The 40,518-nt window shown below is 49.0% G+C and carries 44 protein-coding genes and 6 tRNA genes (1 of these 50 running past the window's edge); 42 read left to right on the top strand and 8 right to left on the bottom strand.

All coding sequences use genetic code 11. From position 1 onward, the window contains the following. Positions 1-46: 46 nt before the first annotated feature. From WN59_RS07795 to rocF, 7 genes are all read left to right on the top strand, one after another. Positions 47-121, top strand: a tRNA-Asn gene (locus WN59_RS07795). Positions 122-152: 31 nt separating this feature from the next. Beyond that, positions 153-224, top strand: a tRNA-Glu gene (locus tag WN59_RS07790). A 6-nt stretch (positions 225-230) separates the two neighbouring features. Further along, a tRNA-Val gene (locus tag WN59_RS07785) sits at positions 231-306 on the top strand. Position 307: 1 nt separating this feature from the next. Then, positions 308-391 (top strand) — tRNA-Tyr (locus WN59_RS07780). A gap of 12 nt (positions 392-403) precedes the next feature. Further along, positions 404-478, top strand: a tRNA-Gln gene (locus WN59_RS07775). A gap of 1 nt (position 479) precedes the next feature. Beyond that, a tRNA-Lys gene (locus WN59_RS07770) sits at positions 480-552 on the top strand. 147 nt (positions 553-699) lie between these two features. Beyond that, complete coding sequence (gene rocF / locus WN59_RS07765) at positions 700-1,611, top strand: arginase (protein WP_046515365.1); 912 nt, start codon at positions 700-702, stop codon at positions 1,609-1,611. 64 nt (positions 1,612-1,675) lie between these two features. Here rocF and WN59_RS07760 read toward each other — a convergent pair whose 3' ends face one another. Next, positions 1,676-2,149 carry an ArsR/SmtB family transcription factor gene (locus tag WN59_RS07760; protein ID WP_046515362.1) on the bottom strand — a complete coding sequence of 158 codons (474 nt, stop codon included), beginning with the start codon at positions 2,147-2,149 and terminating at the stop codon, positions 1,676-1,678. Positions 2,150-2,313: 164 nt separating this feature from the next. Between WN59_RS07760 and WN59_RS07755 the strand changes: the two genes are divergently transcribed. The 12 genes from WN59_RS07755 (at position 2,314) to WN59_RS07700 (ending at position 17,315) form a co-directional block, all read left to right on the top strand. After that, on the top strand, positions 2,314-3,261 hold the full coding sequence (locus WN59_RS07755; protein ID WP_046515358.1) for a helix-turn-helix domain-containing protein: 948 nt from the start codon (positions 2,314-2,316) through the stop codon (positions 3,259-3,261). Positions 3,262-3,284: 23 nt separating this feature from the next. Further along, positions 3,285-4,106: a diadenylate cyclase CdaA gene (cdaA, locus tag WN59_RS07750; RefSeq protein ID WP_046515355.1), complete on the top strand. Its 822-nt coding sequence runs from the start codon at positions 3,285-3,287 to the stop codon at positions 4,104-4,106. Next, positions 4,093-5,028, top strand: a complete 936-nt coding sequence (locus tag WN59_RS07745) for a CdaR family protein (RefSeq protein WP_046515352.1) — start codon at positions 4,093-4,095, stop codon at positions 5,026-5,028. Before cdaA ends, WN59_RS07745 begins: the two co-directional genes overlap by 14 nt. 36 nt (positions 5,029-5,064) lie before the next feature. Further along, entirely contained in the window at positions 5,065-6,420 is a 1,356-nt protein-coding gene (glmM, locus tag WN59_RS07740) for a phosphoglucosamine mutase (RefSeq protein WP_046515348.1), read from the top strand. A gap of 346 nt (positions 6,421-6,766) precedes the next feature. After that, entirely contained in the window at positions 6,767-8,569 is a 1,803-nt protein-coding gene (gene glmS / locus WN59_RS07735) for a glutamine--fructose-6-phosphate transaminase (isomerizing) (protein WP_046515344.1), read from the top strand. A gap of 110 nt (positions 8,570-8,679) precedes the next feature. Then, positions 8,680-9,396: a deoxynucleoside kinase gene (locus tag WN59_RS07730; RefSeq protein WP_046515341.1), complete on the top strand. Its 717-nt coding sequence runs from the start codon at positions 8,680-8,682 to the stop codon at positions 9,394-9,396. Between the two features lie 209 nt (positions 9,397-9,605). After that, a complete protein-coding gene (locus WN59_RS07725) occupies positions 9,606-11,321 on the top strand; it encodes an aryl-sulfate sulfotransferase (RefSeq protein ID WP_046515337.1) in 1,716 nt (571 codons plus the stop codon). A gap of 192 nt (positions 11,322-11,513) precedes the next feature. Beyond that, positions 11,514-12,329, top strand: coding sequence for a SurA N-terminal domain-containing protein (locus tag WN59_RS07720; protein ID WP_046515333.1), 816 nt, complete (start codon positions 11,514-11,516; stop codon positions 12,327-12,329). 124 nt (positions 12,330-12,453) lie between these two features. Beyond that, the gene (locus WN59_RS07715) at positions 12,454-12,804 is read left to right on the top strand and encodes a DUF2200 domain-containing protein (RefSeq protein ID WP_046515329.1); all 351 of its coding nucleotides are present in this window, start codon (positions 12,454-12,456) and stop codon (positions 12,802-12,804) included. A 139-nt stretch (positions 12,805-12,943) separates the two neighbouring features. Then, positions 12,944-13,834, top strand: coding sequence for a YitT family protein (locus WN59_RS07710; RefSeq protein ID WP_046515324.1), 891 nt, complete (start codon positions 12,944-12,946; stop codon positions 13,832-13,834). A gap of 91 nt (positions 13,835-13,925) precedes the next feature. Further along, entirely contained in the window at positions 13,926-14,939 is a 1,014-nt protein-coding gene (locus WN59_RS07705) for a WD40/YVTN/BNR-like repeat-containing protein (RefSeq protein WP_046515321.1), read from the top strand. A 243-nt stretch (positions 14,940-15,182) separates the two neighbouring features. Beyond that, complete coding sequence (locus tag WN59_RS07700) at positions 15,183-17,315, top strand: ATP-dependent Clp protease ATP-binding subunit (protein ID WP_046515317.1); 2,133 nt, start codon at positions 15,183-15,185, stop codon at positions 17,313-17,315. 49 nt (positions 17,316-17,364) lie between these two features. Here the strand turns inward: WN59_RS07700 and ybaK are convergent, their stop codons facing one another. Next, complete coding sequence (ybaK, locus tag WN59_RS07695) at positions 17,365-17,835, bottom strand: Cys-tRNA(Pro) deacylase (protein WP_231577176.1); 471 nt, start codon at positions 17,833-17,835, stop codon at positions 17,365-17,367. Positions 17,836-17,967: 132 nt separating this feature from the next. Here ybaK and aldA point away from each other — a divergent pair, with 132 nt between their 5' ends. The 3 genes from aldA (at position 17,968) to WN59_RS07680 (ending at position 20,580) form a co-directional block, all read left to right on the top strand. Beyond that, positions 17,968-19,419 carry an aldehyde dehydrogenase gene (aldA, locus tag WN59_RS07690; RefSeq protein ID WP_046515309.1) on the top strand — a complete coding sequence of 484 codons (1,452 nt, stop codon included), beginning with the start codon at positions 17,968-17,970 and terminating at the stop codon, positions 19,417-19,419. 99 nt (positions 19,420-19,518) lie between these two features. After that, positions 19,519-19,836, top strand: coding sequence for a CHY zinc finger protein (locus WN59_RS07685; protein ID WP_046515306.1), 318 nt, complete (start codon positions 19,519-19,521; stop codon positions 19,834-19,836). 87 nt (positions 19,837-19,923) lie between these two features. Continuing rightward, a complete protein-coding gene (locus WN59_RS07680) occupies positions 19,924-20,580 on the top strand; it encodes a carboxymuconolactone decarboxylase family protein (protein ID WP_046515303.1) in 657 nt (218 codons plus the stop codon). A gap of 50 nt (positions 20,581-20,630) precedes the next feature. Here the strand turns inward: WN59_RS07680 and WN59_RS07675 are convergent, their stop codons facing one another. After that, positions 20,631-21,803, bottom strand: coding sequence for a M24 family metallopeptidase (locus tag WN59_RS07675; protein ID WP_046515300.1), 1,173 nt, complete (start codon positions 21,801-21,803; stop codon positions 20,631-20,633). 40 nt (positions 21,804-21,843) lie between these two features. Then, positions 21,844-23,031, bottom strand: coding sequence for a cystathionine gamma-synthase family protein (locus WN59_RS07670; protein WP_046515297.1), 1,188 nt, complete (start codon positions 23,029-23,031; stop codon positions 21,844-21,846). 172 nt (positions 23,032-23,203) lie between these two features. On the opposite strand from WN59_RS07670, the gene WN59_RS07665 reads away from it, so the two are divergent. The 5 genes from WN59_RS07665 (at position 23,204) to WN59_RS07650 (ending at position 26,345) form a co-directional block, all read left to right on the top strand. Next, entirely contained in the window at positions 23,204-23,806 is a 603-nt protein-coding gene (locus WN59_RS07665) for a class I SAM-dependent methyltransferase (protein ID WP_046515293.1), read from the top strand. A gap of 109 nt (positions 23,807-23,915) precedes the next feature. Then, positions 23,916-24,491 (top strand): superoxide dismutase family protein, encoded by a 576-nt coding sequence (locus WN59_RS07660; protein ID WP_046515290.1) that lies wholly within the window; start codon positions 23,916-23,918, stop codon positions 24,489-24,491. Between the two features lie 131 nt (positions 24,492-24,622). Next, complete coding sequence (locus tag WN59_RS13615; RefSeq protein WP_156172415.1) at positions 24,623-24,781, top strand: hypothetical protein; 159 nt, start codon at positions 24,623-24,625, stop codon at positions 24,779-24,781. A 227-nt stretch (positions 24,782-25,008) separates the two neighbouring features. Further along, positions 25,009-25,602: a hypothetical protein gene (locus WN59_RS07655; RefSeq protein ID WP_046515287.1), complete on the top strand. Its 594-nt coding sequence runs from the start codon at positions 25,009-25,011 to the stop codon at positions 25,600-25,602. 158 nt (positions 25,603-25,760) lie between these two features. Continuing rightward, entirely contained in the window at positions 25,761-26,345 is a 585-nt protein-coding gene (locus WN59_RS07650; protein WP_052747341.1) for a phosphatase PAP2 family protein, read from the top strand. Between the two features lie 7 nt (positions 26,346-26,352). On the opposite strand, the gene WN59_RS07645 is transcribed toward WN59_RS07650, so the two are convergent. Continuing rightward, on the bottom strand, positions 26,353-27,102 hold the full coding sequence (locus tag WN59_RS07645; RefSeq protein WP_046515283.1) for a sulfite exporter TauE/SafE family protein: 750 nt from the start codon (positions 27,100-27,102) through the stop codon (positions 26,353-26,355). Positions 27,103-27,157: 55 nt separating this feature from the next. On the opposite strand from WN59_RS07645, the gene WN59_RS07640 reads away from it, so the two are divergent. Then, the gene (locus WN59_RS07640; protein WP_046515280.1) at positions 27,158-27,727 is read left to right on the top strand and encodes a DNA-3-methyladenine glycosylase I; all 570 of its coding nucleotides are present in this window, start codon (positions 27,158-27,160) and stop codon (positions 27,725-27,727) included. Positions 27,728-27,759: 32 nt separating this feature from the next. Here WN59_RS07640 and WN59_RS07635 read toward each other — a convergent pair whose 3' ends face one another. After that, the gene (locus tag WN59_RS07635) at positions 27,760-28,191 is read right to left on the bottom strand and encodes a DUF1801 domain-containing protein (protein WP_046515277.1); all 432 of its coding nucleotides are present in this window, start codon (positions 28,189-28,191) and stop codon (positions 27,760-27,762) included. Between the two features lie 147 nt (positions 28,192-28,338). Between WN59_RS07635 and WN59_RS07630 the strand changes: the two genes are divergently transcribed. Genes WN59_RS07630 through WN59_RS07615 form a run of 4 tightly spaced genes read left to right on the top strand, consistent with a single transcriptional unit; the run spans position 28,339 to position 30,351 of the window. Further along, complete coding sequence (locus WN59_RS07630; protein WP_046515273.1) at positions 28,339-28,659, top strand: ArsR/SmtB family transcription factor; 321 nt, start codon at positions 28,339-28,341, stop codon at positions 28,657-28,659. Positions 28,660-28,661: 2 nt separating this feature from the next. Next, positions 28,662-29,051 (top strand): SRPBCC family protein, encoded by a 390-nt coding sequence (locus tag WN59_RS07625; protein ID WP_046515270.1) that lies wholly within the window; start codon positions 28,662-28,664, stop codon positions 29,049-29,051. A 25-nt stretch (positions 29,052-29,076) separates the two neighbouring features. Next, on the top strand, positions 29,077-29,778 hold the full coding sequence (locus WN59_RS07620; RefSeq protein ID WP_046515267.1) for an FAD-dependent oxidoreductase: 702 nt from the start codon (positions 29,077-29,079) through the stop codon (positions 29,776-29,778). An 18-nt stretch (positions 29,779-29,796) separates the two neighbouring features. Then, on the top strand, positions 29,797-30,351 hold the full coding sequence (locus WN59_RS07615; RefSeq protein ID WP_046515263.1) for a DUF4256 domain-containing protein: 555 nt from the start codon (positions 29,797-29,799) through the stop codon (positions 30,349-30,351). Positions 30,352-30,386: 35 nt separating this feature from the next. Here the strand turns inward: WN59_RS07615 and WN59_RS07610 are convergent, their stop codons facing one another. Next, positions 30,387-31,169, bottom strand: a complete 783-nt coding sequence (locus WN59_RS07610; RefSeq protein WP_046515260.1) for a sulfite exporter TauE/SafE family protein — start codon at positions 31,167-31,169, stop codon at positions 30,387-30,389. A gap of 147 nt (positions 31,170-31,316) precedes the next feature. On the opposite strand from WN59_RS07610, the gene WN59_RS07605 reads away from it, so the two are divergent. The 9 genes from WN59_RS07605 (at position 31,317) to fdhA (ending at position 39,542) form a co-directional block, all read left to right on the top strand. Further along, the gene (locus tag WN59_RS07605) at positions 31,317-31,931 is read left to right on the top strand and encodes a DedA family protein (protein ID WP_046515257.1); all 615 of its coding nucleotides are present in this window, start codon (positions 31,317-31,319) and stop codon (positions 31,929-31,931) included. Positions 31,932-32,050: 119 nt separating this feature from the next. Next, a complete protein-coding gene (locus tag WN59_RS07600) occupies positions 32,051-32,830 on the top strand; it encodes an aspartate dehydrogenase domain-containing protein (protein WP_046515254.1) in 780 nt (259 codons plus the stop codon). Positions 32,831-32,965: 135 nt separating this feature from the next. Next, positions 32,966-33,994 (top strand): fatty acid desaturase, encoded by a 1,029-nt coding sequence (locus tag WN59_RS07595; RefSeq protein ID WP_046515252.1) that lies wholly within the window; start codon positions 32,966-32,968, stop codon positions 33,992-33,994. Positions 33,995-34,102: 108 nt separating this feature from the next. After that, positions 34,103-35,224 carry a sensor histidine kinase gene (locus WN59_RS07590; RefSeq protein WP_046515249.1) on the top strand — a complete coding sequence of 374 codons (1,122 nt, stop codon included), beginning with the start codon at positions 34,103-34,105 and terminating at the stop codon, positions 35,222-35,224. Between the two features lie 2 nt (positions 35,225-35,226). Then, the gene (locus tag WN59_RS07585; protein WP_046515399.1) at positions 35,227-35,826 is read left to right on the top strand and encodes a response regulator transcription factor; all 600 of its coding nucleotides are present in this window, start codon (positions 35,227-35,229) and stop codon (positions 35,824-35,826) included. Between the two features lie 75 nt (positions 35,827-35,901). Continuing rightward, positions 35,902-36,627: an ABC transporter ATP-binding protein gene (locus WN59_RS07580; RefSeq protein WP_046515246.1), complete on the top strand. Its 726-nt coding sequence runs from the start codon at positions 35,902-35,904 to the stop codon at positions 36,625-36,627. Position 36,628: 1 nt separating this feature from the next. Then, complete coding sequence (locus WN59_RS07575) at positions 36,629-37,657, top strand: ABC transporter permease (protein WP_046515241.1); 1,029 nt, start codon at positions 36,629-36,631, stop codon at positions 37,655-37,657. Positions 37,658-37,876: 219 nt separating this feature from the next. Further along, positions 37,877-38,290: a GlcG/HbpS family heme-binding protein gene (locus WN59_RS07570; protein ID WP_046515239.1), complete on the top strand. Its 414-nt coding sequence runs from the start codon at positions 37,877-37,879 to the stop codon at positions 38,288-38,290. A 37-nt stretch (positions 38,291-38,327) separates the two neighbouring features. Next, positions 38,328-39,542: a formaldehyde dehydrogenase, glutathione-independent gene (gene fdhA / locus WN59_RS07565; RefSeq protein WP_046515236.1), complete on the top strand. Its 1,215-nt coding sequence runs from the start codon at positions 38,328-38,330 to the stop codon at positions 39,540-39,542. A 69-nt stretch (positions 39,543-39,611) separates the two neighbouring features. Here the strand turns inward: fdhA and WN59_RS07560 are convergent, their stop codons facing one another. After that, a complete protein-coding gene (locus WN59_RS07560) occupies positions 39,612-40,136 on the bottom strand; it encodes a D-glycero-alpha-D-manno-heptose-1,7-bisphosphate 7-phosphatase (RefSeq protein WP_046515233.1) in 525 nt (174 codons plus the stop codon). 140 nt (positions 40,137-40,276) lie between these two features. Here WN59_RS07560 and WN59_RS07555 point away from each other — a divergent pair, with 140 nt between their 5' ends. Then, positions 40,277-40,518, top strand: partial view of a hemolysin family protein gene (locus tag WN59_RS07555; protein WP_046515230.1) — the beginning only. Its footprint extends 1,072 nt past the window's final position; only the first 242 of its 1,314 coding nucleotides appear in the window; it begins with the start codon at positions 40,277-40,279; its stop codon lies off the right edge, out of view.

Here is a 40,518-nt window from a genome sequence, read left to right as displayed (position 1 = left end):
TAGGACGCTGCCGGGCAGTGTGATTTTATATTTTATTTAATAGTTTTCCACAGTAGCTCAGTGGTAGAGCTATCGGCTGTTAACCGATCGGTCGTAGGTTCGAATCCTACCTGTGGAGCCATTTTTTTGTTTTGAGCATATACTTATATACTGGCCCGTTGGTCAAGCGGTTAAGACACCGCCCTTTCACGGCGGTAACACGGGTTCGAGTCCCGTACGGGTCATCTTTTGGAGAATTAGCTCAGCTGGGAGAGCATCTGCCTTACAAGCAGAGGGTCGGCGGTTCGAACCCGTCATTCTCCACCACGGAGGGGTAGCGAAGTGGCTAAACGCGGCGGACTGTAAATCCGCTCCTTCGGGTTCGGCAGTTCGAATCTGCCCCCCTCCACCATTTTAATATTATTGGGCTATAGCCAAGCGGTAAGGCAACGGGTTTTGGTCTCGTCATGCGAAGGTTCGAATCCTTCTAGCCCAGCCATGAGCCATTAGCTCAGTCGGTAGAGCATCTGACTTTTAATCAGAGGGTCAGAGGTTCGAATCCTCTATGGCTCACTTGTGGACATCTTCTTCGGAAGGTGTCTTTTTTTGTTTATCTTTATGCATGAAAACGGTTGTATTTACATTTTTATAAATCATTGCATAAAAATCCAATGTTGTATAATATGAAGTTAGACTTGATTTGAAAAAGGGGATATTTTTATGAACCATAAGGTAGATATTATCGGCGCTTCCACATGTTTCGGCCAGCCGAAACTGGGAGTGGATTTTGGACCGGATGCGATACGTTACGCCGGCCTTGTCAAAGCATTGGAAATACAGGGAATGAATGTTGAAGATAAAGGGAACATTACCGGTCAGTATAAAGTGGATCCGACTCTGCACTCGGCGAAAGAGGAGATGGGGCTTCTCAATTTCGAACAGGTGAAGGATTTCAGTACTGAACTGGCGGAAGAGGTTGAAAGTTCCGTAAAACTTGGACGCTTTCCGTTGATACTCGGAGGGGACCACTCGCTTTCGATCGGCTCCATAGCTGGAATCAGCCCGCATTACGAAAACCTTGGTGTCATATGGTATGATGCCCACGGCGATCTCAACGACAGTGAGACTTCTCCATCAGGTAACATACATGGCATGCCGCTTGCTGTGGCATGCGGCGTAGGGCATGAGAGTTTCGTGAACCTTCATCAGCCCGGAGTCAAGGTGAAACCGGAAAATGTTGTTTTAATAGGCATGAGAGATCTTGATGTGGGTGAGAGGGAATACATCAAGGAGAATGATATTCTCACTTTCACTGCAACTGACGTCAGGGAAAAAGGCATGGCCGGTGTCATGGATGAGGCGATTGCCTACCTGAAAGATAAGGTCGACGGTCTGCACCTCTCCCTCGATGTCGACGGACTCGACCCGTTGGAAACACCGGGGACGGGCACACCTGTTGACGGTGGTATGTCACTGTCTGAAACACAGCTTGCGATGCGCATGCTGAATGAATCGGACCTGGTGACTTCGATGGATCTTGTAGAGGTGAATCCATTGCTTGATGAGAAGAATATTACTGCAGAGAAGGCAGTGGAGATTGCTTCATTCCTGTTCGGGAAAAAACAGCTGTAAATATAATTGGCCATATAAAAAGGGATATCATCTGTAATGGATGCTATCCCTTAAAATATTGTATTTAACCTTCATTATCATTGCTATCATCTCCCAAAGGCATGAGCTGGACCTTGTATTCATCGGTTCCTTTGGTGTTTTTCTTTTCAGAGTGCTTCTTTACAAAATTTTTAAGATCCTTTTTGAACTGTTTCAGGTCGTCCTCTTTGATGTTCAGGTTATATGACATGCTGTCTTTCTTCTTTTCATCCGGGATATACTTCAAAAGGTCGATATTCGGCACCACTTTTTTAGCCACCGGTGCGTAAAATTTCTGGATGATGCTGTTCTTCTCCTCGGTCTTTACCACATGGATGATATCGTTTTTCAGCAGTTCATTGAGATGATAGTGGATCTTCGCGCGGGGGATATCCAGTTCATCCGCAAGGTTCTGGCCCGTCTTCGGTTTTTCACCAAGCATGGTGAGGAGCTCGATCCGGAATGGGTCACTGACGCTTTTCAACTGGGCCAGGTTATCAATAACCAGTAATTTTTTCATGAAGAAACACCCCTTATGAGATATATTTATAGTATGATTAACTGTAAATAGCTTGTCAATCAAATAAACATCTATTTACAAAAGTTGAGAGCCTTTTAATCATTTGTTGCATAATTGCGAATTTGGTATGATGTAACTGTTACTACAGTGAAAGGGGCACCACTATGATTGGGCAGAGAATCAAGGAAATACGCAACAATAACAATCTGACACAGGAAGAATTGGCGGACGGCATCATTTCCAGGACTTATCTCAGTTTGATAGAGAAGGGCAGTGTGCATCCTTCAACTAATGTCCTCATAAAACTGAGTGAACGTTTGAACTGCTCTGTCAACGATTTTATGCAGGAAGTGTCCCATTTCAGGTATAATGATGTTGAGATACTAAGGGAGATTGCCTATTATGAACAGAAAATCGAAAGTGAAGATTTCCAATCTGTAATCTCTTTCATAGAAAAAGAATACGAAACGGTCGATCAGGTCCCTCCCCAGGACAGTGGACGGATCCATCTGATCTATGCCAAGTATTATAATAAAACGGATAAGCCGGGAAAAGAGAAGTATCATGTGGATCAGGCGCTCAGGCTACTGTCCACGGTTTCGGTCAACCAGTCCTACATAGATGCGATAATTTTAAAAACGCGCATACTGGTTTCACAGGATGAAGTGGAAGGGGCGCTGGACCTTCTGGAGGATACGCTGTTCATCATTTTAAAGCTTACCGAGCTTGATCTCGGAATCATCAGGGTCATGTTTGAAATGGCGGCATGTTATCATATCAAGAAGGAATATTTTACGTCTGAGAGGATTCTTACGAGGCTGAAAAGGCAGTCGGAAATCCTTCATATAGACTACAAGAGGGACACATTCAATCTTCTCGAGGCAAAAAATCTGGCAATGCTTGGGTTTTTCGAAAAACTGGAAAAAATGACGGAACATGAGAATTCGCCGTCAATGGTGCTTCTGAACTGCTATGCAAGTTTCAACAATGGCAATATCAAAGAATGCAAGAGCAGGTTCAAGAGCATGGGAATTGAGAAAAACATGTTCAGAGGAGATGTGGTTTTAACCGGCATATATGACATGCTGGATAAGCGTTTGGATTTTATTTGAAATATTGAGAGAGGGACGGCACTATGCAGACAGATAATTTTTTTGAGAACATCACAACGGCAGCCGTAATTTCGAGCATTGTCGATTTGCTGATTGTCTGGTACGTACTTTATCTTCTGATTACCGTAATGAAGGGTACGAAAGCCATCCAGCTGATCAAAGGGATATTCTTCATCCTTATCGGCCGGGCGATAAGTAATTTTTTCGATCTTGCGACGACGACACAGATGTTCGATACGGTTTTGGAATGGGGTTTTTTGGCGATTATTGTGATATTCCAGCCGGAGCTCAGACGGGCGCTTGAACAGCTTGGCCGCGGGAGTCTCTTCCGTACAAGCAGTACAGCAGCAAGTTCAGAACATGATAAGATGCGGGAAGCCATGGTAAAATCCATCAGATATATGGCAAAACGCCGCATCGGGGCGCTGATCGTCTTTGAAAAGGAGACGGGGCTGAAAGATTACATCGAAACCGGGATTCCCATAAACGGAAACATTTCATCAGAACTTCTGATCAACATATTTATCCCGAACACTCCGCTGCATGACGGGGCCATGATTATACAGGGAGATAAAATTGCCACAGCTGCCAGTTACCTGCCGCTGTCCGACAGCAGCAAGATTGCCAAAAATCTCGGTACAAGACACAGGGCGGCTGTCGGTGTGTCGGAAGTGACCGACGCATTCACAATAGTGGTCTCTGAGGAAACAGGTAACATCTCAGTGACTTATGACAGTAAGCTCACGCGCGAAATATCACTTGAAGAGCTTGATTCCATGCTGAAAACACATTGGAGTCTGCTCCCTGAGCTGAAGGAAGGAGGTGGGCTCTTTGCTAGAAAGTAAATGGGGTCTCAGGTTTGTGGCCCTGATTCTCGCATTGTTCATGTTCCTTTCTGTAAATGATGTTTTTGATAATCTGTTCAATGATGACGGTGAAAATCCCGAATCACAGATGATTGAGGGCGTGCCTGTGGAGCTGCAGTATGACAAGGAGAACTACTATGTCTCCGGTGCTCCGTCGGAGGTCAATGTCCAGCTGTTTGGAAACAACTCCAATGTCAAAAGGCTCCAGACAACAAGGGATTTCAGTGTTTCCCTCGACCTACGGAACCGGGACGTGGGAGAATATGAGGAGCACTTCACAGTGGAGGGACTGCCTGAAAATGTCACGGCTGAAGTTGTTCCGCAGACTGCAAACATCAACATACAGGATCTTGTTACAAGAACATTCGAAGTACAGGCTGAAGTGAGTGAGAGCCGGGTGGGGCCGAACCACCAGATCTCCGAGGTCAATGTCATACCGTCCACGGTCACCGTCATGGGTGGTGAAAGTGAAATGAATCGTATACAATATGTACGCGCCACCCTGAATGACAGCTCAAGAATTACAGAGGACCGCGTCGAAGAAGCGGAAGTAAGTGTATTTGACTCACAATTCAACAAGCTTGATGTGCGGATCGATCCGACTGACGTAAGGGTCGAAATCTCGGTGGATGAGCGAAGCAAGGAAGTTCCGGTGGAATACGAAGTGAACGGTGAAGTTGCAGACGGACATACGCTGGAAGATGTTAAGCTCAACTATGAAAATGTGACGGTATTCGGCAGCGAGGAAGTGCTCGCAAACATCGATTCCGTCAATGTCGAAGTAAATGTGGACGGCATGGAAAATTCAGAAACGAAAGACATAGAAATGGAACTGCCTGAAGGTGTCAGTAAAACAGAGCCGGCAGTACTGCAGGCAGAAATAGAAATAACCGAAAATTGACTGAAATAAAACTACACAATGAAAAAGGAGAAAGACATGGGTAAATATTTTGGTACTGATGGAGTAAGAGGCGTTGCAAATACGGAGCTGACTCCGGAACTGGCTTTTAAACTGGGAAGATTTGGCGGATATGTACTATCCGGACAGAAAGAAGAGGATAAACCGACTGTACTGGTCGGACGCGACACACGCATTTCCGGTGAAATGCTGGAATCAGCGCTCGTTGCCGGACTGCTTTCCATGGGAGCGGAAGTGATGCGCCTCGGAATCATCTCCACCCCGGGTGTAGCATATCTGACAAAAGAGATGGAGGCAGATGCGGGTGTAATGATTTCCGCCTCCCATAACCCGGTGGCAGATAACGGCATCAAATTCTTTGGTTCAGACGGTTTCAAACTTTCTGATGCGCAGGAGGAGGAAATTGAAAAGCTCCTCGATGCTGAGGAAGATACGCTGCCAAGACCGAGTGGTACAGCGCTTGGCCATAAATCCGACTATTTTGAAGGCAGCCAGAAATATGTGAGCTATCTCAAGTCCACAATTGATACGGACCTGGAAGGTTTGAAGATTGCGCTTGACGGTGCCCATGGTTCCACATACTCGCTTGCTCCTTATCTCTTTGGTGATCTCGAGGCGGATACAGTGACGGTCGGGTGTAACCCGGACGGCACCAACATCAATGATGGCGTCGGTTCTACACATCCTGGCAAGCTGGTTGAACTCGTGAAAGAACAGGAGGCGGATTTCGGGCTTGCCTTCGACGGTGATGGCGACCGCATCATTGCAGTGGATGAGAATGGAGAGATCGTCGACGGCGATAAGATCATGTTCATCCTTGCCCAGCACCTGAAGTCCATAGATATGCTGAAGGATGACATGGTCGTCTCCACAGTGATGAGCAATCTGGGATTCTATAAAGCTCTGGAAGCCCATGGCCTGAACAGTGACAAGACCAAAGTCGGCGACCGCTATGTAGTGGAGGAGATGCGCTCAGGTGGATACTCGCTCGGCGGCGAGCAGTCCGGACATATCATCATGATGGACTACAATACTACAGGTGACGGCCTGCTGACAGGCGTCCATCTTGCTGCAATCGTCAGGGAATCCGGCAAAAAGCTCAGTGAACTGGCAGCGCAGGTGGAAACATTCCCCCAGGAGCTCGTAAACGTACGTGTAACGGATAAATACAATGTGGTGAACAACGATAAGGTTTCTGCGAAGATTGACGAGGTGGAGGCGGATATGGACGGTAATGGACGAATCCTCGTCCGTGCCTCCGGTACAGAACCCCTGGTCCGTGTCATGGTGGAAGCTGAAACTGAAGAATTGGCTGATAAGTACAGCAATGATATCGCAGAGGTCGTCAAGGCTGAAATGGGTCTCGACGAATAACAGAAGAGCAATCCTGCCGGTCCGGATATCCCGGGGCGGCAGTTTTTTATGACCACACCTCCAAAAATGTCGGTTTGAGTCAGTTTAATACGAAATTTTTCTGTTGCAGTATATACATATTTCCCTTACAATGTGAATGTTGACTAAAAGGAGGGCAGGATAAAAAACAATCGGAATAGCGCCTGAGCAGATGGGAGCCATCTGCTGACGAGGAGGACAGCCATCGAATTTCGGCGGATGCTGTCCCGGATACTGAAGTATTCGTGAGACCGGATGTTAAAACTGACAAGTGATTGTCAGCACAGAGCATCGGAACTTAAACCTTAAATGGAAAGGAAGTCAGTATATGTGCGGAATAGTTGGTTATATCGGCAATGACAATGTCTTGGAGATACTGCTCAAAGGTCTTGAGAAAATGGAGTACCGAGGCTATGACTCTGCAGGAATCGGGGTCAGGAATGATGAAGAGGTGAAGGTGTTCAAAGAGAAGGGACGAATCAGGGACCTCAGGGAAAAAGTGGAGACGGACTTCGATGCGACAGTGGGTATCGGACACACAAGATGGGCGACACACGGTGTGCCGAACGTGGTCAATGCTCACCCGCACCAGAGTACTAACGGCCGCTTTACACTGGTTCATAACGGTGTCATCGAGAATTATGAACAGCTTAAGAATGATCACCTTGGAGACGTTGAGCTGGTTTCCAGTACAGATACTGAAATCATTGTCGAAGTGATTGCGAAGCTGGCAGATGAGGGTATGACAACAGAAGAGGCTTTCAACAGGACGCTTGGTGAACTGCATGGTTCCTACGCGCTCGGATTACTGGATGAAGAGGATCCGGATGTAATCTATGTGGCCAAGAACAAATCCCCGCTGCTTCTCGGTAAAGGGGAGGATTTCAATGTCATCACTTCAGATGCGATGGCAATGCTGCAGATCACGAACGAATTCGTGGAACTGATGGACGGCGAAGTCGTACTCCTCAAAAAAGATGATATCGTCATCAAGGATAAAGAGGGTAATGCAGTGGAAAGGGATTCCTACATTGCGGAAATCGATGCAGGAGATATAGAAAAAGGCACATATGACCACTACATGCTGAAAGAGATCAATGACCAGCCGGCGGCAATGAGGAAAATTATCCAGGAATACCAGGATGAAGATGAGAATCTCAAAATCGACCCGGCAATCATCAAACAGCTGAGGGATGCCGACAGACTCTATGTCATCGCCGCAGGGACGAGCTATCATGCCGGTCTCATCGGCAAGGAGTATTTCGAGAAATGGGCAGGCGTGCCGACAGAAGTGCACGTGGCTTCAGAATTCGTATACAACACGCCGATGCTGTCCGAGAAGCCTCTGTTCATCTTCATCTCACAGTCGGGCGAAACAGCGGACAGCCGCGCCGTCCTTGTTGAGATCAAGAAGCTCGGCCACCAGTCACTGACAGTGACGAATGTACCCGGCTCAACACTTTCACGAGAAGCGGATCAGACGCTCATCCTGCATGCAGGACCTGAGATTGCCGTCGCCTCCACGAAAGCATATACAGCACAGATCGCAGTCCTTTCCATCCTGGCGCAGGTCGCAGCCCGCGAACTCGGAAAAGACACAGGCATCAACCTGATGACAGAACTTGCGAAAGTTACAACAGCGATCACGGCGGTCATCGATGACGCCCCAGCGATCGAGCAGATCGTGAACGAGTACCTCGAAACGACGAGAAACGCCTTCTTCATCGGCAGGACGATGGATTACTACGTCGGCCTGGAAGGTGCGCTCAAACTGAAGGAGATCTCCTATATACAGGCGGAAGGTTTCGCCGGCGGGGAACTCAAGCACGGTACCATCGCGCTGATAGAAGAGAACACGCCGGTATTCGCACTGGCCACCCAGGAAAGGATCAACCTGAACATCCGTGGGAATGCGCAGGAAGTCGAAGCACGCGGAGCCAAAGTGTGCATGATCTCGATGGAGGGGCTCGAGCAGGACGGAGACACATATGTGATACCGCATGTGCATGAAATGCTTACACCGCTCGTATCCGTAGTCGTGTACCAGTTCATCGCGTACTATGCAGCACTGCACCGCGGAAACGATGTGGACAAGCCAAGAAACCTTGCGAAGTCGGTAACAGTGGAATAAAAGCACAATGGAATATTGGAATTTCCAATAAGCTGCTCCGTTTCATCGGAATGATGAACGGGGCTTTTATTGTGTGAAGGAATAAATAAGAATATAATACGGTGAATATTATGAACTATGGAAAAGGTGAAGGAAAATTGATTACATTGGCAGGAACAATCGGCGTAGGAAAAACGGAATGGGGTAAAGTGATCGCCAAACATTTTGATGTTGAATTGCTGGAGGAAAAAGTGGAAGGTAATCCGTTTCTTGCGAAATATTATGAAGACCCGCAGAGGTACAGCTTCCATCTGCAGATATTCTTCCTGAACCACAGGTTCAGTGCCATAAAGGAAGCCATGGCACACCCGAATTCAGTGCTCGATCGCTCCATTTATGAAGATGCGATGATATTTGCAAGGCTCCAGTATGAGAATGGCTCAATGGATGAAGCGGAGTATGCGACATACCTTGAGCTGCATGAAAACATGATGCAGGAGCTGGCGGATCTATATAAGCAGCAGGTTTTATTCAAAAAATCACCGGATCTTATGGTAATGGTGCATGGCTCTTTCGAAGAGATCATGAGGAGGATCAAAAAGCGCGGAAGGTCATATGAGCAGATAGATGGTAATCCGGAACTGTACAAGTATTACCAGGATATATATGAAATGTATGACAGGGACTTCAAGAAGAATTACCTGGATAAGAATATATCCCCTGTCTATGTCATAGATATTGACAGGATGGATATTTTCAACCCACGGGATGTCAAAGCTGTACTGGATGGAATTGAAGAAACATTGAAGCGAAACCGGGGGTTTGTACTGCCTGAAGAGCTGGAGTAGAGCACGATGTGAATACATGCAACAGCAGGATGGTCCGCCGAAGAAAGGCGGGCCATCTTTATATGCGCACGGTCAGGGGGAGTCTCGATACATATTATGGAAAAGGTGTTTATATTATGATGAGTGAGTGATAAGGTGATATTAAGGTTGTTCAGATTTCTGGACAGTAACTATACATATTAAAAGCAACAGCGGTAAGGAGTATGTACATGAAAAAAAAGAATATTGTAATCGTTGCAATCATCGGATTTGCAGTTATCCTGTTAACAGCCGCCACTTTTTATGGTAATGACCGCGGAGCAGCTCCGGAGGAATCAGATGAGACTGGGGAACAGCCGGATACTGAGGTTGCAGAGGAGGAAACCGCAGAAGCGGATTATGACTACCCGCCGGAAAAGGCGGAGCAGGTACTTGCAGATCAGGAGGAACTGGAGACTGCGATACTTGCCGAAAGTGAGGGTAGTACCCTCGACAATCCGTATGTGAATGTTGACCCCTATAATCGGAGCCCCCTTTCCGCCCTTGTGATTTTCGATACGGAAGAACCGGCAAAGGTCACTTTTACAGTAAAGGGAAAGGATGACAAAGCGGACATTTCGGAAACAGTAAAGGAATACAGGAGCCACCATGAACTGCCTGTCCTGGGGTTGTATCCGGGGTATACGAACACGATAGAGATTTCCGCAGAAACCGAATCCGGGGAAGTGTTGGAACATACCTTTACAGTGACTACGGAAGACCTGCCGGAAGAAATGCCGGAGATTGAAATCAAAGAAGCCCAGCCTGAAAAAATGAAACTCGGAGAAAGTGAACTGACTTTCTATATTCCGAGTACGAGATATGCGTTTGCATTTGATGTAAATGGCGATGTCCGCTGGTATGGTTCGGGCTTCAACAGCCATGTTCTGCAGGAGCTGGATAATGGGAACCTGCTCTATCTGGGGAAAGATGATAACAGCGGAAGTGCCTATAACCGTCTGTTTGAAACAACCTATATAGGTAAAGTCTACAATGCCTTCATTATAAGTGAAAGAGCTGCGGAAAGTGAAGCCGAGGGCATAGAGTCCACACTGATTCATCATGACGTGGCGGAACTGCCGTCAGGGAATCTGCTGCTCACTGTCAATGACGGCAGTGGCGTTTACATGGAAGATACCATGATAGAGATGGACAGGGAGACAGGGGAAGTCGTAAAAGTAATGGACCTGAAAGACCTTTTCCCGAAGGAAGTCTATGAAGAGTATGAACCGAGGGAGGACAACGGCCTGATAGACTGGTTCCATCAGAATTCCGTCGTGTATGATGAAAGTGATGACAGTATCATCATTTCGGGAAGGCATCAGGATACAGTGATGAAAATCGATTACGGCACAGGTGAGATAAAGTGGATCCTGGCTCATCCCGAGGGATGGAATGAAGAGATGGAAGAATATCTTGTGGATGGGGACAGCGGGGATTTCAAATATCCGGCAGCCCAGCATGACGCCACCATCCTTCCTGATTTCGACGATGACCCGGATACGATCGATATCATGCTGCTCGATAATAATACAGTTGTCACCCGAGGGAATGAAAAGGTTTCGGAACAATACAGTGCCGGAACCCACTACCGTATCAACGAAGAAACATTGGATGCAGAAATAGTATGGACATATGGGGAAGAGCTCGGAGAGGATTACTTCACAAATATCATAAGCAGTGCAAGATACCGTGAAGACAGCGACAATGTATTGCTTGATTTCGGCCACACGGATGGAGGAGAGAGAAGTTCATTTGTGGAGGTTACACATGATGAACAGTCTGAAATCGTATTCGAAGCCGAAATGACAGGTTTCCGTACAGGTGCCTGGGCATACCGCTCTTCAAGGAACGCTTTATATAATGATAAATGGGAGGAGAGATTCTCCCTGGGAGCGCAAAACTGACTCATATCCGCCCGTCCTGCTGAAGCAGGACGGGTTTTTGATTGTGGGGAGTGCCCCTCAGGAGAACTGTTAAGCTGTCATGGAATGTTCAAAATTTTTGTATGGATTTTCCATCCTGGCACATGATGAGTGGACATTGGAATATGATGTGTTAGAATGACGGACAATAACGCATTATAAGGAGAATCAATTATGAAAAAATGGTTGACAGGATTATCAATCGCCTCTTCGATGCTGGTACTCGGTGCCTGCGGCGGGGGAGATGATTCAGGCGAAGATACAGGGAACGCGGAAAATCAGCAGGAGTCCCAGGGACAGACGGCTTCTGGCAGCGGTGAAGAAGGCGGTGGCCAATCTGCCCAAAGCGGCGAAGGCCAGCAGGAAATGCCTGAACCGGACATGGAAGGTGTGCCTGATGTCGTCGCTGAAGTGAACGGCGAAGAAGTGACGAAGGATGAATTCCAACAGGCTTACGAGAGCCAGTTCCAGCAGGCTGCCATGCAGCAGCAGATGTCCGGGCAGGAAGTGAATCAGGATGAACTGAAAAAGCAGGTTGCCGACGGCATGGTTTCCCAGGAACTGCTGATACAGGAAACTGAAAACCGCGGAATCGAAGCGCCTGAGGACGAGGTCAACAAAACATTGGACGACATTGTCAAACAAAACCAGATGAAATCCCAGGATGAGTTCTTCACTGCGATGGAAGAGCAGGGCATGAAAAAGGATGAAGTGATGTCCCAGCTCAAAACGCAGGTCAAGATGGACCAGCTTATCGCTGAAGAGACCGGTGATATCGAACCATCCGATGATGAACTGAAAGAGATCTATGATCAGCAGAAAGAACAGATGTCACAGATGCAGGGGGAAGAAGGCGGCTCTGAGATGCCATCCTTCGACGAGATGAAACCGCAGCTTAAAGAGCAGGTTGTAATGCAGAAAGAAAGTGAGGCGGCACAGACACTCGCCGAAGATCTGAAAGAGAAATCGGATGTCACAGTGAACCTGTAACTGAATGGACGAAGCAATCGCCGTTTTGGATGTATGTCCAAAGCGGCGATTTTTATATGCAGGTTTGTTGTATACTGGAACTGTGCAGAATGTTGAATATCATTGAAATGGAAGGAGCGGTAATATGGCCGGGTATAAAATATATACGATGGCATTCTCAAAAGTCTATCCCCACTACGTCACCAAGGCTGCTCGGCGGGACCGGACGAAGGATGAAGTGGATGAAATCATCCTCTGGCTGACGGGCTACAGTCAGAGTCAGCTTGAAGAACATCTGGAGAAGGATACTGATTTTGAAAACTTCTTTGCCGAAGCACCGGAGATGAATCCCTCGAGAGAGATGATCACAGGTGTGATATGCGGAGTACGTGTCGAAGAAATCGAAGAGCCGCTCATGCAGGAGATCCGCTATATGGATAAACTGATAGATGAGCTGGCCAGAGGCAAAGCGATGGAGAAGATTCTGCGGAAATAATGATATGACGTTACCCAGGCCTGTTGAAAGGAATACTTTCAACGGGCCTTTGTAATCTGTATCTCCTTGACGATGCTTATTCCTGTGATAGTATGACAATGATCGGCTTTTAGGAATATACGAGAAAAGAAGGTGCTGCATGAAAGATTATGGGTTTATGGTGATGGGGACTTTTTTCTTTGCTGCTTCAGTGGCGATTTTTGCCATGCCGAATTCCCTGGCTGAAGGCGGGATACCTGGGGCGTCACTGCTTCTGTACTTCGGACTCGGGTGGTCTCCGGCGCTGGTCACATTTGCGGCGAACACACTCATCATTTCGTTTGGCTACCGCTATCTGCCAAAATCCATGATAATAAAATCCATCCTTGCGATTCCGCTCTTTTCCCTGTTTCTTTATATACTGGAAGGGCATGGTTCAAAGCTTAATGACCCGCTGCTCGCTGCGTTGTATGCAGGAGTGTTTACAGGCATAGGATTCGGCTTCATCTTCCGTTCGGGCAGCACGATCGGGGGTACCTCCACAATCGCCAAGATGCTGAACTATAAATTTGGCTGGGAACTGACCGGAACAAACTTTGTACTGGATGCGCTGGTCGTTCTGGGAGGGATCTTCGTCATCGGGCCGGTGTACATCCTCTACACGATCGTGGCGCTGTTCATAGGGAAGAAAGTCACGGATTATGTGCTGGAAGGTTTTGAGTCCAAGAAGATTGTGCATATATTTTCCGATTACAGTGAAGAGATCGCCCTTACCATACGGCGGAATCTCGGAGCTCACACTTCGATTCTTGAAGGCAGGAATGATGGCACGGGAAATGTTGAAAACCTGATATATGTTGCTGTACCGAAACAGCAGCTGTTCTATTTGAAGAAACTGATACGGGAAGTGGACGAAGACGCCTTCACTGTAGTCAACACGGTCAAGGATGTCAGCGGCGGTTCATTTGCCAGGGCACACTATCCGACGCAAAAAACATTCGGCAGTGCAAAACAGGAAAAAGAATATTATAAAGAACAGGCGGATGAATGAAGACCTTCAGGCAACGGATGAGTTTTTTACAGACCGATAAAGGGAATCTGAATGGGACAGTATTAAAAACACTCTGAAGGAGCTGGATAGGATGAAGACTTTGTATTTTTCTGCCGGCAATTCACTCTACGAAATAAAAGAAGGAAAAGATGGATGGGTGATGGCAGAAAGGCCTGCACCGAATGTCCTCTTGTGCATTGCGGCCGATCCGGATAATCCGGGGCGGCTGTACGGGGGCACATTTGATGACGGGCTATTTATCAGCGATGACGGCGGCGGGACATGGGAGCCTGCCGGGGCCGGCATTACACATAACCGGGTGATGAGCCTCGCCATAAGTCCCACTGAGAATATACACGGCTGCAGAGTCGTTTGGGCCGGTACGGAACCGAGCGGCCTCTTCCGATCGGAGGACGGCGGGCGGACATGGACGGATTGCCCGGCGCTCTTGGATCTGCCATCAAAGTCAACATGGAGTTTCCCGCCCCGGCCTGAGACACATCATGTGCGTTTCATCGAGCCGGATATTCATGACGCGGAACGTATTTTCGCGGGAATAGAACTCGGCGGTGTCATGAGAAGCGAGGATAGGGGACAGAGCTTCGAGGACCGTAAACCGGGGTCGCAGCATGACAGCCATACGCTGGCGACCCACCCTGAGGTTCCGGGACGTGTGTATGAAGCGGCAGGCGGCGGATATGCGGAAAGCTTCGATTCGGGCTCTACATGGGAGACATTCAACGATGGCCTTGACCCGTACAGCTATCTGGTCGGCATCGCTGCGGACAGCGGGAATGCGGACATCACCATTGTGTCGGCGGCAAAAAGTCCGAGGACGGCATATAAACCATCAAATGCGGAAACGATTCTGATGCGTCGTGAAAATGGAGGCAGATGGGAACGGGTCCATGAAGGTCTGCCGGACCCTGACGGTTCTGCAATTTTCTCTCTCGCCTCAGACAGAGTGGCAGCAGGAGTGTTCTATGCTTTGAACAACACCGGTTTCTATATTTCCAGAGATTCAGGGGAAACATGGAACAAAGTGAATGTTGAATGGCCGGGCCATCTCAAGGATAAGGGAGTAAACTGGATGACGCTCGTATAACAGAGGGAGGGGGCATCTGAGGATGCCTCTTTTTTTCGTAATCATATTAAAAAGTAACAAAAAACACTTGAAAGTCAAATAAGGTCAATGTATAATATAGTTAAAGGTCAAACTTAGTCAAATGGCAAAAAGGTATGTGAGCATCATGATTGAAAATCTGATTGGAGACCTTTATACTGTATTTATAGTCAAAGATAGTCAAAGTCAAATTGGGCTATCATCACGAAAAGGAGGAATCTACGCATGAAATGTCAAAACTGTGGTGTTAATGAAGCAAATGTCAATCTTGCGATGAATGTTAACAACCAGAAAATGCAAGTACATTTATGTGATGAATGTTTCCGTGAAATACAAGGTCAAATGATGAATTCCAACGATTTCTTTTCTGGATCACCTTTTGAAAATACAAACTCCAACAATAAATATTTCCAGGGAAACGGAGGAAGCGCTACGGGAACGAAAGTAAAAGAGAAACAAAACGGCGGGAACGGCCTGCTTGATCAGTTAGGTAAAAATATATCTGATGAAGCCAGATCCGGCAACATTGATCCGGTCATCGGCCGTGACGTGGAGGTCAAGCGTGTCGTTGAGACTCTGAACAGAAGGAACAAGAACAATCCGGTACTGATCGGTGAGCCTGGTGTCGGTAAAACTGCCATTGCAGAAGGGCTGGCTCTTAAAATCGTCGAAGGGACTGTCCCGTCCAAGCTGATGGATAAGGAAATATATATCCTTGACGTGGCTTCCCTTGTGGCAAATACAAGTATGCGGGGTCAGTTTGAAGAGCGTATGAAACAGCTGATCAGTGAACTGCAGGAACGTAAAGACGTCATCCTGTTCATTGATGAAATCCACCAGATCGTAGGTGCGGGTACGGCAGAGAGCTCCCAGATGGATGCAGGTAACATACTGAAACCTGCATTGGCACGCGGCGAGCTGCAGATCATCGGTGCTACGACCCTGAAAGAATACCGTCAGATTGAAAAAGACGCAGCACTTGAACGCCGTCTGCAGCCGATCATTGTGAAAGAACCGTCATTGGAGGAAGCGGAACTGATACTCCAGGGTATTAAAGACCGTTACGAAGCCTTCCATGAAGTACGCTACTCCGATGAGGCAATCCATGCATTCGTCGGCCTGTCAAACAGATATATACAGGACCGCTTCCTGCCGGATAAGGCAATCGACCTGATGGATGAAGTCGGTTCCCGTCTGAACCTGTCCAATGCAGAAAACGACTCCGGCTCGATCAGGCAGAAGCTTGAAAAGATAGCGAAGGAAAAAGACGAAGCTGCTGAACAGGAAGACTATGAAAAGGCGGCAAACCTGAAATATCAGGAACTGCAGCTTGAAAAACAGCTCGAAAAAGCTGAAGACGCAGCGCAGGTCATTGATGTGGACGTTTCCGATATCCAGTTGATCGTGGAAGAGAAAACAGGTATTCCTGTGACGAAGCTCCAGGCAGACGAGCAGGAGAAAATGCGCGATCTCCAGGGTCAGCTGGGTGCGAAAGTCATCGGCCAGGGAGAAGCTGTGGGCAAAGTGGCAAAAGCCATCCGACGCAGCCGTGCCGGCCTTAAATCCAAGTACCGTCCAATCGGTTCATTCCTGTTCGTCGGACCGACCGGCGTCGGCAAGACAGAGCTCACAAAAGCGCTCGCCGAGGAACTGTTCGGATCACGTGAATCACTCATCCGTCTTGATATGAGTGAGTACATGGAAAAACATGCAGTTTCTAAGATCATCGGTTCCCCTCCAGGCTATGTTGGACACGAGGAAGCAGGACAGCTGACTGAAAAAGTGCGTCATAATCCTTACAACATCATTTTGCTCGATGAAATAGAAAAGGCACATCCGGACGTACAGAACATGTTCCTCCAGATCATGGAAGACGGTCACCTGACCGATTCACATGGCCGTACTGTAAGTTTTAAGGAAACTGTCATCATAATGACAAGTAACGCAGGAACTGGTGTCAATACTGCAAGTGTCGGCTTTGGTTCCGACAAACATGAATCAGTATCCACTCTTGATAACCTGAGTGACTACTTTAAACCTGAATTCCTGAACCGTTTTGATTCCATCATCAACTTCAATGAACTTTCTGAAGATAACCTTCTCCAAATTGTAGATCTGATGCTCACAGAACTTCAGGAAACAGTTGAGGAAAATGAAATCAATATCACAATCACAGATGAAGCGAAAAAAATACTGGTAAAACAGGGTTACGACAAACGCTTCGGTGCAAGACCATTACGCAGAGTCATCCAGGACAAAATCGAAGATCAGCTGACAGACCTGATTCTTGAAGAGGAGACTCTGGATAACGTGAAAGTCGAAGTTCAGGATGAAGAGATAAAAGTAGTAAAAGCATAAACAGGAACAAAGAAGGCTCTGGATCCCGGGAGGATTCAGAGCCATTTTTTTATACAGTAATATCGGCATATTGTCCGTCTGTGATTCTGAGCAGTTCATCCGGAGCCAGTTCCATCTGCATGCCTCTTTTTCCGGCGGAGACCACGATGGATTCCATGGAAGAAGCTTCTGAAGAAACATATGTGGGGAACCGCCTTTTCATACCTACAGGCGAACAGCCGCCGCGTATATAACCTGTCGTCTTTTCCAGGTCTTTCATGTGCAGCATCTCCACTTTTTTGTTGCCGCTTTCTTTGGCAAGTTTCTTCAGGTCGAGTGACTGTCCGGCCGGGATGCAGACGACAATTTCCCCTGTAGTGCTGCCTGTGGCGACAAGTGTCTTATATATCTTCTCAAGCGGTATGTCCACTTCATTTGCCGCACTTTTCGCGTCCAGATGCTCTTTATCCCACGGATACTCATGGATCTTATAATCAATCTTATTGTTCTCGAGATTCCTCATCGCATTTGTCTTTTGCATCTTCTTCACGTCGATACCTCCCGGTGGTGTTGATATAACAATCATATTAGCACATTAAGGGATGATTTCCGGGGTTTCAGCTTCTTTGCCCGAGGGAAGAGAGAATCAATAATGAAATCAGGAGGAGATTTTTTGCAAAACCATCAGCTGTATATAAATGGTGAGTATACTGCATCCACCGGAGAAGAGACGATCGACGTAATCAATCCGTCGACGGGAGCAGTCATTTCAAAAACGCCCAAGGGAACTGCGGATGATATCGATAAAGCGGTAGAGGCGGCTTCCAAAGCTCAGAAAGAGTGGGAGGAAAAGCCGAATATCGAGCGCGGTAAAATTGTGAGGAAACTCGGTGATGAAATCGCCGCCGGAAGGGATACATTCATCGACCTGCTGCAGGAAGAACAGGGCAAGGATTATGAACTGGCAAGCGGTGAAGTGGATCTCGCAATCGACTATTTCCATTACATGTCGGAATGGGCAAGGAGGATGGAAGGGGACATAGTACCGAGTGACCGTCCAAACGAGAATATACTGATCTATAAGAAACCGATCGGGGTGGTGGGCGGCATCATTCCGTGGAACTTCCCGGTTTTCATACTGGCGAGAAAAGTAGCCACGGCCCTGGTGACGGGCTGCACCATTGTCGTCAAACCGAGTCAGCATACACCGAATACGACGATGGAATTCACGAAAATAATAGACGGCATGGAAGAAGTTCCGGCCGGTGTATATAATGTGGTGACCGGTGCGGGTTCTGAAATCGGCAACGCACTCGCCTCCCACAAGGATGTGGATATGATAACAATGACAGGCAGTGTAGCGGCAGGGACAAAGGTCATGGAAGCGGCTGCCAGGAATATTACCAAGGTCAATCTCGAACTGGGAGGGAAAGCGCCTGCCATCGTGACTGAAAATGCCGATCTGGATATTGCTGCAGAAGCCATAGTCACATCCCGGCTTGCCAATAATGGCCAGGCATGTACAAACGCTGAGCGTCTGTATGTCCATGAAAGCGTAGCGGAGAAACTGACTGATAAACTCACAAAAGCCTTCCGGGCTAAAAAACTGGGCAACCCGCGTGAAGATAAAAATGCCGAAGTCGGGCCGCTGATCAACCAGGACCGGCTTGAAACTGTGGAAAACATGGTGCAGACAGCGGTGGAAGAAGGCGCTCGGATTGCTGCAGGCGGCAAACGGGCGGATATTGAAAACGGCTATTTCTATGAACCGACAATCCTGACCGGTGTATCCCACGACTCGAAAATCATAAGGGACGAAATCTTTGGACCGGTTCTGCCGATTGCGACTTTCAGTACGCTGGATGAAGCGATTGAAAAAGCGAATGACACAGAGTACGGCCTGTCTTCCTCCGTATATACCGACGACCTTAACGAGGCGATGCGTGTCGTCAATGAAATGAAGTTTGGCGAAACGTATGTGAACCGCGAGAATTTCGAAGCCGTGCAGGGCTATCACGCCGGTATGCGCCAATCAGGACTCGGCGGTACAGACGGCAAACACGGAGTAGAGGACTTCCTCGTCACCCAGGCTGTCTATATGCAGTATAAGAAGGACAAAAAGTAAACAGCCGGTTAGTCGGGATCTGCAGATTTGAGTGATGGCATCCCTTTGGATATGATGATTCAAAGGGATGCTTTTCTACCTGAAAGGAAGTGAAGGGAAATGATGGTTTCCGGTCATACGGTCGACAGGGAGACACGCTGCATCCACTATCACGGCACACGGGACATCATCGCCATAAAATTCAGGTGCTGCGGAAAATATTATCCATGCTACAAGTGCCACGACGAGTGCGAAGGCCACGAAACCGGAAAGTGGAAGGCGCATGAATTCGACGAGAAAGCGATATTATGCGGAGTATGTGATACTGAGCATACAATCACGGAGTATATGGATACAGGCAGATGCAAAAACTGTCGTTCGGAGTTCAACCAGAACTGCCGTCTCCACCATCATCTGTATTTTGACGTTGGCAGATGAAGCCGATATGTTGAAAGGCACTGCTTCTTCGGATATGATTTCCGGAGAAGTATTTTTTATATTCGGAAAACTATCGGAGGTAATATCATGTCAGAAGAAAGCCTGTACCAGAAATCGAACCTTGAAAGACTGCCTGAACTATCAAAGCTTGCCCCTGAAGCCTTTAAGAGCTTCAGTCAATTCGATAAAGCGGCACTGGCCGACGGAGTGATTCCACAGAAGACGAAAGAGCTCATCGCAATTGCAGTGGCACATGTTACAGGATGCCCGTACTGCATCGATATCCATGTGAACAATGCAAAAGGCCTGGAAGTCTCCAGAGAGGAAATGGGGGAAGCCATCCTTGTGGCCACTGCACTGAAAGCCGGATCTGCAATGGCGCATGGTGTGAATGCCCTGGAAGCATATGATGGCAGCAATGAGGGGGATCTTTACAAGAAATCCAACATCAGCAGACTGAAGGAATTTTCAAAACTTGCCCCCGCAGCATTCAAAGCCTTCACACAGCTGGACAGAGAAGCAATGCAGCCGGGAGAGATTTCACAAAAAGACAAGGAACTGATCGCCGTTGCAGTGGCGCATGTTACAGGATGCCCGTACTGCATAGAAATCCATACAAACAACGCCAAAGACCTGGATGTTACCAAACAAGAGATGGCAGAAGCCATCCTGGTCGGCACAGCATTGAAAGCAGGCTCCGCCGTCGCCCACAGCGTCAATGCACTCAATGCATATGATGCATAAATAAGAAAAGATGAATCGGGGCCGATTCATCTTTTTTGCGTTTCGAAAAGTCAATGAACAGGTTTTTCATGGATTTCCTGATTGAATGAAGTGAACTGCTCGATGCCGTTTTCTGTGACCAGGACGGATTCTGTGATTGCGACTCCGAACTCGTCGAACCACAGTCCCGGCATGAGATGGAATGTCATATCGGGTTCGAGTATCGTGTGGTCGCCCGCGCGGAAGCTGATGGTGTGCTCCCCCCAGTCGGGCGGATAGCTCATGCCGATCGAGTAGCCGATGCGTGAATTCTTTTCATAGCCGTGTTTGGCGATGGCCCGGCTCCACGCGCTGTTGACTTCTGCTGCTGTGATTCCGGGTTTCATGGTTGCCATGGTTTCATGGATGCCATCCATGATGACCTTTCCGGCTTCCCTGACGTAGTCGGGCACCGGACCGATGGATACGGTCCTTGCCATGGGCACATGGTATCTGTGGTAGCACCCGGCAATCTCTATCGTCAGTGAGTCACCTTCTGTATATCTCTTGTCGCTCCAGTTCAGATGGGGGCTGGCGGTGTATTTCCCGGTCGGTATCATGGGGACGATGGATGTGTAATCCCCGCCGAATGTGTCGCTGCCGTATATCTGTGCATGGGTGATGGCGGCGGCGACCTCATTTTCACGCACGCCGGCACCGACCGTGTCGTATGCCGCCTGCATTGCATTGCCGACGATCGTTGCTGCATTGCGCATGCAGCCTATCTCCGCTTCACTTTTATACACCCTCACCCAGTTCACCAGCCCGCTCACATCTTTAAGCTCCGAATCGGGAAGCCCCACTGTGAGGCGTTCATGGCCCATGGCGGTATAATAGAATGCATCCATTTCAACGCCTGTTTTCCTGTCGCCCTTGCCCCGGTACACGAGTTCCGCAGCGATGAAATCCATCGGATGTTTGATGGTGGACTGCACGTAGTCATCGGGATAGTAGATGATATTCGGTGTGCTCATCCATGTGGTCAGTTCGGCCCCTCTGGCGTCCATGCCGCGGCCGATCCACAGCGGCTCCTTTTCATCGATGAAGACGATGACCGCCTGATGGACATAGAAACTCCATGCATCATAGCCGGTAAGGTAACAGATATTGGAGGGGTTGGAGAGTATCAGCACTTCCACACCATACTCCAGCATCTTCTGTTTCGTCCTGTTCATCCTTGTTTCATATTCCTGTCTGGAGAACATCACATCTCCCCTTTTCCCTGTATGTTCGAATGAAGCATGCCTATGATTCTTCCAGAATTGCCAGGGCATTTTCCAGATCATTTTTAAGATCTTCGAAAGATTCGATCCCTGCTGAATATCTCACGAGACTCTCGGGGATGCCGAGGGCATCGAGCTCCTCGGGTGTCGACTCCACGTGACTCGTGGTATTTGCCGGTCCGACTGTCGTTTCTACAGCACCGAGATTGGCTGCACGGTTGGCGAATTCAAGGCGCGGGAGCACTTTTTTGACAGCCTCCATGCCGCCGGCAAGTGCGAAGCTGAGCACGCCGCCGTAACGCCTCATCTGTCTTTTGGCAATATCATGGTTCGGATGATCGGCAAGGCCGGGGTAGAAAACTTTGGAGACCGCCGGATGTGAAGAAAGGTATTCGGCAACCTTCTCAGCATTGTCGCACTGCTTCTGCACTCTCAGATCCAGTGTCTTCATCCCCCTGATCATAAGATATGCACCGTTCGGGTCCATTGTTGCCCCATTGATTTCACGGTAGTGGAACACCTGGTCCACCAGGTGTTTGGCACCGCAGAGTGTTCCGCCGAGTGCATCCGCATGTCCGCCGAGGAATTTTGTTGCACTGTGGATGACAAGGTCGGCGCCTGATTCTAGCGGATTCTGCAGTATCGGTGTGGCGAAAGTGTTGTCCACAACAAGCAGTGCATCCGCTTCTTTTGCAACCTTCGCAATCCGTTCAAGGTCGGTGATCTTCAGAGTGGGGTTCGTCGGCGTCTCCAGGTGTACGACTTTACAGCTTTTCCTGATTTCTTCCTCCAGCGCCTCATGGTCCCCTGTTTCACAGAGTGTCACTTCGATGTTCATATGCGGCAGGAAGTCGCTGAAAATCCTGTTTGTCCCGCCGTACGTGTCCTTGATGCTCACAACACGGTCACCGGGACGTAAAAATGTGTACATGGTATTGCTGATTGCCGCCATGCCTGTGGAAAAACTCGTGGCAGCTTCTGCGCCCTCCAGGCGGCAGATCTTGTCTTCAAAAGATGCCAGGGTAGGATTGGTATTCCGGCCGTATATGTGCCCGTACGCCCGGCCTTTGGCAACATCATACCAGTGATCCAGATCCCCGTATTCATAAGCAACACTGTTCACTACAGGCACCTGGCTCGCACCATGCGCCCGGTAGTCCTTCTCACCCGCCCACACAGTCTCTGTCGAAAGCTCCGTCCTCTTGTTCATAAATATCACTCCCGATATGTTATCATTATTTTGTAAGCGATTTTATAAAAGTGGAATAAAAAACCTCCCGGATATACATTCAATCCAACGAAGAGTAATATTACTTCTTACTGACACTGTACCATCTAAAGCATGATTTGATAAATGAAAATGAATTATTGGAGTGGAATATATGACAAAGCAGTCAATGATCCGGAAGTTTGACCGTCAGGCAAAGTCATATGAAAAAAGGCGCAGCAGTGATAAGACATTTGAATACAGAGAGAAAATATTTTCCATGGCGGAGGGCAGAGTGCTTGAATCGGCAATCGGTGTGGGAATGAATTATCCGTTCTACCCGGATGATATCGAGCTGACAGGCATCGACTTCAGCGCTGAGATGCTCGAATCAGCCAAAGCAGCATCAGGGAATTACCGGTTCGAGGCCACTTTCATACAGGTCGATACAGAAAGCGTCGAATTTGAAGAGAACAGCTTCGACACGGTTGTATCGTCCCTCAGCCTGTGTGCATATCAGAATCCCGGGGCTGTCCTGGACCAGTTTCAGAAATGGTGCAGAACGGGCGGGAAGATACTGCTGATGGAACACGGACTCAGCAGCAGCCGGCTATTGGCCTCCTTTCAAAAACTGATCGACCCTCTGGTTTTGAAAATTGTCGGCTGCCACCAGAAAAGGGATATCAAAAAGCTTGTAAGAGACAGCAATCTGAAAATCATCAAAGAGGAACGGTATATGGCAGGGTGCCTGTATCTGATACACGCAGAAGGGGAATGACAGCTTCATCAGCGGATTATTTTTTTACCCTCGTTCAACTGGATAAATAAAGTTTACGTTTACATTTAAAGGGAATCAAAACATTAACTACGATTGAAAGGGGTATTCGATGAAGCGCTGGATGTTCCTGATACTGACTATTGCGTTGATTGGAGTTCTTGCAGCCTGCAGTGGAAACAACGAAGAGTACCAGGGAGACGAAGAAGAAACAGAGTCATTTGGCGAAACGGGTGATTCTGAAGTGATTGTCGATCTGATGGATACCAATGAAGAACAGGTGGCCACAGCAACTTTGACTGAAGGGGAATCCGGGGTCAACATTGCCCTTGAAGGTGAAAACCTCCCGCCGGGCGAACACGGCTTCCATTTCCATGAGACCGGCTCCTGTGAACTCCCCGACTTCGAGTCGGCGGGCGGCCATTATAATCCGACAGATGCCAACCACGGCATGAACGACCCTGATGGACCGCATGCAGGCGATATGGAAAATATAGAAGTGAGTGAAGACGGTACAGTGGATACTGAAGTCACAGCAGATATGGTTACACTTGAGGAAGGACAGGATAACACGCTCTTTACTGAAGAGGGCACGGCACTCATGATCCATTCTGAAGCGGATGACTATGAGTCACAGCCATCAGGTGATGCGGGCGACCGTATCGCATGCGGTGTAGTGGGTGAATAGGCATATTCCGAAGAAGGCCGTCAGATGGACGGTCTTCTTCATTTTGACATTGAGCTTAAATCTATGACATCAGGCAATATTAAATGAGATAATGAATCCAGCGGTTAATGCACGAAAGAAAGAGGTATTTGATGAAAAAGAGGAGTATATTTGCGTTGGTCATGGCCCAGGTCCTGGTCTTATCCGCATGCGGCATGAACAACAATGACGAATCGGAATTCGATCAGCAGCAGACGATCAACGATACGAACTACCAGGACAGTGACGGCAGTTCGGATAATGGTGATTGATTTTTTCGGATGAATGGAATACAGCAGACAAAAATCCATCCGGAAATTTTCGTCCGGGATGGATTTTTATGTGGGAACGGATATGAAAATATTGAAAAATTATTTTAACGGATTCTGTTTAAATAATTGCTGTATGTGAATACTATAGATAGAATAGTTACTATGGAGTATATAGAATATTCAGTAATAGAATTGGCGGAAAAGATTCCGCAAAGGGGAGAAATATGATGGAAAACAGCGCACTGGATTGGGACTTTGAAGCTGCAAGGGCAAGTGCTCCTCATGCTCTCATCATGGTGGGGTTCATAGTGGCATTTTCAATCTGGTTCGGCTTTGCCTGGGGCATAGCCGGGTGGATACTGTTTGCAGCGGCGATGATTGGCGCTGTCTATATATTGGTCGGGAGTCTCAAGAACCGGGAGCTTTCAAAATCCGCCGGCAATGACAGGACTTCTGATGTCGTACGCATAGAACGGTCGGTCGGCTTTCTCGTCGGTGTCACTTACGCTACAATTCTTATTGTTGTCATACTTATGTTCGTACTTGAAGTGGCCATGTTCATCGTACCGTTCATCACGCTGGTAATGGGGATACACTTCCTTCTGCAGGCCCCGATCATGAACCGGAGGTTCGATTACTATATCGCGCCGCTGCCTTTGATATCGAGCTGTATCGCGGCTTATTTTGCGTTCCAGCCGGATGCATCGCTTTATACGGTCTACGCAATTGCGGGCCTTGGCGGAGCGGCTGCCGCACTCATTTACGGGTACTATGTCATAGACACTTACAAAAAGATCGTCAAAAGCAGAAAGGCTGCATGATGAGCAGCCAGTTTAAAGGCGCCGGAGAATACTGTCCTCCGGCGCCTTTATAGTTTCAGTGTACAGATTGACCGATACACACAGCCCTGCAATGTCAAAACCAATTGATGAGAGATGGTATACTGTGATGCATATAATGATTATAAGGAAGGATAGCATTGAAGAAAAGTAATATATATTTCATCACCCTGTATGCGGCGCTGTTTACCACCCTCGCCATCAGCATCAGACTGGATTTCACGGATGCCCTGGACAGGTCGGTGTATTTGTTGTTGAGGGGATTTGCGGATGCGGGATGGCTGGAGGCATATCTGTCTTTCCTCTCCTATATCTTCAAGCCCTCCCATGCTGCTGTCATATTCCTCATTGTGGCTGTAATTTATTATTTCAAAAAGGATCCTCATTTCTGGCTGTATACGATCGGCGCCGGAGCAAGCCTCGCAATCGGGGCTGCAATGAAATATACTTTCCAGAGGGCGCGGCCGGATGTTGAACATGCGGCATTCGACGGTTACAGTTTTCCGAGCATGCATGTGCTGTCGTTCATGGTCCTTGTCATTCTGCTGTTCCGCCTCAGCCGGAATATCTATGTGAGGGCGGTCCTGGTCTTTCTGGTGATTTCAATGATGATTTCCCGTATTTACCTCGGCGCCCACTATCTTTCCGATACAGTGGCCAGTGTCATTGTCATTGCCCTGATCCTGCATGTGCTGGAGGAAGTCAAAGCCAGATTTTCAAGCTGATTGGTCTTCAGAGTGACAGCAGACTCTGTATGAGAAGATATACGCCTGTGCCGCTTAGAAGAACATAGGTGAAAATCCGGAATGTATCCTGATCGACCCACTTATGGATATACTGACCGATGACAAGGCCCGCGAGCACAGCGGGTGCCGCATAAAGGCTGGATTTCCAAATCAGTACGCTGGTACCGGTAAAAGTGATCTGTGTGACGAGACTGACTGAATAGATGAACAGGTAGAACGCAAGTGTCGTAGCACGCACCCTGTCCTTGTCCATGCTGGTGCCGGTGAAATAGAGCAGTATCGGCGGACCGGGCATGCCGATGCTTGTGGTGAACAGTCCGGACAGTCCGCCGGCCAGATTATCCCGACCCCGCGTCTGACTGATCCTGAAGTTCAAAATGAGCAGTAGAGTGAGCATGAGGAGCAGAACGCCGACAGAGAACTTGAAAGCCTCTATGTTAATCGACATATAGATTGCTATGCCGAAAGGGACGCCGGCGAGGCTTGCTGCTATCAGCCGCTTCAGCAGTGTGAAGTCGACCGAATCCATGATCGAACGGATGAGCGCCAATGAAATGACGAGGGACAGGATGATATTTATCTGGATTGCTTCCTGCGGATGAAACAGCATCAGAAACAGCGGAGTGGCCATTATGGAAAAGCCGAACCCTGTACTCGTCTGTAGTATGGAAGCGATGAGCGCTATGCATATGAAAAATATAAAAGCGGACACAGTGTCATCCTTTCTTGGGAACATGTTTACATAATGACCATGATACCATTTTGAGGAAAAGTTGCGAGGAGGGATTTTGATGAAGAGATGCCAGTGGGCGGGCGAGGACCCGCTCATGCAGCAATACCATGACAGGGAGTGGTGTGTGCCGTCGGGCGATGACCGGTATATATTTGAAATGCTGTCGCTGGAAGGGGCACAGGCGGGCTTGTCATGGAGGGTGGTTCTGCACAAAAGAGAAGCTTACAGGGTAGCCTTCCACGATTTTGATATTCCGCGCTGTGCAAAGCTTACGGATGAGGAGCTCGGGGATATCAAGATGGATCAAGGTGTCATCCGGCATATGGGCAAGCTGGAGTCGGTGCGGACGAATGCCCGGGCCGTGCTTGAAATTCAGAAGGAGTTCGGAACTTTTGCGGATTACCTGTGGGGATACACCGATTACACGCAGGTTGTGAACAGACGTAAGACTGATGCCGATATTCCCGCATCCACCGGCCTGTCTGAGCGCCTGAGCAAAGATCTTAAAAAGCGCGGCTTCAAATTTACAGGTCCGGTCATCATCTATTCATTCATGCAGGCCATCGGGATGGTCAATGACCATGTTGATGCATGTGGATGCCGTACGAAAAACTCAAATGTAAACTGACATGCAAAACGGGCGGGGAAAATGTTAGTATATTATCTTTTTGATTCATACAGGTCAATCCACTCTTCGACCGTCATCTTTTCGGCCAGCTCACCCAGCAGTCCATACGGAATTTTATCAGGGTTGGTAAACCGGATACAGCTTTTGCCCATGTTCAGCCTGGTCGTCATATGATTGGGGTATTCGCGGGTGAACCAGTCATACAGATTCTTATCCCGGTACATCCCCATGTGATAGACGGCGAGATGCCTCTTTTGTGAAGCGACGCCTATGAAAGGAAGCGGTTCGTTATCCACATGATAACCTTCAGGGTATCTGTCCTTCGGCACCACAAATCCCGGCATACCATGCTGGATGTCCGCCTCGAACCCCTCCGGAAGATGTTCGCTGATCACATCCCACGTTCTTATGAAACTCTCCCGCCATTTTTCATCGATTTTATCCACATATTCATCAAATGTCATTTGCACATCTCCATTTCCGGGTATTCATTAACTATATTAAATCATAAAGCAAAGAAATACAGAAGTGGCTTTTTGTTGACCGGACACCTTTTAGTGTCTTATAATTAAAGACACTAAAAGGTGTCTTATCTAAGAAGGAGGGGCAGGATGGGGGAACCGGAAGTTGAACGCGATGTTTTTACGGCCATTGCGGATCCGACCAGGAGAAAGATTGTGCATATACTGTCCCGCACCCGGGAAATGCCGCTGCATGAACTCACACCGCATTTTGATATGGGCAGGACTGCCGTTTCCAAGCATTTGAAAGTACTGGGCGAAGCGGACCTCGTCAAAGGACGGCGCACAGGGCGGGAGACGAAGTACAGGCTGAACCCGGAACCGCTGAAGGAAGTGAGGGACTGGCTGTCATATTATGAACAATTCTGGAGCGGGAACGCAGAAAAACTCAGAAAATTATTGGAGGAATAAAGATGGCGGAAATATCGCTTGATTTTAAATTCAGGAGCAGAAGGGAGAAAGTGTGGGAAGCACTGACTGATCCGGATATACTTTCTGAATGGGTGATGCCGAATGATTTCAAACCGATCGTCGGTCATCAGTGCCAGTTCCGCAACGAAGAAATAAATCTGGTCGTGGACAGTGTGGTGCTGGCTGTTGAAGCGCCCGTCAGATTGTCCTATACATGGGTGGGAGGACCACTCGATACGGTCGTCACATGGACATTGACAGAAGATGAAGAATGGACGGTTCTGCACCTGGACCATACGGGCTTCAGGGAAGAGGATATGGCATACAATGGAGCCAGATACGGCTGGAGTGATAAAATCGAAACGCTGGCACGCATATTGGACCAGGAGTGAAGGCAGGCCGAAGGAGGAGAAACGGATGGGATTTTTAAAAGATGCAGCAGCTGTTTTTAAAAAGAAAGAACTGATTTTCAAAGAAAGGCGTCAGATTTCAGGGGATGTATATACTTTCAGTTTTGAAAAGCCGGAGGGGGTGAGCTGGCAGGCAGGGCAGCACGGACTTTTCACAATTACCCACAGGAAAGTCAAACCGCCGACAAAACCTTTCACAATCTCCTCGTCCCCGCGGGAAGATGTGATTGAAGTGACGACCAGGATAGATGACAGGCCGAGTGATTATAAACAGGCGCTCCTTGAACTGGAACCCGGCATGGAGATGACCATGAGCGGTCCCGCAGGCTCTTTTCACACAGATGGCGGGGAGCGGACGGTCTTCATTGCCGGTGGAATCGGCATCACACCTTTCCATGCGATGCTCAGTGAACTGGCTGATGCGGATATCAGGGTGGAGACGCCGCCCGTTCTCCTGTATGTTGATGGGGAAGGAAAATTCACGTACAGCGGGGAGCTTTCGGACATCAGCGACAGGGGAATTGCAGAAGTGCGTTTCATAGAGTCGAGCGAAGGGCTGCACAAGGAACTTGAGCTGCTTGAAGGGGCAGACGTGGAAAAATATCTTATCGCCGGCCCCTATTCCATGGTCGAATCGGTAAGCAAGCATCTGACTGGTACCGGGGTACCGAAAAAGAACATTAGAAAAGAGACATTCATCGGATATTAGACAGGGGGATGATCAGACATGTCAGCAAAAAAACTGAACACGGAAGAAACGAAAAAGCAGCTGGAGATATCCAGGGAACGATTTGTGGCCAATATGGACAGACATGCAGGAATTGAATGGGAGCAGGTGGAAGAGAAGTTGGAATCCAACCCGGAAAAACTGTGGTCGCTTTCAGAAATGGAGCGGACAGAAGGGGAGCCTGATGTCGTCGGGGAAGAGGATGGGGAATTCATCTTCTTCGACTGTTCGAAAGAAAGTCCCGCAGGGAGGAAGAGCGTATGCTACGACCGTGCAGCATGGGAAGCGCGTAAGAAGCATAAGCCTGAAACCAGCGCGATGGAACTTGCAGAGGAAATGGGCATCACGATGCTTGATGAAAGCCAATACCGCTTTCTGCAGGAACTCGGTGACTTTGACAATAAGACATCATCCTGGCTTAGTACGCCGGATGGGATCAGGGAGCGCGGCGGTGCCATTTTCGGTGATTTCCGTTACAATATGGTATTCATCTACCATAACGGTGCGGAATCCTATTATGGTGCGCGAAGGTTCCGTGGCGCCCTCAGAGTGTAATGATCAGGAAGCATCTGCCGCGGCAGATGCTTCTTTTACATGAGTCCATCGATGATCATATAGATGCCGAGAATGAGAAGGCCGAAGCGGAGTACCTGGGAGAGGGAATGGCTGTTCAGGGCCTGGTTGATCCTGACGCCAATCTTTGACCCCATATAGGTGGCGGCGATGAGGACGGCGCCGTAGCCCCACAGTATGTTGCCCTGTGCAAAATGCCCCGCAGAGCTCGACAGGCTGGAGCTGAAAATGATCACCATGCTGGTCGCGACGGCCACATGCGGGGAGAAATTAAGGACGATGATCATCAGCGGTGTCATGAGCGCACCGCCGCCGATGCCGAACAGCCCGGCACTGATGCCGACGAAGAATGAAGCGGTGATGCCGAGCAGCGGTTTGAATTCCTTCTTATCCTGATCGGCAGCCTCCCGATTCCTGATCATCCTGGTCTTGAAAGTGAGCACCATAAAGATGAGGAGCAGGAAGGCGCCGAAGATGATGCCGAACGAATCCTGATCCAGAAACCGGCTCAAATAGGCGCCGGCCAGGGAACCGGGTACGATCCCTATGGAAAACAGCATGCCGCTTTTCAAGTCCACGGTTTTTGATCTGCCGTATGCAAGCATCGAAAACAATCCTGTAAAGACGAGTGTCAGTGAAGAGGTTCCGATTGCATTCTGGACAGACATGTCACCGATGATTTCTGTGTTGTTCGCGAGGAAGATCAGTGAAGGTACGATAATGACCCCGCCGCCGATGCCGATGAGGGCACCGATGATGGAGGCGGCAGTCCCGATGAGCAGCAGAAGAAGGATATCCATTTTGTCACCACTTTTACTTGTTGTCACTGTCTAATATAACATGAAAAACCCGGACGGATATTCGTATGATTTTGAGCAGATATATAGTATTATATTAAATACTGAAAAACCTGTGTCGGACGAAGGCAATTCGGAAAGGTGAAATGAATGGAAACTTGGATTACGGATTTCATGGAACAGTTTGGATACATGGGCATATTCCTTCTGATAATGGTGGAGAATCTCTTTCCTCCAATTCCGTCGGAAGTGATTCTGACATTCGGGGGATTCATGACAACGAAAAGTTCGATGAATATTTTTGGCGTGGTGGCCTCCTCGACGCTCGGTTCCGTCGGCGGGGCGATCGTCCTTTATCATGTGGGGCGTTTGCTCAGTGTGGAGAGAATCGAGCGCATCGTGGAGAAATACGGAAAACTCCTCCGCGTCGAGAAGAAAGATGTTCATAATGCGAACGGCTGGTTTGAGAAATACGGCGCATGGACGGTATTTTTCTGCCGCTTCATCCCGCTTATCAGGAGCCTGATTTCATTGCCGGCGGGCATGTCGCACATGAATATGTGGCTGTTTCTGGGTCTTACGACCCTCGGGACGATCATCTGGAATACGGTGCTGGTCGTCATCGGCGCCTCGGTCGGTGAATCGTGGGACAGCATCGTCGGATACATGGACATCTACTCGAATATCGTCTATGCCGTTCTGGCGCTCGCCGTCATCATACTGGCGGTGCTCTTCATAAAGCGCAGGGTCATGGCAAAAAAATAGCCTCTGGAGGCGTTACGGCACTGTGCCGTAACGCTTTTTTATATCCGATGTGTATACAGGCATCCAGTCAGGGTACAGGATACTATTATGGTTTGGACATTAAGGAAGGAGACTGTTATATGAATATTGGTTTGATCGGTGCAGGTGCAATCGGAAAATTTCTGCTGGATGAGATCAACGAAAGTGCCCATGAAAGCCTGAAGGTCACGAGTGTGCTGGTGAGGAACAGGGAAAAGTATGCGTCACTGGAATCTGACTACGGAGTGGAGCTTTTCACCGGGACCGGGGAATTCCTGTCATCCGGTATCGATATCGTGGTTGAAGCGTCGACGGTGGAAGCGGCCAAAGAGCTGCTGCCCGGAATCATCAAAGAGAAGGATGTACTGCTGATCAGCACTGGTGCACTCGCGGATGAGGATCTGGTGGCGGATGTCACCCGGAACGCGAATGAATATGATCATGCACTCCATCTGCCGTCAGGAGCAATCGGTGGGCTGGACCTGCTGCAGAATGCACAGACATTCGGGAAACTTGACGGCGTCTCCCTTGAAACACGCAAACCGGCCGGCTCCCTGACTGATGAGAATCTCGGCCGGGAAAAAGTGGTGTTTGAAGGCAATGCGGCTGAAGCGATTGATAAATATCCGAAAAGCATGAATATCTCCATCATCCTTGCTTTTGCAGGCGTCGGCATGAAAGATACGGATGTCACCATCATCGCCGACCCGGAAATCGACAGGAACGTCCATGATGTGAAAGTGACAGGGGATTTCGGTGAGGCTGAATTCACCTTCAGGAACAATCCGCTGCCGGACAACCCGAAGACAAGCTATCTTGCTGCACTGAGCGTGTGCGGTACGCTCGAGCGCATCTACAAGAACGTGAAGATCGGCAGCTGATTTTTACACTAATTGGATAAATGAACTCCCGGATATGACAAATGTCATGTCATAATGCTGACAGATTCATCTGTTATGCCCCGCCCTCAGCCGTCATAATATATATTGATAAAATAACGGGAAGAGGGAAGCATTATGACCAGAGAAAAACAGGCGCAGCTCAGGAAATCTGTGATGCCCTATGCAAACGCCGAGACGCGGGCGAGCATCATACAGCTATTGAATACGATACTTCCATTCTTTGTATTCTGGTTTTTGGCATATCAGACATTGAGCATTTCATTCTGGCTGAGCCTGCCGTTCAGCGTAATCACGGCCGGTTTCATGATCCGTTCGTTCATCATTTTCCATGACTGCACACACGGTTCATTTTTCAGGAATAAAAAGCTCAATGACTTTTTCGGCACATTCACAGGCGTAATTACACATTTCGCCTACGAGAAATGGAAACGCGAGCATTCGATTCATCACGCCACAAGCGGCAATCTCGATAAGCGCGGTATCGGCGACATATGGGTGATGACGGTGAAGGAATATGAGAAGGCGGATAAATGGGAGCGGCTGAAGTACCGCCTCTACCGCAATCCGCTTATCATGTTCGGGCTGGGCCCCTTCCTTCTGTTCCTGTATTCCAACCGCTTCAACCGAAAGGGGCCGAAACGAAAAGAGCGTCTGAACACGTATCTCATCAATGCGATACTTGTTTCAGCATACTGTCTCATCGGATTCACACTCGGCTGGCATGTCATACTGCTTGTCCAGCTGCCGGTCATCTATATCGCTGGGGCGCTCGGAATCTGGCTCTTCTATGTGCAGCACCAGTTTGAAGATTCCTATTTTGAAAACGAATCGGAATGGGATTTCGTAAAAGCTGCAGTCGACGGAAGTTCCTATTACAAACTGCCCAAATGGCTGGAATGGATGACGGGGAATATCGGCTATCATCATGTGCACCATCTCGCACCGCGCGTGCCGAACTATCACCTGGAAAAGGCGCATGAAAACACGCCGCCGCTCCATAAGGCGACGACGATCACTTTGAAAACGAGCCTCGAATCCATAAAATTCCGCCTGTATGATGAAGAGAACAAAACCTTCGTCGGCTTTAGGGATATGAGAAAGCGTCTGAAGACCAATATCAGCCAACGGCCGACAACACATTAACGATAATCAATATCCCCCTGTTCTTCAGGGGGATATTTTTGCCTATTGATACTCTGGTGTATGTGAAACTGATACAATGAAGCAAAAGAACCGGAAGGGGGAGAACCGATGCGTGACTGGTATCATATTTTTCCGAAGAACACAGGGCTGAGCCTGTACATATGGATCATCTTCTGCGTGCTTCCATTCTATTTCATATTCCGTTCCATCTCCCCCTGGGAAATCGGTGTGGGCGTTGTCATAACGATACTCTTCTTTGCGGTCTACTGGCTGACATTCAATTCCAGGGGCGCGCTGGTATATATCGGAATCAGCCTCCAGTTCATAATCAATATTGCGATGACCGTACTGTTCGGATATGTATATTTTGCACTGTTCATCGCCTTCTATGTGGGTAATATAAGAAGCAAGGCGGGATTCATCTCCATGTATGTCATCCATCTGGTGCTGACGGTGGCCGCCATCATATTTGCGTTTTTCATAAATTATGTACTATTCCTGAGCCACCTCCCGTTTCTGGTCATGACGATACTGGGCGTCATACTGATCCCTCTGAATAAATACAACAGACTCAAGCAGGAAGAGCTGGAAGTGAAGCTTGAGGATGCCAACCAGAGGATAGCTGAACTTGCCATCGTGGAAGAACGGCACAGGATTGCGCGTGACCTCCATGATACGCTCGGGCAGAAACTGTCGATGGTCGGTCTGAAGGCGGAGCTGTCCCAGAAACTGATCGACAGGGAACCGGCCAAAGCCAAAGAGGAACTTCAGGATATACAGGATACCGCGAGACACGCGCTTAAAGAAGTGCGCGAGATGATCAGTGACATGAAAAATGCAAGTCTGAGGGATGAACTCTCCCACGTCACGATGCTGCTTGATGCAGCAGGCATCAGTCATGAGATCCATAACGGGGCGGACCCGGACGAAATCCCCATGCTGACGGAGAGTGTACTCAGCATGAGCCTGAAAGAAGCGGTGACCAATGTAGCGAAACACAGCAATGCCCGCCGCTGCCTCATCACCCTGACCGAATCGGACAGGGATATATTCCTGAAAATCACGGATGACGGGAGTGCTTCTCCCGAAGTCGATTTCGGCAATGGACTGCAGGGCATGAGAGAACGCCTGACATTTGTAAATGGGGAGTGCCGGATATTCAGCTCTGAAAATGGATTTGAAGTCAATATAACAGTACCCAAAGTTTTGAGGCAGATTGAGGAGGGATGAATGTGATCAGGATTGTAATCGCCGAAGACCAGAATATGCTGCTCGGCGCACTCGGGGCGCTCCTCGACATGGAAGAGGACATCGAAGTTGCCGGCAAGGCATCAAACGGCAGGGAAGCACTCGGGCTGGTCCGTGATGTTTCACCGGATATCTGCCTGATGGATATAGAAATGCCGGTGATGACGGGACTTGACGCAGCTGAAGCGCTCAAGGGTGAAGACTGCAAAGTGATAATACTCACCACATTTGCGCGTCCGGGTTATTTCGAAAGAGCCAAGAAGGCGGATGTGAGCGGGTATTTGTTGAAAGACAGCCCGAGTGAAACCCTAGCGAATTCAATACGCCAGATCATGGCAGGCAAACGCGTCTATTCACCGGAACTGATAGATGTCGTCTTTGAATCCCGGAACCCCCTCACCCTCCGGGAGATGGAAATCATACAGCTGCTTGCAGAGGGTGGGAAGACGAAGGCGATTGCGAGGGAGCTGCACCTGTCGGACGGTACCGTCAGGAACTATGTGTCCATCATTTTGGATAAACTTGAAGTGGACAACAGGATCGAAGCGATAACAAAAGCCCGGGACAAGGGATGGCTGAAATGAATGAAGGCTGAAGATGCGGGTGGCTTTGTGTAAAAACACCAGCATATATTGCTATAATGGGGATGAGGTGGTTATATGGCAACATCGGAACCGAGTGTGTCGGCCCGCAGTGTTTCGAAAAGTTTCGGCCGCAATGAAGTGCTGAAAAATATCGACCTGGAAATCGCAAAAGGGGAGATTTTCGGTCTTCTGGGGCCCTCCGGTGCCGGAAAAACCACGCTGGTCAGGGCGCTTGCGGGGCTCGACACGCCCACAGAGGGTGAAACCCGCGTGTTCGGGGAGAAGATGCCCGACCTGAAGCTGATGAAGCGAATCGGTTATATGGCCCAGGCGGATGCATTGTATGAAGATCTGTCCGCCCTTGAGAACCTGGAGTTCTTTGCAAGCCTGTACGGGATTGAGGGAAAACGCCGGAAGGAGCGCATAAACGAACTGATCGCGCTGATGGATCTTTCCGACCGCCTGAATGTGAAGACAGCCAAATTTTCCGGCGGGATGAAACGGCGGCTGTCCCTGGTCATTGCACTGCTTCATGAGCCCGAGATGCTGCTCCTCGACGAACCGACTGTCGGCATCGACCCGGTGCTGCGCAGGAGCATATGGGACTTTTTCTATGAACTGAACAGGGCGGGCACGACGATAATAATAACGACCCACGTGATGGACGAAGCGGCAAAGTGCTCAAGGCTTGCCATGATGCAGAGAGGGGAGATCGTCGCTGCCGGTACGCCCGGCCGATTGAAAAAAGACACGGGGACAGGAACGCTGGAAGAGGCATTCCTCGTGTATGGGGGGGATTGAGATGAGGGTATTCGCCCTGTCAAAAAGGATTCTGCAGCAGCTGATCCGCGATAAACGGACATTGGCTCTGATCATATTCGCACCTATCCTCGTGCTGACGATGCTTTACCTTGTTTTCGACGGGGAGGAGTATGTTCCTGAGATCGGGCTGGTGAATGTGCCGGAGCAGGCGGCGGAGCAGATGGAGGAATCCGATGCCGAAGTGACGGTATACGATAATCAGGTCGAAGCGTACCACGGTGTCGTCTCCGGCAGCCTTGACGCATATGTCCAGTTCGAAGACGGCAGCCCACTTGTCTTTCTGGAAGGCAGCGATCCTTCGGTGAACAGCGAAATCATCCGGTGGATGCAGTCGACCCTGTCCGCACTTCAGGAAAACAGCCACGCCGCAAACCTTGAGATCGAGTATCTGCACGGTTCGGAGGATATAGGGATTTTCGATTACTACGGCCCGGTGCTTCTCGGCTTTTTCGTCTTCCTGTTCGTCTTTCTGGTCTCCGGCGTCTCTTTCATCAGGGAACGAACGACCGGTACATTGGAACGGCTCCTGTCGACCCCGATCAGGAAATGGGAGATTGTAATGGGATATCTGCTCGGCTTTGCCCTTGTGACCGTACTGCAGTCGGCCATCATAGCATGGTACAGCATATACATCCTCGATATGATGATGGCCGGAAGTTTCACAGCAGTGCTTGCCATTACACTCCTTCTGGCACTGACGGCACTGACGCTCGGCATTCTGGTATCATCATTCGCAAACAGCGAGTTCCAGATGATCCAGTTCATCCCGATCGTCGTCATCCCGCAGATCTTCTTCTCGGGCCTCTTCAATCTGGAGACCATATCAGACCTCCTGAGCTGGATCGGTCCGCTCACGCCGCTGTATTATGCAGCAGAGTCCCTGAGGGATGTAATGGTACGGGGCTACGGGTGGAGGGATATATATGACAATCTCCTGGTCCTTCTCGGTTTCTCCGCCGGCTTCGTCATACTGAACATCCTCGTCCTCCGAAAATACCGGAAAATCTAAACAGTAATCAGGCTTTTTCCAAGGCCTGATTTTTTTTACGGAATACAGAACACTTAATTTGACTGAAAATTCCGACTCGCATATGATGGATTTAAAGCGGTGCAAAAAACACAGGGCACAGACATGGTTTCAATGATCCACCAAATACAGATGCAGAAATGGAATCCAGCCTGGACGAGGCTTCTAATATCATCACTTCATCAAAAAGGAGAATTCTTTATGAGCAAAGTGAATTTGGAAGTAGCAAAGCAGATTATCGCAGGCGCTGAAGAGGAAGCTTCGAATATCGGGGTCCAGATGGTGATTTCTGTATTGGATGAAGGGGGGAATCTTATCGCCACACACCGTATGGATGATGCATGGCTGGCAAGCATTGATATAGCGCAGAATAAAGCATGGACGTCAGTAGCACTGAAGATGCCGACATCGAACCTTGAAGAGGCTACAGTGCCGAATGCAGAACTGTACGGATTGAACACGACAAACCAGGGGCGCATCGTCGTCTTTGGCGGCGGCTTCCCGCTGGAAGTTGATGGAAAGGTCGTTGGGGCAGTCGGTGTAAGCGGAAGCAGCGTTGAAAACGATGTGAAAGTTGCAGAAGCGGGTGTAAAGGCGTTTAACCAGACAACTTAAAATAAGCAGTGGTTTACACTGCGAGGAGGGATACAGTATGGAAGGAAACCGTGGTGTAGTCTATACAGGAGCCGGCAGTGTCGAAGTCCAGGATATCGAATTCCCGGATCTGGTATTGAAGGATGGCCCGGGTGTGCCAAAAGCGAACGTCGGGCGTAAATGTGAACATGGGGTAATACTCAAAGTCATTACGACGAACATTTGCGGCAGTGACCAGCACATGGTGCGCGGCCGCACCACCGCGCCGGAAGGCCTGGTGCTCGGCCATGAAATTACAGGTGAAGTGATTGAAGTCGGACGCGATGTCGAGTTTGTCAAAAAAGGGGATATCGCATCTGTCCCGTTCAACATTGCCTGTGGACGCTGTGAAATGTGCCGTGAACAGAAGACGCATATCTGTACGAACGTAAACCCTGAGAGGCCGGGTGCGGCATACGGCTATGTGGACATGGGCGGCTGGGTCGGCGGCCAGTCGGAGTATGTAATGGTGCCCTATGCGGATTTCCAGCTTCTCGTGTTCCCGGATAAGGAACGGGCCATGGAAAAGATACTCGACCTGACCATGCTGTCGGATATTTTCCCGACAGGCTATCACGGGGCACTGACGGCCGGTGTCAGAACCGGATCCACAGTCTATGTGGCAGGTGCAGGACCGGTCGGACTTGCAGCGGCACATTCAGCCCAGCTGCTCGGAGCCTCCCGGGTGATCGTAGGCGACATGAAGGCGGAAAGGCTGAAGCAGGCTGAAAGCTTCGGCTGTGATACGGTGGACCTGACCAAACACGACAGACTCGGCGAGCAGATTGAACAGCTTCTCGGCGTGCCGGAAGTGGACAGTTCCATCGATGCGGTCGGCTTCGAGGCCTCAGGCCACGGCGAGGATGGCGGAGAAAAGCCGGCGGCTGTGCTGAATACCATCATGGACGTGACACGGGCAGGCGGCAGCCTCGGGATCCCGGGGCTGTATGTAACGGAAGATCCGGGGGCATCTGATAAGGATGCACAGACCGGTTCACTGAAAGTGCGGTTCGGCCAGGGCTGGGCAAAAGCACATCACTTCACAACAGGCCAGACACCGGCCATGAAGTATAACAGGGACCTCATGAAATCCATCCTTTCCGGCAATGCGCAGATCGCCAAAGCGGTGAATGCCACAGTCATCGGTCTGGATGAAGCACCGGACGGCTATAAGGATTTCGACAGCGGTGTGGCGAAGAAATTCGTCATCGATCCGCACGGCATGCTCAAATGATATGAATACATGACCCGTGCCGGAATTTTATAAATGCCCTTCTACTCCATGTAGAGGGGCATTTCTGGTTCAGTCTGCGACCCAATGTGCAAAGGCCGCCAAATCGGGGAAATGTTCATCCGCCGCCACTTTCTGTTGCTGGCCGTGGCTGATGAAGACCGTTTTTGTCCCGGCGTTCCTCCCCGCACCGATATCCGGCTCCCGATCGCCGGCCATATAACTGCGGGAGAGGTCGATATCATGCTTGTCGGCAAGCTCCAGAAGCATGCCCGGCTTCGGTTTCCGGCAGCGGCACCCGGTCTCGGTCATATGCGGACAATAGGCGATATCATCCACGTGGGCGCCGAAACCGGACAGCTGCTGCTCCATCTCCTCATGGATGCGGCCAAGCTCATCCTCAGTCATATATCCGAGGGCGATGCCGCCCTGGTTCGTCACGACGAATACTTTCCATCCGCTTTCATTCAGTTTACGTATCGCCTCCCCCACACCCGGAAGCAGATGGAAATCTTCGGGTGAGTTCACGAATTTTACTCTTTTGCTCAAAACTTCGTTGACGACTCCGTCACGGTCCAAAAATACTGCTCTGTTCATTCTGCAGCCCCCTTTACCAACAGGGTACATCAAAACAGCCGTCAATAATAAAAGAATGCACTAATGCTGTTAATATTCCGTCCGGCGTGTAAAGTAAGGTACAGGAAAATAATCACTTACGACAAAAGGGAGGAATATAAATGGTACTGGCAGTCATAACCCTGGTCATCCTCATTCTGATCAATGCCTTTTTTGCGGCTTCCGAGATTGCCCTGATCGGACTGAATGACAACAAAGTGAAAAAGCAGGCGAACGACGGCGATAAAAAAGCCATCCAGCTGAACAATCTCATTTCCGAACCGGGACGGTTCCTGAGCACCATACAGATCGGCATTACGCTGGCAGGGTTTCTGGCAAGTGCGTTTGCAGCGGATTTCTTCGC

Source organism: Salinicoccus sediminis (assembly GCF_000986795.1).
Classification (GTDB): domain Bacteria; phylum Bacillota; class Bacilli; order Staphylococcales; family Salinicoccaceae; genus Salinicoccus; species Salinicoccus sediminis.
The sequence above is the reverse complement of the archived record's forward strand: the minus strand, read 5'-3'. Positions and strand labels throughout refer to the sequence as shown.

Coding starts and splice junctions, on each gene's coding strand:
- WN59_RS07730 (WP_046515341.1), top strand. CDS start 8,680: ATGAACTATGGAAAAGGTGAAGGAAAATTGATTACATTGGCAGGAACA.
- WN59_RS07655 (WP_046515287.1), top strand. CDS start 25,009: ATGGAAAACAGCGCACTGGATTGGGACTTTGAAGCTGCAAGGGCAAGT.
- WN59_RS07605 (WP_046515257.1), top strand. CDS start 31,317: ATGGAAACTTGGATTACGGATTTCATGGAACAGTTTGGATACATGGGC.
- WN59_RS07715 (WP_046515329.1), top strand. CDS start 12,454: ATGGCCGGGTATAAAATATATACGATGGCATTCTCAAAAGTCTATCCC.
- WN59_RS07640 (WP_046515280.1), top strand. CDS start 27,158: ATGAAGAGATGCCAGTGGGCGGGCGAGGACCCGCTCATGCAGCAATAC.
- WN59_RS07700 (WP_046515317.1), top strand. CDS start 15,183: ATGAAATGTCAAAACTGTGGTGTTAATGAAGCAAATGTCAATCTTGCG.
- WN59_RS07710 (WP_046515324.1), top strand. CDS start 12,944: ATGAAAGATTATGGGTTTATGGTGATGGGGACTTTTTTCTTTGCTGCT.
- WN59_RS07685 (WP_046515306.1), top strand. CDS start 19,519: ATGATGGTTTCCGGTCATACGGTCGACAGGGAGACACGCTGCATCCAC.
- WN59_RS07610 (WP_046515260.1), bottom strand. CDS start 31,169: ATGGATATCCTTCTTCTGCTGCTCATCGGGACTGCCGCCTCCATCATC.
- glmS (WP_046515344.1), top strand. CDS start 6,767: ATGTGCGGAATAGTTGGTTATATCGGCAATGACAATGTCTTGGAGATA.
- WN59_RS07705 (WP_046515321.1), top strand. CDS start 13,926: ATGAAGACTTTGTATTTTTCTGCCGGCAATTCACTCTACGAAATAAAA.
- WN59_RS07630 (WP_046515273.1), top strand. CDS start 28,339: ATGGGGGAACCGGAAGTTGAACGCGATGTTTTTACGGCCATTGCGGAT.
- WN59_RS07665 (WP_046515293.1), top strand. CDS start 23,204: ATGACAAAGCAGTCAATGATCCGGAAGTTTGACCGTCAGGCAAAGTCA.
- WN59_RS07635 (WP_046515277.1), bottom strand. CDS start 28,191: ATGACATTTGATGAATATGTGGATAAAATCGATGAAAAATGGCGGGAG.
- WN59_RS07670 (WP_046515297.1), bottom strand. CDS start 23,031: ATGAACAAGAGGACGGAGCTTTCGACAGAGACTGTGTGGGCGGGTGAG.
- WN59_RS07645 (WP_046515283.1), bottom strand. CDS start 27,102: ATGTTCCCAAGAAAGGATGACACTGTGTCCGCTTTTATATTTTTCATA.
- WN59_RS13615 (WP_156172415.1), top strand. CDS start 24,623: ATGAAAAAGAGGAGTATATTTGCGTTGGTCATGGCCCAGGTCCTGGTC.
- WN59_RS07680 (WP_046515303.1), top strand. CDS start 19,924: ATGTCAGAAGAAAGCCTGTACCAGAAATCGAACCTTGAAAGACTGCCT.
- WN59_RS07625 (WP_046515270.1), top strand. CDS start 28,662: ATGGCGGAAATATCGCTTGATTTTAAATTCAGGAGCAGAAGGGAGAAA.
- WN59_RS07590 (WP_046515249.1), top strand. CDS start 34,103: ATGCGTGACTGGTATCATATTTTTCCGAAGAACACAGGGCTGAGCCTG.
- WN59_RS07725 (WP_046515337.1), top strand. CDS start 9,606: ATGAAAAAAAAGAATATTGTAATCGTTGCAATCATCGGATTTGCAGTT.
- WN59_RS07720 (WP_046515333.1), top strand. CDS start 11,514: ATGAAAAAATGGTTGACAGGATTATCAATCGCCTCTTCGATGCTGGTA.
- cdaA (WP_046515355.1), top strand. CDS start 3,285: ATGCAGACAGATAATTTTTTTGAGAACATCACAACGGCAGCCGTAATT.
- ybaK (WP_231577176.1), bottom strand. CDS start 17,835: ATGCAAAAGACAAATGCGATGAGGAATCTCGAGAACAATAAGATTGAT.
- WN59_RS07595 (WP_046515252.1), top strand. CDS start 32,966: ATGACCAGAGAAAAACAGGCGCAGCTCAGGAAATCTGTGATGCCCTAT.
- WN59_RS07580 (WP_046515246.1), top strand. CDS start 35,902: ATGGCAACATCGGAACCGAGTGTGTCGGCCCGCAGTGTTTCGAAAAGT.
- WN59_RS07615 (WP_046515263.1), top strand. CDS start 29,797: ATGTCAGCAAAAAAACTGAACACGGAAGAAACGAAAAAGCAGCTGGAG.
- rocF (WP_046515365.1), top strand. CDS start 700: ATGAACCATAAGGTAGATATTATCGGCGCTTCCACATGTTTCGGCCAG.
- WN59_RS07755 (WP_046515358.1), top strand. CDS start 2,314: ATGATTGGGCAGAGAATCAAGGAAATACGCAACAATAACAATCTGACA.
- WN59_RS07760 (WP_046515362.1), bottom strand. CDS start 2,149: ATGAAAAAATTACTGGTTATTGATAACCTGGCCCAGTTGAAAAGCGTC.
- glmM (WP_046515348.1), top strand. CDS start 5,065: ATGGGTAAATATTTTGGTACTGATGGAGTAAGAGGCGTTGCAAATACG.
- WN59_RS07560 (WP_046515233.1), bottom strand. CDS start 40,136: ATGAACAGAGCAGTATTTTTGGACCGTGACGGAGTCGTCAACGAAGTT.
- WN59_RS07660 (WP_046515290.1), top strand. CDS start 23,916: ATGAAGCGCTGGATGTTCCTGATACTGACTATTGCGTTGATTGGAGTT.
- WN59_RS07575 (WP_046515241.1), top strand. CDS start 36,629: ATGAGGGTATTCGCCCTGTCAAAAAGGATTCTGCAGCAGCTGATCCGC.
- WN59_RS07570 (WP_046515239.1), top strand. CDS start 37,877: ATGAGCAAAGTGAATTTGGAAGTAGCAAAGCAGATTATCGCAGGCGCT.
- WN59_RS07620 (WP_046515267.1), top strand. CDS start 29,077: ATGGGATTTTTAAAAGATGCAGCAGCTGTTTTTAAAAAGAAAGAACTG.
- WN59_RS07675 (WP_046515300.1), bottom strand. CDS start 21,803: ATGTTCTCCAGACAGGAATATGAAACAAGGATGAACAGGACGAAACAG.
- fdhA (WP_046515236.1), top strand. CDS start 38,328: ATGGAAGGAAACCGTGGTGTAGTCTATACAGGAGCCGGCAGTGTCGAA.
- WN59_RS07600 (WP_046515254.1), top strand. CDS start 32,051: ATGAATATTGGTTTGATCGGTGCAGGTGCAATCGGAAAATTTCTGCTG.